The sequence below is a fragment of the Pseudomonas sp. No.21 genome, assembly GCF_054558415.1.
Genome location: NZ_BAAJNO010000017.1, coordinates 1 through 54,261, shown reverse-complemented (window position 1 = coordinate 54,261; position 54,261 = coordinate 1). Strand labels below are relative to the sequence as shown.

Annotated in this window: 55 protein-coding genes and 3 riboswitches (1 of these 58 only partly in view); of the genes, 36 read left to right on the top strand and 19 right to left on the bottom strand. The window is 69.2% G+C overall.

Annotation, left to right across the window (positions count from 1 at the left end; all coding sequences use genetic code 11):
• The 4 genes in view from ACYJSS_RS27150 to ACYJSS_RS27135 are tightly spaced (at most 11 nt apart) and all read left to right on the top strand, a layout consistent with a single transcriptional unit that may run on beyond the window.
• A protein-coding gene (locus tag ACYJSS_RS27150; protein ID WP_236206015.1) for a cobalt-precorrin-5B (C(1))-methyltransferase crosses the window boundary here: on the top strand, positions 1-953 show its 3' portion. Its footprint begins 145 nt before the window's first position; only the last 953 of its 1,098 coding nucleotides appear in the window; its start codon lies off the left edge, out of view; the stop codon is at positions 951-953.
• Positions 950-1,681 (top strand): cobalt-precorrin-6A reductase, encoded by a 732-nt coding sequence (locus ACYJSS_RS27145; RefSeq protein WP_236206014.1) that lies wholly within the window; start codon positions 950-952, stop codon positions 1,679-1,681. The genes ACYJSS_RS27150 and ACYJSS_RS27145 overlap by 4 nt, the downstream gene beginning before the upstream one ends.
• Complete coding sequence (locus ACYJSS_RS27140) at positions 1,678-2,394, top strand: (2Fe-2S) ferredoxin domain-containing protein (RefSeq protein WP_236206013.1); 717 nt, start codon at positions 1,678-1,680, stop codon at positions 2,392-2,394. Before ACYJSS_RS27145 ends, ACYJSS_RS27140 begins: the two co-directional genes overlap by 4 nt.
• A gap of 11 nt (positions 2,395-2,405) precedes the next feature.
• A complete protein-coding gene (locus tag ACYJSS_RS27135; RefSeq protein ID WP_111261933.1) occupies positions 2,406-2,567 on the top strand; it encodes a type II toxin-antitoxin system CcdA family antitoxin in 162 nt (53 codons plus the stop codon).
• Positions 2,568-2,571: 4 nt separating this feature from the next.
• On the opposite strand, the gene ACYJSS_RS27130 is transcribed toward ACYJSS_RS27135, so the two are convergent.
• Positions 2,572-2,718, bottom strand: a complete 147-nt coding sequence (locus ACYJSS_RS27130; protein ID WP_236206012.1) for a hypothetical protein — start codon at positions 2,716-2,718, stop codon at positions 2,572-2,574.
• Between the two features lie 7 nt (positions 2,719-2,725).
• Here ACYJSS_RS27130 and ACYJSS_RS27125 point away from each other — a divergent pair, with 7 nt between their 5' ends.
• On the top strand, positions 2,726-3,028 hold the full coding sequence (locus ACYJSS_RS27125) for a hypothetical protein (RefSeq protein ID WP_236206011.1): 303 nt from the start codon (positions 2,726-2,728) through the stop codon (positions 3,026-3,028).
• 66 nt (positions 3,029-3,094) lie between these two features.
• Here the strand turns inward: ACYJSS_RS27125 and ACYJSS_RS27120 are convergent, their stop codons facing one another.
• The 3 genes from ACYJSS_RS27120 to ACYJSS_RS27110 form a co-directional block, all read right to left on the bottom strand.
• Positions 3,095-4,237 carry an MFS transporter gene (locus tag ACYJSS_RS27120; protein WP_236206010.1) on the bottom strand — a complete coding sequence of 381 codons (1,143 nt, stop codon included), beginning with the start codon at positions 4,235-4,237 and terminating at the stop codon, positions 3,095-3,097.
• A gap of 356 nt (positions 4,238-4,593) precedes the next feature.
• Complete coding sequence (locus ACYJSS_RS27115; RefSeq protein WP_236206009.1) at positions 4,594-5,226, bottom strand: vWA domain-containing protein; 633 nt, start codon at positions 5,224-5,226, stop codon at positions 4,594-4,596.
• A 20-nt stretch (positions 5,227-5,246) separates the two neighbouring features.
• Positions 5,247-6,245: an ATP-binding protein gene (locus tag ACYJSS_RS27110; RefSeq protein WP_111261929.1), complete on the bottom strand. Its 999-nt coding sequence runs from the start codon at positions 6,243-6,245 to the stop codon at positions 5,247-5,249.
• A 522-nt stretch (positions 6,246-6,767) separates the two neighbouring features.
• On the opposite strand from ACYJSS_RS27110, the gene ACYJSS_RS27105 reads away from it, so the two are divergent.
• Complete coding sequence (locus tag ACYJSS_RS27105; protein WP_236206008.1) at positions 6,768-7,856, top strand: 3-deoxy-7-phosphoheptulonate synthase; 1,089 nt, start codon at positions 6,768-6,770, stop codon at positions 7,854-7,856.
• 39 nt (positions 7,857-7,895) lie between these two features.
• On the opposite strand, the gene cobN is transcribed toward ACYJSS_RS27105, so the two are convergent.
• A complete protein-coding gene (cobN, locus tag ACYJSS_RS27100) occupies positions 7,896-11,630 on the bottom strand; it encodes a cobaltochelatase subunit CobN (protein ID WP_236206007.1) in 3,735 nt (1,244 codons plus the stop codon).
• A gap of 60 nt (positions 11,631-11,690) precedes the next feature.
• Positions 11,691-12,743, bottom strand: a complete 1,053-nt coding sequence (gene cobW, locus ACYJSS_RS27095; protein WP_111261927.1) for a cobalamin biosynthesis protein CobW — start codon at positions 12,741-12,743, stop codon at positions 11,691-11,693.
• Positions 12,744-12,839: 96 nt separating this feature from the next.
• Positions 12,840-13,033: riboswitch (cobalamin riboswitch) on the bottom strand.
• Between the two features lie 58 nt (positions 13,034-13,091).
• Positions 13,092-13,303, top strand: a riboswitch (cobalamin riboswitch).
• A 100-nt stretch (positions 13,304-13,403) separates the two neighbouring features.
• Here cobW and ACYJSS_RS27090 point away from each other — a divergent pair.
• From ACYJSS_RS27090 to ACYJSS_RS27065, 6 genes are all read left to right on the top strand, one after another.
• Entirely contained in the window at positions 13,404-13,586 is a 183-nt protein-coding gene (locus ACYJSS_RS27090) for a CbtB domain-containing protein (protein WP_021219636.1), read from the top strand.
• A gap of 10 nt (positions 13,587-13,596) precedes the next feature.
• A complete protein-coding gene (locus ACYJSS_RS27085; protein WP_236206006.1) occupies positions 13,597-14,304 on the top strand; it encodes a CbtA family protein in 708 nt (235 codons plus the stop codon).
• A gap of 73 nt (positions 14,305-14,377) precedes the next feature.
• Positions 14,378-14,788 carry a cobalamin biosynthesis protein gene (locus ACYJSS_RS27080; protein ID WP_236206005.1) on the top strand — a complete coding sequence of 137 codons (411 nt, stop codon included), beginning with the start codon at positions 14,378-14,380 and terminating at the stop codon, positions 14,786-14,788.
• Complete coding sequence (gene cobM / locus ACYJSS_RS27075; protein WP_111261924.1) at positions 14,785-15,549, top strand: precorrin-4 C(11)-methyltransferase; 765 nt, start codon at positions 14,785-14,787, stop codon at positions 15,547-15,549. The genes ACYJSS_RS27080 and cobM overlap by 4 nt, the downstream gene beginning before the upstream one ends.
• A 197-nt stretch (positions 15,550-15,746) precedes the next feature.
• On the top strand, positions 15,747-16,631 hold the full coding sequence (locus ACYJSS_RS27070; protein WP_111261923.1) for a sugar nucleotide-binding protein: 885 nt from the start codon (positions 15,747-15,749) through the stop codon (positions 16,629-16,631).
• A complete protein-coding gene (locus tag ACYJSS_RS27065; protein WP_236206004.1) occupies positions 16,624-17,553 on the top strand; it encodes an NAD-dependent epimerase/dehydratase family protein in 930 nt (309 codons plus the stop codon). The genes ACYJSS_RS27070 and ACYJSS_RS27065 overlap by 8 nt, the downstream gene beginning before the upstream one ends.
• A gap of 462 nt (positions 17,554-18,015) precedes the next feature.
• Here the strand turns inward: ACYJSS_RS27065 and ACYJSS_RS27060 are convergent, their stop codons facing one another.
• From ACYJSS_RS27060 to ACYJSS_RS27040, 5 genes are all read right to left on the bottom strand, one after another.
• Positions 18,016-18,708 (bottom strand): OmpW/AlkL family protein, encoded by a 693-nt coding sequence (locus ACYJSS_RS27060; protein ID WP_111261921.1) that lies wholly within the window; start codon positions 18,706-18,708, stop codon positions 18,016-18,018.
• 114 nt (positions 18,709-18,822) lie between these two features.
• Entirely contained in the window at positions 18,823-19,350 is a 528-nt protein-coding gene (locus tag ACYJSS_RS27055) for a DUF3299 domain-containing protein (protein WP_236206003.1), read from the bottom strand.
• Between the two features lie 7 nt (positions 19,351-19,357).
• Complete coding sequence (locus ACYJSS_RS27050) at positions 19,358-20,620, bottom strand: ABC transporter permease (RefSeq protein WP_111260668.1); 1,263 nt, start codon at positions 20,618-20,620, stop codon at positions 19,358-19,360.
• A 1-nt stretch (position 20,621) separates the two neighbouring features.
• Positions 20,622-21,329, bottom strand: coding sequence for an ABC transporter ATP-binding protein (locus ACYJSS_RS27045; protein ID WP_111260669.1), 708 nt, complete (start codon positions 21,327-21,329; stop codon positions 20,622-20,624).
• 38 nt (positions 21,330-21,367) lie between these two features.
• A complete protein-coding gene (locus ACYJSS_RS27040) occupies positions 21,368-21,970 on the bottom strand; it encodes a DUF2796 domain-containing protein (protein WP_111260670.1) in 603 nt (200 codons plus the stop codon).
• A gap of 130 nt (positions 21,971-22,100) precedes the next feature.
• Here ACYJSS_RS27040 and ACYJSS_RS27035 point away from each other — a divergent pair, with 130 nt between their 5' ends.
• The gene (locus ACYJSS_RS27035; protein WP_111260671.1) at positions 22,101-22,451 is read left to right on the top strand and encodes a hypothetical protein; all 351 of its coding nucleotides are present in this window, start codon (positions 22,101-22,103) and stop codon (positions 22,449-22,451) included.
• A gap of 102 nt (positions 22,452-22,553) precedes the next feature.
• On the opposite strand, the gene trxA is transcribed toward ACYJSS_RS27035, so the two are convergent.
• The 3 genes from trxA to ACYJSS_RS27020 form a co-directional block, all read right to left on the bottom strand.
• On the bottom strand, positions 22,554-23,423 hold the full coding sequence (trxA, locus tag ACYJSS_RS27030; protein WP_236206002.1) for a thioredoxin: 870 nt from the start codon (positions 23,421-23,423) through the stop codon (positions 22,554-22,556).
• A gap of 74 nt (positions 23,424-23,497) precedes the next feature.
• The gene (locus ACYJSS_RS27025; protein WP_236206001.1) at positions 23,498-24,151 is read right to left on the bottom strand and encodes a class I SAM-dependent methyltransferase; all 654 of its coding nucleotides are present in this window, start codon (positions 24,149-24,151) and stop codon (positions 23,498-23,500) included.
• Positions 24,148-24,585, bottom strand: a complete 438-nt coding sequence (locus ACYJSS_RS27020) for a YbaY family lipoprotein (protein WP_236206000.1) — start codon at positions 24,583-24,585, stop codon at positions 24,148-24,150. Before ACYJSS_RS27020 ends, ACYJSS_RS27025 begins: the two co-directional genes overlap by 4 nt.
• Before the next feature lie 123 nt (positions 24,586-24,708).
• Between ACYJSS_RS27020 and nrdR the strand changes: the two genes are divergently transcribed.
• From nrdR to ACYJSS_RS26955, 13 genes are all read left to right on the top strand, one after another.
• Positions 24,709-25,173, top strand: coding sequence for a transcriptional regulator NrdR (gene nrdR / locus ACYJSS_RS27015; protein WP_031287756.1), 465 nt, complete (start codon positions 24,709-24,711; stop codon positions 25,171-25,173).
• 3 nt (positions 25,174-25,176) lie between these two features.
• Complete coding sequence (ribD, locus tag ACYJSS_RS27010) at positions 25,177-26,307, top strand: bifunctional diaminohydroxyphosphoribosylaminopyrimidine deaminase/5-amino-6-(5-phosphoribosylamino)uracil reductase RibD (RefSeq protein ID WP_111260675.1); 1,131 nt, start codon at positions 25,177-25,179, stop codon at positions 26,305-26,307.
• A gap of 100 nt (positions 26,308-26,407) precedes the next feature.
• Positions 26,408-26,582, top strand: a riboswitch (FMN riboswitch).
• 210 nt (positions 26,583-26,792) lie between these two features.
• Positions 26,793-27,455 carry a riboflavin synthase gene (locus ACYJSS_RS27005; RefSeq protein ID WP_236205999.1) on the top strand — a complete coding sequence of 221 codons (663 nt, stop codon included), beginning with the start codon at positions 26,793-26,795 and terminating at the stop codon, positions 27,453-27,455.
• 18 nt (positions 27,456-27,473) lie between these two features.
• Positions 27,474-28,568, top strand: a complete 1,095-nt coding sequence (ribBA, locus tag ACYJSS_RS27000) for a bifunctional 3,4-dihydroxy-2-butanone-4-phosphate synthase/GTP cyclohydrolase II (protein ID WP_111260677.1) — start codon at positions 27,474-27,476, stop codon at positions 28,566-28,568.
• A 61-nt stretch (positions 28,569-28,629) separates the two neighbouring features.
• Entirely contained in the window at positions 28,630-29,106 is a 477-nt protein-coding gene (gene ribH, locus ACYJSS_RS26995; RefSeq protein WP_111260678.1) for a 6,7-dimethyl-8-ribityllumazine synthase, read from the top strand.
• 14 nt (positions 29,107-29,120) lie between these two features.
• A complete protein-coding gene (nusB, locus tag ACYJSS_RS26990; RefSeq protein ID WP_111260731.1) occupies positions 29,121-29,594 on the top strand; it encodes a transcription antitermination factor NusB in 474 nt (157 codons plus the stop codon).
• 7 nt (positions 29,595-29,601) lie between these two features.
• Complete coding sequence (gene thiL, locus ACYJSS_RS26985) at positions 29,602-30,570, top strand: thiamine-phosphate kinase (protein ID WP_236205998.1); 969 nt, start codon at positions 29,602-29,604, stop codon at positions 30,568-30,570.
• On the top strand, positions 30,563-31,066 hold the full coding sequence (locus tag ACYJSS_RS26980; RefSeq protein WP_111260680.1) for a phosphatidylglycerophosphatase A family protein: 504 nt from the start codon (positions 30,563-30,565) through the stop codon (positions 31,064-31,066). Before thiL ends, ACYJSS_RS26980 begins: the two co-directional genes overlap by 8 nt.
• A gap of 43 nt (positions 31,067-31,109) precedes the next feature.
• The gene (locus tag ACYJSS_RS26975) at positions 31,110-31,883 is read left to right on the top strand and encodes a substrate-binding periplasmic protein (protein ID WP_236205997.1); all 774 of its coding nucleotides are present in this window, start codon (positions 31,110-31,112) and stop codon (positions 31,881-31,883) included.
• Positions 31,870-32,520, top strand: a complete 651-nt coding sequence (locus tag ACYJSS_RS26970; RefSeq protein WP_111260682.1) for a retropepsin-like aspartic protease family protein — start codon at positions 31,870-31,872, stop codon at positions 32,518-32,520. The genes ACYJSS_RS26975 and ACYJSS_RS26970 overlap by 14 nt, the downstream gene beginning before the upstream one ends.
• Before the next feature lie 130 nt (positions 32,521-32,650).
• Positions 32,651-33,265, top strand: a complete 615-nt coding sequence (gene ribA, locus ACYJSS_RS26965) for a GTP cyclohydrolase II (RefSeq protein ID WP_111260683.1) — start codon at positions 32,651-32,653, stop codon at positions 33,263-33,265.
• Positions 33,262-33,681, top strand: a complete 420-nt coding sequence (locus tag ACYJSS_RS26960) for an MFS transporter (protein ID WP_236205996.1) — start codon at positions 33,262-33,264, stop codon at positions 33,679-33,681. Before ribA ends, ACYJSS_RS26960 begins: the two co-directional genes overlap by 4 nt.
• A complete protein-coding gene (locus ACYJSS_RS26955) occupies positions 33,681-34,478 on the top strand; it encodes a cobalamin-binding protein (protein WP_236205995.1) in 798 nt (265 codons plus the stop codon). The genes ACYJSS_RS26960 and ACYJSS_RS26955 overlap by 1 nt, the downstream gene beginning before the upstream one ends.
• A 303-nt stretch (positions 34,479-34,781) precedes the next feature.
• Here ACYJSS_RS26955 and ACYJSS_RS26950 read toward each other — a convergent pair whose 3' ends face one another.
• Complete coding sequence (locus ACYJSS_RS26950; RefSeq protein WP_236205994.1) at positions 34,782-35,441, bottom strand: response regulator; 660 nt, start codon at positions 35,439-35,441, stop codon at positions 34,782-34,784.
• Positions 35,422-38,853, bottom strand: coding sequence for a hybrid sensor histidine kinase/response regulator (locus ACYJSS_RS26945; RefSeq protein ID WP_111260687.1), 3,432 nt, complete (start codon positions 38,851-38,853; stop codon positions 35,422-35,424). The genes ACYJSS_RS26950 and ACYJSS_RS26945 overlap by 20 nt, the downstream gene beginning before the upstream one ends.
• 315 nt (positions 38,854-39,168) lie before the next feature.
• Between ACYJSS_RS26945 and urtA the strand changes: the two genes are divergently transcribed.
• The 9 genes from urtA (at position 39,169) to ACYJSS_RS26900 (ending at position 48,172) form a co-directional block, all read left to right on the top strand.
• Positions 39,169-40,401 carry an urea ABC transporter substrate-binding protein gene (gene urtA / locus ACYJSS_RS26940; RefSeq protein WP_021219666.1) on the top strand — a complete coding sequence of 411 codons (1,233 nt, stop codon included), beginning with the start codon at positions 39,169-39,171 and terminating at the stop codon, positions 40,399-40,401.
• A gap of 157 nt (positions 40,402-40,558) precedes the next feature.
• Entirely contained in the window at positions 40,559-41,476 is a 918-nt protein-coding gene (gene urtB / locus ACYJSS_RS26935; protein WP_111260688.1) for an urea ABC transporter permease subunit UrtB, read from the top strand.
• 10 nt (positions 41,477-41,486) lie between these two features.
• Complete coding sequence (urtC, locus tag ACYJSS_RS26930; protein ID WP_111260689.1) at positions 41,487-42,665, top strand: urea ABC transporter permease subunit UrtC; 1,179 nt, start codon at positions 41,487-41,489, stop codon at positions 42,663-42,665.
• Positions 42,662-43,420 (top strand): urea ABC transporter ATP-binding protein UrtD, encoded by a 759-nt coding sequence (urtD, locus tag ACYJSS_RS26925; protein WP_021219669.1) that lies wholly within the window; start codon positions 42,662-42,664, stop codon positions 43,418-43,420. The genes urtC and urtD overlap by 4 nt, the downstream gene beginning before the upstream one ends.
• Positions 43,421-43,450: 30 nt before the next feature.
• A complete protein-coding gene (gene urtE / locus ACYJSS_RS26920; protein ID WP_021219670.1) occupies positions 43,451-44,140 on the top strand; it encodes an urea ABC transporter ATP-binding subunit UrtE in 690 nt (229 codons plus the stop codon).
• A gap of 203 nt (positions 44,141-44,343) precedes the next feature.
• A complete protein-coding gene (gene fmdA, locus ACYJSS_RS26915; RefSeq protein WP_236205993.1) occupies positions 44,344-45,573 on the top strand; it encodes a formamidase in 1,230 nt (409 codons plus the stop codon).
• 84 nt (positions 45,574-45,657) lie between these two features.
• Complete coding sequence (locus ACYJSS_RS26910; RefSeq protein WP_236205992.1) at positions 45,658-46,005, top strand: FmdB family zinc ribbon protein; 348 nt, start codon at positions 45,658-45,660, stop codon at positions 46,003-46,005.
• A gap of 16 nt (positions 46,006-46,021) precedes the next feature.
• On the top strand, positions 46,022-47,065 hold the full coding sequence (locus ACYJSS_RS26905; protein WP_236205991.1) for an aliphatic amidase: 1,044 nt from the start codon (positions 46,022-46,024) through the stop codon (positions 47,063-47,065).
• 63 nt (positions 47,066-47,128) lie between these two features.
• Positions 47,129-48,172 (top strand): AAA family ATPase, encoded by a 1,044-nt coding sequence (locus ACYJSS_RS26900; RefSeq protein WP_236205990.1) that lies wholly within the window; start codon positions 47,129-47,131, stop codon positions 48,170-48,172.
• Here the strand turns inward: ACYJSS_RS26900 and ACYJSS_RS26895 are convergent, their stop codons facing one another.
• The 3 genes from ACYJSS_RS26895 to ACYJSS_RS26885 form a co-directional block, all read right to left on the bottom strand.
• Positions 48,173-50,140 (bottom strand): TonB-dependent receptor plug domain-containing protein, encoded by a 1,968-nt coding sequence (locus ACYJSS_RS26895; protein ID WP_236205989.1) that lies wholly within the window; start codon positions 50,138-50,140, stop codon positions 48,173-48,175. It abuts the gene before it with no gap.
• A gap of 327 nt (positions 50,141-50,467) precedes the next feature.
• Positions 50,468-52,372 carry a 1-deoxy-D-xylulose-5-phosphate synthase gene (gene dxs / locus ACYJSS_RS26890; protein WP_111260695.1) on the bottom strand — a complete coding sequence of 635 codons (1,905 nt, stop codon included), beginning with the start codon at positions 52,370-52,372 and terminating at the stop codon, positions 50,468-50,470.
• A gap of 37 nt (positions 52,373-52,409) precedes the next feature.
• A complete protein-coding gene (locus ACYJSS_RS26885; protein WP_236205988.1) occupies positions 52,410-53,627 on the bottom strand; it encodes an MFS transporter in 1,218 nt (405 codons plus the stop codon).
• A 93-nt stretch (positions 53,628-53,720) separates the two neighbouring features.
• Here ACYJSS_RS26885 and ACYJSS_RS26880 point away from each other — a divergent pair, with 93 nt between their 5' ends.
• Positions 53,721-54,170, top strand: coding sequence for a winged helix-turn-helix transcriptional regulator (locus ACYJSS_RS26880; RefSeq protein ID WP_111260697.1), 450 nt, complete (start codon positions 53,721-53,723; stop codon positions 54,168-54,170).
• The last annotated feature ends 91 nt before the right edge of the window (positions 54,171-54,261 follow it).

The following is a 54,261-nucleotide window of genomic DNA, read 5'->3' as shown; positions in this document are numbered from 1 at the left end:
GCCAGCAGGTGCTGATGCGCCTGGAGTTCTGCCGGTCGATCGACGGCGGCGCCGAGGCCGGCACGCTCAAGGACGCCGGCGACGACCCGGACGTGACCCACGGTGCGCTGATCTACGCCCAGGTGCGCCTGGCCGACGAGCCCGGGGTGCGCTTCCACGCCGGCCCCGGCGTCGGCACCGTGACCAGGCCCGGCCTGACCCTGGCGGTGGGCGAGCCGGCGATCAACCCGGTGCCGCGGCAGATGATGACCGAGCACCTCACGCAACTCGCGCTGGAGCACGGCCACCCCGGCGGCTTCGAGGTCACCGTCTGCGTGCAGGGCGGCGCCGAGCTGGCGCTCAAGACCATGAACCCGCGCCTGGGCATCCTCGGTGGGCTGTCGATCCTCGGCACCACGGGTATCGTCCGGCCCTTCTCCTGCGCGGCCTACATCGCCTCCATCCATCAGGGCATCGACGTCGCTCGCGCCAACGGCTTCACCCACCTGGCCGCCTGCACCGGCAATGCCAGCGAGGACGCCATGCGCCGGCGCTACGGCCTCGACGACACCGCCCTGATCGAGATGGGCGACTTCGCCGGCGCCGTGCTCAAGCACCTGCGCAAGGCGCCGGTGGAAAAACTCAGCCTGTGCGGCGGCTTCGGCAAGATCAGCAAGCTGGCCGCCGGGCACATGGACCTGCACAGCCGCAGCTCCAGCATCGACCTGCCACTGCTCGCCGAGTGGGCCGCCGGCCTGGGCGCCGATGCCCAGCTGCAGGACGCCATGCGCGGCGCCAACACCAGCCAGCAGGCGCTGGCGCTGGCCCACGCCGCCGGGATACCCCTGGGCGATGCGGTCTGCGCCCATGCCCTGGCCTTCGCCCGCCGCACCGTCCCGGCCGGCGTGGCCCTGGAAGTCTTCGCCATCGATCGCCAGGGCAACCTGGTCGGCCAGGCGCTGGAGCGACCATGACGCGCATCCTCCTGCTGGGCGGCGTCACCGAGGCCCTGGCCCTGGCAAGGCGCCTGGGCCCCGAGCACGTCTACAGCCTCGCCGGCCTCGGCAAGGTGCCGACGGACCTCGACTGCCAGGTGCGTGTCGGCGGCTACGGCGGTGCCGAAGGGCTGGCGCGCTACATCGACGAAGCCGGTATCGGCCTGCTGCTCGACGTGACCCACCCGTATGCCGCGCGGATCAGCCACAACGCCGCCCGCGCTGCCGGGCTCGCCGGCATTCCCTGCTGGGCCCTGCGTCGCCCCGGCTGGCGCGCTAGCAAGGGCGACGACTGGCGCGAGGTTGCCGATTGGGCCGGGCTGGTCGACGCCCTGGCCGCCTTCCAGCGTCCCTTCTTCACCCTTGGCCGCGAACCCCTGGAGCACCTCGGCGAGATTCCTGCCCACCAGCACTGGACGGTGCGCTGCCTGCAGGGACAGGCACCGGGCGAGCGTTTCGAGGTCATCGCCTCGCGCGGGCCGTTCGGCCTGGACGAGGAGCGCGCGCTGTTCGATCGCCTCGGCACCGACGTGCTGATCAGCAAGAACAGTGGCAGCCAATCCACCGAGCCCAAGCTGCAGGTGGCCCGCGAGCGCGGCCTGCCGGTGCTGATCCTCAAGCGCCCCGAGCTGCCTCCGGTCACCCGCGAATTCGATTCCCTCGACGGCCTCTGGCAGGCCCTCGTCCCCCAACTGGAAACACCATGACCCCCACTGCCTATGCCCGCGTGCTGTTCGCCGGGCCCGACCTCGGCGAAGGCGCCTTCGCCGAATTGTTCCGCCGCCAACTGACCGCCCTGCGCGGTGAGGCGGCGCTCGCCGACATCGTCGACACCGGTGCCGACTTCGACGCGCTGACGCGTGCCGTGCAGGCCAGCCCGCGCCCGCTGCTGGTGATCGACCTCGACCCGCAGTCGGGCCCGCAGCACCTCGACTGGCTGCGTGGCGAACTGGGCCGCCTCGACGCGCCCGGGGAACTCTTCGTCGCCAGCCTGCTGGGCCAGTACGACAGCGACCCGGCCGGCGCCGCCTGCGCCCTCGTCGAGCGCCCCGACCTGCATCTCGCCTGCGTCGGCGTGCCGGACCTGCCGGCCAGCCACGCCTGGTCCTGCATCCCGCCCCATGCCCGCCGCCTGCTGCTGTGCAACGGCCCGCGCTGCACCCGCCGTGGCGCGCTGCCGCTGTGGAAGAAACTGCGGGAAACCCTCAAGGCCGCCGGCAAGCTGGAGTGCGAGGGCGGCGTGCACATCACCCGCACCCAGTGCCAGTTCCCCTGCGACCTCGGCCCCACCGCCAGCCTCTACCCGGAAGGCGAGTGGTACCGCATCCGCGACGAGGCGCAGGTGCTGCGCTGGGTGCAGGAACGAATAGTCGAAGAACGGGCGGTGCCGGATATGCTGACCAGCCCGGGCCCGCTTTGAAGGAGAGATCGATGAAACGCGACGACACGCGGGAAGACGCCCGGAACAGGGCTGATACGACTCAAGTGAGCAAGGCGCAAGCCTGGCTGCTGGCCAACCGTGAAGCCATCGCCGCCTACAACCGGCATGTGGACGAGCACGGCGTGTTCAGCGATGGCGTACGCCGCTTCTGATGGCTCAGCCGGGCTGTCCTTCTCCTGCCGGCAGGGCGGGTTCGCTCAGGCGATAGAGCGTCCAGGCCGAGGCGCCGATGATGAACAGGGCGAGTAGGTTGACGCTGATGTCGTAGCCCGGCGCCAGGCCCAGGCCGTAGGCGATCGACACCGGGCCGGTGAAGTTGAAGAAGAACTCGGGGGTCTGGAATGTGCAGCTCTGCGGGCAGGTAGAGCAGGGCGATGAAGAAGAACGCGGTGGGGCGCTTGCGGGTGCCCAGGAAGCCCAGCAGCAACGAGGCGGCGCCCTGGATCATGTAGCAGGCCGTGGTATCCAGCGGCACCGAGACGCCCAGTGCGGCGTAGATCGCCGGCGCCATCAGGGTGGATACGCCGATGAAGATGGCGAGTACGGCCACCGTGACGCCGAGCGCCGGCACGTTGCGACGTTGCACTTCTTCCATGAAGAACTTCCGATGTGATTCGACCAGGGCGCGCAGGCTAGAGGCTGGCGGTGTGCTTGTCCATAGGCCTTGTGGAGCCCGAGCTCACCGCGCGAAACGCCCCGCCGTCAGCGGCGCCGAGAGCATCAGCGCGCCGAGGATCATGAAGGCCGTGACCAGGCCCAGGCCCTGGGCGACGAAGCCCACCAGCGCAGGCCCGGCGAGGACGCCGGCGTAGCCGACGGTGGTCAGGGCGGCGACGGCGAGATTGGCCGGCATGGTCGTCTGCCGGCCGGCGGCGGTGAACAGCACCGGCACGACATTGGCCGCGCCCAGCCCCACCAACGGGAAGCCCGGCAGGGCCAGCAGCGGGTGGGGGGCCAGCAGCAGAAGCGCGAAGCCTGCGGTGGCCAGGAGGCCGCCACCCACCAGGATGCGCCGCTCGCCCAGGCGGGCGATCAGCTTGTCGCCGCTCAGGCGGCCCACCAGCATCGCCAGGGAGAACAGCGCATAGCCGAGACCGGCGCGCGCCGGGTCGAAGCCACGTTCCTCCACCAGCAGGATGGCGCCCCAATCGAGCATCGCGCCTTCGGCGAGGAACATCGCGAACGCCAGCGCCCCGAGCAGCAGGACGATGCCCCGGGGCAGCACGAAGAAGGCGCCACCACCCCCGGAGCGAGTGCGCAGCAGGCGGGGCGCCGCGAGCACCAGGCCCAGCACGACGATCGCCACGGCCACCAGGATCGCCGGCAGGGGCGCGAGGCCGGCCGCCAGCAGGGCGGTCATGCCCAGGGAACCGGCGAAGCCACCGACGCTGAACATGCCGTGGAAGCCGGACATCAGCGGCACCGGTGCGTCACGCGTCACCTCCACGGCGTGCACGCTCATCGCCACGTCCATGGCGCCAAGGGAGGCGCCGAACAAGGCCAGGGCGAACGCCAGCAGCGCCCCCGAATCGGCCACCGCCAGCAGCGGCATGGCACAGCACAGGCCGATGCCGCCGGCCAGGATCACCGGACGGCTGCCGATCCGGCCCGCCAGCCCGCCGGCCAGCGGCATCGACAGCATCGACCCCGCGCCCAGGCACAGCAGCAACAGGCCCAGCACCGCCTCCTCGATACCCAGGCGGGCCTTGGCGTAAGGCACCAGCGGCGCCCAGCAGGCCATGCCGAAACCGGAAACGAAGAACGCCAGGCGCGTGGCGAGGCGGGTGGCTGGGCTGTCGGCGCAGGGCACGGCTTGGTTCATCGGGCATTCCGCAAAGAAAAGGGGCGGACCTTAACACGCACCCGGGGCGGGCGACGTTCGACCATCTGGTTGATGGACGATCCAGGGCACGGGTGGTTCAGGCTTCGTCGTGGCACTGACGTAGGTTGGCGCCGAGCGCAGCGAGGCCCAACGTTGCGAGGCCGGCATGTGCAACTTCGTTCACTGGACATCCGCGAGGGTGACTCGCATTCGTGGACACCTTCAGCTCCGCCCGGTGGACCGGTAAAGCGTGGTCCACCCTACGAAGTCGCGTGCCACTTACGGGCTTCTCGCCACGTAGGGTGGACATCGCTCTTTATGTCCACCAAGCGGGGCCGATCCCGAGTCTGCTTGGCTCAGTCCGACAGCGCCCGGTAGTCCGCACCCAGTTCCTCTGCCAATTGGCGGGCGCGGCCGAGGCGGATGGGGCCGCCTTCGATATCCACCAGCAGCGTGTCGCAGCCCAGCGGCTCCAGGGCGGGCCAGTCCCTGAGGCGGCCATCGGTGAGGATCAGCACGCGCTGGTGCTCCGAGGGTTTCTGTCGCTGGCGGCGCTGCAGCCAGTCACGGGCCAGGTGCAGGGCCTCGATCAGCGGGGTGCCGCCGCCGGCGCCGAGGCCATCGAGCCACTGGTGCAGCGGCGCCGAGGCCTTGCTGCCTTGCCACAGCCAGCGGGGTTCGCGGCCGGTGGCGTGGAGCACGGCGAGGCGGGTGCGCTGGCGGTAGGCGGATTCGAACAGCCCGGCCAGCAGGCCCTTGGCGCGGGACAGGGCACCGTGGCGGCGGGTGGAGGCGGAGGCGTCCACCAGCACCAGCCAGAGCGCATCGGGGCGTTGGCTGCGCGGGCGGCGGACCAGGTCGTGGGCCTTGCGCGGGCGACCTCGCAGCAGGGTGGGCAGCCACTGGATGGCACCGTCGCGCCCACCACGGGCCGGGCCGCTGCGGCCGTTGGCGAGTGTCCCGGGGCCTGGTCTGGCATCCGCGCCCATGACCCGGCGCGGGCGGATGCTCAGGGCTTTTTTGGCCAGCCCGGCAGCTCGCGTCGGGAGTCGGTGGGCACCGGCTGGGCAGGCAGCTCGCCCCACTGGCCTTCGCCTGCGGATGCCTGGGGTTGTGCAGCGCCGGGGGGCGTCTGTGGCGGCTGGGCGGAGGAGGGCGCCTGGGTTCGACGGTGGGCCAGGGCGAAGTGTTCGACGGCGTCGATATCGGCGCGCGCGATGCTTGTCGCGCCCCGCCAGGCGGCATGGGCGCGAGCCGCGCGCAGCCACACCAGGTCGGCGCGCAGGCCGTCGACACCGGCGTCGAAGCAGCGCTGGGCGATCTCGTCCAGGGCGCCGTCATCCAGGGGAATGGCGGCGAGGCGTTCGCGGGCGTCCTGGCAACGACGAGCGAGGGCCTGCTGCTCGCCGCTCCACTGGGCGACGAAGCCCTGCGGGTCAGCGTCGAAGGCCAGGCGGCGACGCAGGATCTCGGCGCGTTCGGCCGGTTGCGGCTGGCCGTCGAGGCCGACCTTGAGGCCGAAGCGGTCCAGCAGCTGCGGGCGCAGCTCGCCTTCCTCGGGGTTCATGGTGCCGATCAGCACGAAGCGCGCGGCGTGGCGGTGGGACAGGCCGTCGCGCTCCACCAGGTTGACCCCGCTGGCGGCGACGTCCAGCAGCAGGTCCACCAGGTGGTCGGGCAGCAGGTTCACCTCGTCGACGTAGAGCACGCCGCCGTGGGCCTTGGCCAGCACGCCGGGGGAGAACTGCGCACGGCCTTCGCCCAGGGCGGCGTCGAGGTCGAGGGTGCCGACGATGCGCTCCTCGCTGGCGCCCAGCGGCAGGGTGACGAAGATGCCTTGCGGCAGCAGGTCGGCGATGCCCCGGGCCAGGGTGGACTTGGCCATGCCGCGCGGGCCTTCGATCAGCACACCGCCGATGGCGGGATCGATGGCGGCCAGGTACAGCGCGAGCTTCAGCTCGTCGGCGGCGACCACGGCGCTCAAGGGGAAGTGGGGGAGCTCGGACATGACGGGTTCCTGAAAACGCATCGCGGCATGGTAGCGAAAGGCCGAACGCGTCGATAGAAATCAGTGATTGAACGGCGGCCGGCGATGCAGTAATTTGGCCAGCATTCGCTTTGGAGATCGTCATGCCGCACCTCGCTTCCACTCCGCTCACCGCTTGCCAGGCCCAACGCCCGGCACGTGCGCGCGTGGCTGCTGCGGCCAGCTATTTCTATGGGTATTGGTTTAGCCACGGGCTGGCCTGATACCTGATCAGGCGGCCCACTCCAGCAGGGTCGCCCACCAAAGCTCCACGAAACCCCCGGTCGGCAACCCGCCCGGGGGTTTTTGTTTTTCCAGGGCCCACAAGGCCAAACGCACGTAATCCGAGGATCGCACCATGATCAGCCACCGCACCTACACCCCTTATTACCGCAACGCCGACTGGCGATTTAGCCGCTTCGCCGCCGCACTCACACCCCTGAATCGAACACCCAGTTAGCGCGCCGCGCGCGGACCGATCCGCGCCGGCCAAGGATGCCCGTCATGAATTCCGTTTCCGTATCGCCCATCGCCGCCCAGCCCCTCCACGCCCTGCCGCTGGAAAGCCTGGCTTCCCCCACGCGCAGCACCCAGCCGCTGCCCACCCCCGCCGAACTGCGCCAGCGCCTGCCGCTGCACGCCGCCCTGGCCCGCCAGGTCCGCGCCCAGCGCGATGCCGTGCGCGCGGTGCTCGATGGCGACGACCCGCGCCTGCTGGTGGTGGTCGGCCCCTGTTCCATCCACGATCCCGAATCCGCCCTCGACTACGCCCGCCGCCTCGCCGCGCTGGCGCCGCAGGTGAGCGACCAGCTGCTGCTGGTGATGCGCGCCTACGTCGAGAAGCCGCGCACCACGGTGGGCTGGAAGGGGCTGGTGTACGACCCGCACCTGGATGGCAGTGGCGATATGGCGGCCGGCCTGGCCCTCAGCCGCCGGCTGATGCTGCAGATGATCGAGCTGGGGCTGCCGGTGGCCACGGAATTGCTGCAACCCCTGGCCGCCGGTTACTTCGACGACCTGCTGGGCTGGGCCGCCATCGGTGCGCGCACCAGCGAATCCCAGGTGCATCGCGAGATGGTCAGCGGCCTCGACCTGCCGGTGGGCTTCAAGAACGGCACCGACGGCAGCCTCGGCATCGCCACCGACGCCATGCGCTCGGCGGCCCATGCACACCAGCACTTCGGCATCGACGACCAGGGTCGCCCGGCGCTTGTGCAGACCGCCGGCAACGCGGATACGCACCTGGTGCTGCGCGGCGGCCACCAGGGCCCGAACCATGACGCGGCCAGCGTCGCGGCCGCACGGGCGGGGCTGGAGAAACTCGGCATCGCGCCGCGCATCCTGGTCGACTGCAGCCATGCCAACAGCGGCAAGGACCCGCTGCGCCAGCCCGCGGTGCTGGCGGAGGTGATCGACCAGCGCCTGGCCGGCCAGGACGCCCTGCGCGGGGTGATGATCGAGAGCCACCTGTTCGATGGCGCGCAGTCGCTGTCCTGCGACCTGCGCTACGGCGTGTCCATCACCGATGGCTGCCTGGGCTGGGACGGCACCGAGCGCATCCTGCGGGAGGCGGCGGCGCGGTTGCGCGGGTGATAGGGGGGCCGGGTTTGTGGTGAGGGGGAGCGCCGGGGGCTACTGCTCCTCGATATCCAGCAGCAGGTTCTCGATGGCCTCGCGGTAGTCGCCGGGGTGTTCCCAGAGGCCGCGTTGCTGGGCCTCCACCAGGCGCTCGGCGATGTCGCGCAGGGCGTCGGGGTTGTGCTGCTGGATGAAGTCGCGGGTGTCGGCGTCCAGCAGGTAGGCGTCGGCCAGCAGCTGGTACTGGTGGTCGTCGATCAGCTCGCTGGTGGCGTCGAAGGCGAACAGGTAGTCCACGGTCGCGGCCAGTTCGAAGGCGCCCTTGTAGCCGTGGCGCTTCATGCCGGCGATCCACTTGGGGTTGGCGGCGCGCGAGCGCACCACGCGGCCGAGTTCTTCCTTCAGCGAGCGGATGCGTGGCAGGTCCGGCTGGCTGTGGTCGCCGTGGTAGCTGGCCACTTTCTCGCCGCGCAGGGTCTCGGCGGCGGCGAGCATGCCGCCCTGGAACTGGTAGTAATCGTTGGAGTCGAGGATGTCGTGCTCGCGGTTGTCCTGGTTCTGCAGCACCGCCTGCAGCCGCTCCAGGCGCTGGGCGAAGCACGCCCGCGCGGGCGTGCCGGCATCCTGGGCGCCGTAGGCGTAGCCGCCCCAATTCAAATACACCTCGGCCAGTTCGGCGCGGTCCTGCCACTGGCGCTCCTCGATGGCGCCCTGCACGCCGGCGCCATAGGCACCGGGCTGGGCGCCGAAGATGCGCCACCCGGCCTGCAACCGCGCGTCGTCCACGGCCAGCCCTTCGGCGGCGAGGCGGGCGCTTTCCAGTTTCACCCGCGCGGCCAGGGGGTTCATGTCCTCGGGCTCGTCCAGTTCGGCTACGGCCTGCACGGCGGCATCGAACAGGCGGATGAGGTTGGCGAAGGCATCGCGGAAGAAGCCCGATACCCGCAGCGTCACGTCCACCCGGGGGCGGTCGAGCAGCGACAGCGGCAGGATCTCGAAGTCTTCCACGCGCTGGCTGCCGGCCTGCCACACCGGCCGCACGCCCATCAGCGCCAGGGCCTGGGCGATGTCGTCGCCGCCGGTGCGCATGGTGGCGGTGCCCCAGACGGAAAGGCCGAGCTGGCGCAGGTGGTCGCCCTCGTCCTGCAGGTGGCGTTCCAGCAGCAGGCTGGCGGACTGGAAGCCCAGGCGCCAGGCGGTGGGCGTGGGCAGGTTGCGCACGTCCAGGGTGAAGAAGTTACGCCCGGTGGGCAGGGTGTCGAGGCGCCCGCGACTGGGGGCGCCGCTGGGGCCGGGCAGCACGAAGCGGCCTTCCAGGGCAGCCAGCACGCCGCCGATTTCGGCGGGGCCGCAGGCGTCCAGGGCCGGGGCGATCACCTGGCGCAGGCTGTGGATAACCAGGTCGCTGGCGGGGCCCACGGACGGATGATCGGTCGCCCGGATCATCGCCAGGGCCAGCAGCTCCAGGCGCTCGCGGGTGTCGCCGTTGCTGCGCCAGGGATCGATGCTGACCCGCTCCAGCAGTGCCGGGCGCGGACCTTCCCAGGGCTCGGCCCAGTTGCAGTCCAGCGGGTCGCGGCCCAGCCCAAGGTCGGTGGCGAGCGCACGCAGCAGGCTGGCGTTGGCGCCCTTGCCGTCCCCCCGGGGGATGCGCACCAGGGACAGCAGGGTGTCGTCGCGCAGGCCGCCGACGGGGGATTCGCCGAACACGTGGAGGCCGTCGCGGATCTGCGACTCCTTGAGGTCGCAGAGGTAGGCGTCCAGCTGCGGCAGCCAGCTTTCCGGGTCGTCGCTGATGCTGAGCGCAAGTTCGCGGTCCAGTGCGGTGGCCTTCACCAGCTCGAGGATTTCGCCGCGCAGTTGCACGGCGCGGCGGGGGTCCAGCAGCGAGGCGTCGTAGTACTCGTCGGCCAGGCGTTCGAGGTCGCGCAGTGGGCCGTAGTTCTCGGCGCGGGTCAGCGGCGGCATCAGGTGGTCGATGATCACCGCCTGGGCGCGGCGCTTGGCCTGGGCGCCTTCGCCGGGGTCGTTGACGATGAAGGGGTAGATGTTCGGCAGCGGGCCCATCACCGCATCCGGCCAGCACTCGGCGGAGAGGCCGACGCCCTTGCCCGGCAGCCATTCCAGGTTGCCGTGCTTGCCGACGTGCACCAGCGCGTCGGCGCCGAACACCTCGCGCAGCCAGAAGTAGAAGGCCAGGTAGCCGTGGGGCGGCACCAGCGCAGCGTCGTGGTAGATGGCCGCCGGGTCCAGCTGGTAGCCGCGCGCCGGCTGGATGCCGACGAAGGCCAGGCCGAAGCGCAGGCCGGCGACCATCATCCGTCCGGCGCGGAACATCGGGTCCTGCTGCGGTTCGCCCCAGCGCTCCGTTACCGCCCGCTGGTTGGCTTCGGGCAGGCGGGCGAAGCAGGCCAGGTAGGCGTCCAGCGCCAGGCTCTGGGCGCAGGGGCGCGCGTCGAGGCTGTCGAGGTCGTTGCTGACGCCGCCCAGCAGGCTGTGGATAAGTGCCGTGCCGTTCTCCGGCAGGCCGGCCAGGGGGTAACCCTCGGCCTCCAGGGCGCGGAGGATGTTCAGCGCGGCGGCCGGGGTGTCAAGGCCCACGCCGTTGCCGATGCGGCCGTCGCGGGTGGGGTAGTTGGCGAGGATCAGCGCCACGCGCTTGTCGGCGTTGGCCTTGCGCCCCAGCAGCAGCCAGCGGCGCGCCAGTTCGGCGACGAAATCCATGCGTTCGAGGTGGGGCAGGTAGCACACCACGTCGCTCTGGCTGCGCTCGCTGCGCCAGGCCAGGCCCTTGAAGCTGATGGGGCGGGTGATGATGCGCCCGTCCAGCTCCGGCAGGGCGATGTGCATGGCCAGGTCGCGCGGGCCGAGGCCTTGCGGGTTCTCTTCCCAGAGCGGCTGGTTGTCCAGCGAGCAGATGGCCTGCAGCACCGGCACGTCGCGGCGGAAGGGGCGCTGGCCGGGCGTGTCGGGGTTGGATTGGGCGAAGCCGGTGGTGTTGATGATCAGCTCGGCGTCGACGGCGTCCAGCCAGTCTTCCACCACGGCCAGGCACTCGGCTTCCTTGAGGCTGGCCACCGCGATGGGCAGCGGGTTGATGCCGACGGCGGCCAGGCGCTCGCAGAAGGCGTCGATGAAGGCGGTGTTCGCCGCCTGCAGGTGGGTGCGATAGAACAGCAGGGCTGCCACCGGCTGGCCCTCCCGCCAGTCGGCGCGCCAGTGTTCGAGGCGGGCCGGGCGCTGGCGCGGGTGATGCACGGCGACGCGGGGCAGGGTGTTGGGCGCGAGCCAGGGGTAGTCGCGGCCCAGGCAACGGCTGGCGAGGCAGGCGAACAGTTGCCGGGCGTTGTCCAGGCCGCCCTGGCGCAGGTACTGCCAGCAGCGCTCGGCGTCCTCCGCCGGGACCGTGCACAGGCGGGCCAGCTCCGGGTCGGGGCGGTCGTCGCCGGGCACCAGGATCAGCTGCGTGCCGCGTTCGGCCAGGGCCACCAGTTGCTCGATGCCGTAGCGCCAGTAGCCGACGCCGCCATGCACGGAGATGAGGATGACCTTGGCGTGCTGCAGCACCTCGTCGACGTAGAGGTCCACCGAGGCGTGGTTCTGCAGCTGCATGGGGTTGGCCAGGCGCAGGCTGGGGTAGTCCGCCGGCAGCTCGCGGGCGGCCTCGGCCAGCAGCGCCAGGTGCGAATCACCGCTGCACAGGATCACCAGCTCGGCGGGCGTCTGGGCCAGGTGGGCGATGCCGTCGTCGGGGACGAAGCCGCCAGGTTGGGTGCGCAGCAGGTGCATGGCTCGGGCCTTGGCTCGGTGGTGCGGCCCTCTCCCGGGGGAGAGGAGCCGGTTCGGCGGTTACGCCAGGGCGGTGCGCAGTTCGTTGGCGATGGTGGCCGGGTCCAGCTCCTGGCCGATCACCACCAGGCGGGTGGCGCGGGTCTCGTCGGCCAGCCACTGGCGGTCGAAGTGCTTGTCGAAGCGCTTGCCGACGCCCTGTACCAGCAGGCGCATGGGCTTGCCGGGGATGGCGGCGAAGCCCTTGATGCGCAGCACGTCGTGGCGCTCCACCAGTTGGCCGAGGGCGGCCAGCAGGGCGGCTTCCTCCACTTCCGGCAGGTCGACGTGGAAGGAGTCGAACTCGTCGTGGTCGTGGTCCTCGTGCCCTTCGTGGTCGTGGTGGGTGGCGCGGCTGTCGATGTGCGCCTCGGCCTCGGCGTTCAGGCCCAGCAGCACGGAGAGCGGCAGCTTGCCGGCGCTGGCTTCGACGATCTTCACCGCCGGCGGCAGCTCCTCGGCCACTTCGGCGCGCACGGCGGCCAGGGCGTCGGCGTCGAGCAGGTCGGCCTTGTTGAGGATCACCAGGTCGGCGCTGGCCAGCTGGTCTTCGAAGAGTTCGTGCAGGGGCGACTCATGGTCGAGGTTCGGGTCCTGCTTGCGCTGCTCGTCCACCTGCTCGGGGTGGGCGGCGAAGGTGCCGGCGGCCACGGCCGGGCTGTCGACCACGGTGATCACCGCGTCCACCGTGCAGGCGCTGCGGATCTCGGGCCACTGGAAGGCCTGTACCAGGGGCTTGGGCAGGGCCAGGCCGGAGGTCTCGATGAGGATCTGGTCGAGGTCGCCACGGCGCGCCACCAGTTCGCGCATCACCGGGAAGAACTCTTCCTGCACGGTGCAGCACAGGCAGCCGTTGGCCAGCTCGAAGACGCGGCCCACGGCCTCTTCCTCGGTGCAGCCGATGGAGCATTGCTTGAGGATCTCGCCGTCGATGCCCAGCTCGCCGAACTCGTTGACGATCACCGCGATGCGGCGGCCTTCGGCATTGTCGAGCATGTGGCGGAGCAGGGTGGTCTTACCGGCACCGAGGAAGCCGGTGACGATGGTGACGGGGAGTTTGGCCAGGGTTTTCATGCGCGGCAGCCCTTCGCTGGGAGTCGATCGGATCGGCGGGCGCGCGGGACGAGGGCACGGAGGGCCCGATTCGCCACCGGATCACCCCGCCCGGTTGTCTGGAAATTCGCCGAGGCAGGTCTCCTGGCTCACAGCCTGGCGCGATGCGCCGCCTCTCCGCCTTCCCGCCCGAAGGGCAGTGGCTGTGGATAAGGCCTCAGCTGTTCACAGTTGCGGGGGCAGCCACGGCTCGGCCGTGTTCCCTCTTAGCTGCGGCGCGCGGCCGCAGAACCTCGAAGGGCCGAAGGCTACGCAGGCCGGGGGCGGCGGTCAATCGCGGCGGTTGACGGCCGGTCGGTCTCGTGATGTCCTTGTGCGGTTTTTTCAGGTGTCTCGCGCCGTCGCGCGCGAGGTGAAACGGGAAGTCGGTGTGCCCCAGGGCGAGTCCGACGCTGCCCCCGCAACGGTAAGCGCACGTAGGGATCTGTAGGCCACTGTGTCCAGCGGACATGGGAAGGCAAACCCGCCCAGCCTCGGCTGGCGTCGCAAGCCCGGAGACCGGCCTGATCAGTTTTTGGCAACCCGCGGTGGGCGGGCGCATGCCGGAAATGCGGTGCCGTAGCGGCCGCTTTCTTCGCACGCGTTCCTCTTGCCGACTCACCCGCACGCAGAGGAAGCACCATGTCCAGCAGCACACTGAGCCATTCGGCCGCCGCCGTCCCCCTGTCCAAACGCCTGGCCATCGCCATCGGTGCCAGCCTCCTGGGCCTGTCGCTCGTGTACTTCGCCGGCTTCTCGCACATCGAGGCGGTGCACAACGCGGCCCACGACACCCGCCACAGCTCTGCCTTCCCCTGCCACTGAGGGCGCACCCGTGATCAAGCGCATCGCCCAGACCGCCGGGTTCGCCGGTCTCTTCGCCGCCATCGTGCTGACCCTGCTGCAGAGCCTGTGGGTCACCCCGCTGATCCTCCACGCGGAAACCTTCGAGAACTCGGCACCGGCCGAACAGGCCGAGCACAGCCACGAGCATGCCGCCGGCACGCCCGCCCATGAACACGACGCCGAAGCCTGGGCACCGGAAGACGGCTGGCAGCGCACGCTGTCCACCGGTGGCGCCAACCTGGTGGTGGCGGTGGGCTTCGCCCTGCTCCTGGCCGCACTGTTCAGCCTGCGTGGCCCGACCCGCGCCTGGCAGGGCCTGCTCTGGGGCCTAGCCGGTTTCGCCACCTTCGCCCTGGCGCCGTCCCTCGGCCTGCCGCCGGAGCTGCCGGGCACCGCTGCCGCCGACCTGGCCCAGCGCCAGGTCTGGTGGATCGGCACCGCCGCCTCCACCGCCGCCGGCCTGGCGCTGATCGCCTTCGGCCGCAACTGGGTGCTGCGCATCGTCGGGCTGGCGTTGCTGGTGATCCCCCACGTGGTTGGCGCGCCGCAGCCCGAGGTGCATTCGAGCCTGGCGCCGGAAGCCCTGGAACACGAGTTCATCGCCGCCTCGCTGATCACCAACGCGCTGTTCTGGGGCGCCCTGGGCTGGGCCGCCGCCTGGCTGTACCAGCGTTCCGCGAGCCAAGACCTGGCGTGAGCCGGGCCGTGCCATCGATCGACCCCGCGCAGGGCCCGGCCCTTCGCGGGGTCTTGCTTTACAGGGCAGGCCGATGATCCGCGTGGCCGGCCTCGGCTGCCGGCGCGGCTGCCCGGAGCGCGAACTGCGCGAGTTGCTGGACAGCACCCTGGCCGAGCGTGGCCTGGCGGTCGGCGACCTGAGTGCCCTGGCCAGCGTCGACAGCAAGGCCGACGAGCCCGGGCTGCGGGCACTGGCGCTGTCCCTTCACCTGCCCTTGGCGCTGTTGCCGGCCACCGAGCTGGCGGCTTGCGAGGGGCGGCTGTCCGGTACCTCGGCCGTCGCCCTGCGGGAAACCGGCAGCCCCGGCATTGCCGAGGCCGCGGCCCTGCTGCATGCCGAAGCCCTGGCCGGCCGGCCTGCGCGATTGCTGGTGGAAAAACGCCGCAGCCCCCGCGCCACCTGTGCGCTGGCCTGCATTCCCGAGGATGTGGATAACCCATGACGGTCTATTTCATCGGCGCCGGCCCCGGCGATCCGGAGCTCATCACGGTCAAGGGCCAGCGGTTGATCCGCAGCTGCCCGGTGATCCTCTATGCCGGTTCCCTGGTGCCGGAAGCGGTGCTCGACGGGCATCGTGCCGAGCAGGTGGTGAACACCGCCGAACTGCACCTGGACGAGATCGTCCGCCTGCTGGCCGAGGCCCATGGGTGCGGCCAGGACGTGGCGCGCGTGCATTCCGGCGACCCCTCGCTGTATGGCGCCATCGGCGAGCAGATCCGCCACCTGCGCGTGCTGGGCATTCCCTACGAGGTGGTGCCCGGCGTCACCGCCACCGCCGCCTGCGCCGCGTTGCTCGGCACCGAGCTGACCCTGCCGGACATCTCGCAGACGCTGATCCTCACCCGCTTCGCCACCCGCACGCGCATGCCCGAGGGCGAGTCCCTTGCCGAGCTGGCGCAGCACCGCGCGACCCTGGCGGTGCACCTTGGCGTCAGCCACCTGCCGCGCATCGTCGAGGAACTGCTGCCGCACTACGGCGCCGATTGCCCGGTGGCCGTGGTGCACCGCGCCAGCTGGCCCGACCAGGACTGGGTGACCGGCACGCTGGCGGACATCGTCGAGCGGGTGGCGGGCAAGGACTTCCGTCGCACCGCGCTGATCCTCGTGGGGCGCGTGCTGGCCGCCGAAGGCTTCACCGACTCCTCGCTCTACCACCCCGATCACGCCCATCTCTATCGCCCCGCAGGGGGTGACGACGACTGACGAGGCGTGCCGCATGGCGCGCCGCTAGTGACGCAGCGCCGGGAAATAAGCAGAATGCGTGTTCCCCGGTCGGAAACGACCGCCGGCTTGCGTGCCTGATGCCCCGTCTTGGCGAACCTCCTGGTCACAGGGATGGCGCCGGTGCGGGGTCATGGCCTGATCGATAACACCCACTGGCTTTAAGCGACCTTCTGTCTATGCGTATGCGCTTGATGCTCCTGGGCGGTGGCAATGCCCTTGGCCAGGCGCTTATCCGCCTGGGGGCCGAGGATGATGTAGGGTTCCTCGCCCCGCGCCCGCCCGAACAGGGCTGGGATGCCGCCAGCCTGACCCAGCTGCTCGACGACACCCGCCCCGATGCGGTGATCAACCTCGCCTACTACTTCGACTGGTTCCAGGCCGAGGAGGCCAGCCCGGTCCGTTTCGCCGCGCAGGAACGCGCGGTCGAGCGTCTCGCCGAGCTCTGCCAGCACCACGGCATCGTCCTGCTGCAGCCTTCCAGCTACCGCGTCTTCGATGGTGCCCGGGCGACGGCCTACAACGAGAAGGACGAGACCATTCCCCTGAGCCTTCGCGGGCAGTCCCTGTGGCGCATCGAGCAGAGCGTGCGTGCCATGTGCCCCAAGCATGTGCTGCTGCGCTTCGGCTGGCTGCTGGACGACAGCAACGAGGGCATCCTCGGGCGCTTCCTCGCCCGTGCCGAGCGGGACGACGAGCTGATGCTGGCCGACGACCGCCGCGGCAACCCGACGCCGGTGGACGACGCCGCGCGGGTGATGCTCGCCGTGCTCAAGCAACTGGACTGCGCTGCGCCGCTCTGGGGCACCTACCACTACGGCGGCCATGAGGCGACCACCACCCTGGCGCTTGGACAGGCGGTGCTCACCGAGGCCCGCAACCTGCGCGCGCTGAAGGTGCAGGAAATCACCCCCCAGGCCCACGCCGCCCGCCCCGATGCGGCGGACGAGCCCCAGCACGCGGTGCTGGCCTGCAAGAAGATCCTCCATACATTCGGCATCAAGCCCCGCGCCTGGCGCGCGGCGTTGCCCGCACTCCTGGACCGTTACTACCGCCATGGCTGACCTCCCCATCCTCGTTACCGGCGGCGCCGGCTTCATCGGCTCCAACCTGGTCGACGCACTGCTGGCGCGCGGGCACGCCGTGCGCGTGCTCGACGATCTTTCCACCGGCAAGCGCAGCAACCTGCCGCTGGACAACCCGCGCGTGGAACTCATCGAAGGCAACGTCGCCGACGCCGCACTGGTAAGCCGTGCCATGGCCGGCTGCAAGGCGGTGGCGCACCTGGCCGCCGTGGCCTCGGTGCCGGCTTCGGTGGACGACCCGGTGGCCACCCACCAGGCCAACTTCATCGGCACGCTCAATGTGTGCGAAGCCATGCGCGAGCATGGCGTGAAGCGCGTGGTGTTCGCCTCCAGCGCCTCGGTCTACGGCCAGAACGGCGAAGGCCAGGCCATCGACGAGAACACCCCCGTGGCACCGCTGACCCCCTACGCGGTGGACAAGCTGGCCAGCGAGCAGTACCTGGATTTCTACCGCCGCCAGCATGGCCTGGAGCCAGCGGTGTTCCGCTTCTTCAACATCTTCGGCCCGCGCCAGGACCCGTCCTCGCCCTATTCCGGGGTGATCAGCATCTTCACCGAGCGCGCCCTGGCCGGCACGCCGATCACCATCTTCGGTGATGGCGAGCAGACCCGTGACTTCGTCTATGTCGGCGACCTGGTGCAGGTGCTGGTGCAGGCGCTGGAGAACCCAGGCATCGAGGCCGGCCCGGTGAACGTCGGCCTGCAGCGCTCCACCAGCCTGAAGGACCTGCTCGCCGCCATCGGCAGCGTGGTGGGCGAACTGCCGGCCATCAGCCATGCCGATGCGCGCTCAGGCGATATCCGCCATTCCCTGGCGGACAATAGCCGTCTGCTGGAGCGTTTCGCCTTCCCCGAGCCGACGCCCCTGGCGGTCGGCCTGGCCCGCTTGCTGGGCCGCTGAGGCGAATGGAAAAGGCGCCTGCGAGGCGCCTTTTTTTTGCGCTCTGTCTGCGTTGGCTGTTGTGGTTTTAAAGCAAGGGCTCAAGCACGGTGTCTTCCGGACGCCCTCCACCGCATGGGTTTCGCTTCGCTCTACGCCATCCTACGAGAGCTGCCGCCACTACGTGCGCGCTGGGGGCGTACATCGATGTGATGCGTTGGGCGAAGAAAGCTGGAGCAGCCGCCAGCCCCGTATGGAGGGGCAAGTTTTTTGGTTCCTTTTCACCGGGCTGGCGTTCCAGCGACTGGAAAAGGGACTCGCCCGGGAGGGCGAAACCAGAAGTACCAGCAAAACTCAGCACTCAGCTGGGCTCAAATCCTCTAGCAACACTTAACGCAAAAAGCCTTTTTTCATCCCACCAGATGGGCCGGTGATGCCAACGAAAAAGGCGCCCGGAGGCGCCTTTGTTCATTGCGGTTGGGCTTAGAACTTGTAGCCCAGGCCAACCATGTAGACCCACGGGTCGACGTCCACGTCCACCTTGGCGCGTACGCCCAGGGCGGTGTTGTCGACATAGGCGCGGGTGTCGATGTCGATGTAGCGCACCTGGGCGTTGAGCATGATGTTGTCGGTCAGCATGTAGTCGGCGCCGACCTGCCAGGCCAGGCCCCAGGAGTTCTTCACGCGGAGGTTGTCGAAGCCGGCTGCGGTCGCGCCGCTGCCCACGTGCTCGTCATAGATCCAGGTGTAGTTGATGCCGGCGCCCAGGTAGGGCTGGAAGGCCGACTGGGATTCCAGCGGGTAGTACACGACGCTCAGGGTCGGCGGCAGGTGCTTCAGCGAGCCCAGGCTGCCGTTGGCGGCGTCGAGGGCGGTGCCCTTGATCTTCACTTCGTGCTCGAAGGGGGTGGCGGCCAGCAGTTCCAGACCGAAGTGGTCGGTCAGCATGTAGGCGAAGTTCAGGCCCAGCTGGGTGTCGCTGTCCATGGTCGCCTTGCCGCCCAGGTCGGCGCCGGCCAGGGGGCCGCGGTCTACCTTGACGGAAGAGCTGTCGGCTTTCGGGTTGACGGTGATGGCACCGGCACGGACGAGGATGTCACCCGCCTGGTGGGCATGGGCCACCGGGGCGGCCACAGCGAGAGCGAGGAGGGAGGCGGCTAGGAACTGCGTTTTCATTTAAGGGCTCCGAGGTCTTGAGCTTGTGTTGGCTGGGCTCAGTTTCGGGGAGCACGAAACGCGGCACCTTGATCTAGCTCAATGCCGCGGCGAGTTCGTTAGCAGGCTTGCTTATCAGCTCTCGGGCGTCTCGTAGGGGTAGATCTTGCTGGCTTCCATCTGGTAGCCCGCTTCGGCCAGTTCGCTGGTGCTGGATTTCACCTGCAGCTGCCCTTCGATCCAGAACGGCTGGTAGAGCGCGTCCATCAGCACGCCCAGCTCGCTGGTGACGTGGACGATCTGGTTGGACGGCGGTGGCGGCACATGGATGCAGGCACCGAAGTAGGGAACCAGCAGGAAGTCGGTCACCCGGCCTTCCTCGGTCACGTCCAGCGGCACGATGTAGCCCGGCAGTTTCACTTCCAGGCCGTCCAGCGTCGGCACCACCGGAGCGGACGGCGACTGCTGCATGGCGGCCGGGCCCGCTTCGGCGGCGAGGGAGTCGGCCAGCTGCGAGAGGTCGTGGATGGGGGCGGGAGGTGGGGGCGGCGGAGCGTCGGCGGGGATCAGCTCGGACCAGGTCAGTTCACGGACCTCACCGGCCCAGAGGCCGGTGGCGGTCAGCAGGATCAGGGCCGGAAGGGCCAGCAGGGCGCGTTTCATCATGGGCTCACAGGCGAATGGACAGGCCGTCGGCCAGGGACTGCCGATAAGCGCGCCAGGCCGGCACGGCGCCCATCAGCAGGGCGGCGGCCAGGATACCGCCCAGCAGCGTCCACTCATAGGTGCTCGGCAGTGCCAGCGGCAGGTAGAGACCGTAGTTGGCCTGTACATAACCCTGGGCGAGGGCGATGCCGAGGTACAGCAGCACCAGCCCGAGCACCGCGCCGGCCAGCGCCAGGGCGAAGGCCTCCAGCACCAGCAGGCTGGCGATATGCCAGGGCCGCGCGCCCACCGAGCGCAGGATGGCCATCTCGCGGCGGCGCTCGTTGAGGCTGGTGAGGATGGCGGTGAGCATGCCGATCAGCCCGGTGAGCACGACGAACAGGGAAACCACGAACAGCGCCTTCTCGGCCGTGCCCATCAGGCTCCATAGCTCCTGCAGGGCGACGCCGGGGAGGATCGCCAGCAGCGGTTCGCCGCGGTATTCATTGATCTCCCGCTGCACGGCGAAGGTGGCGATCTTGCTGTTGAGGCCGAGCATGAAGGCGGTGATGGCCTTGGGTTGCAGATCCATGGCGCGGGCCTGCTCGGCGCTGACCTTGCCGGCACCACGCGCGGGCACGCCGTTCTGCCAGTCGACGTGCAGGGCCTCCATCCCCGCGAGGGAGATGTGCAGGGTGCGGTCCACCGGCGTACCGGTGCGCTCGAGGATGCCGACCACGGTGAAGGGCTTGTCGTCGTGCTGCACCAGGCTGACGGTGCTGACGCCGTGGGACAGCACCACCTTGTCACCCAGTTTGTATTTCAGCGCCTCGGCCACCTCGGCACCGAGCACCACGTCGAACATGTCGGCGAAGGGCTTGCCCTCGGCCAGCCTCAGCGATTGGGCGCGGCCGTAGCGGTAGTGCTCGAAATAGGCCTCGCTGGTGCCCATCACCCGGTAGCCCTTGTGCGAATCACCCAGGGAGATGGGGATGGCCCATTTCACCTTGGGGTTGTGGGTGAGGGTTTCGAAGCTGTCCCAGCGGATGTTGTTGGTGGCGTTGCCGATGCGGAACACCGAATACAGCAGCAGGTTCACCGAGCCGGAGCGGGCGCCGACGATCAGGTCGGTGCCGCTGATGGTGCTGGCGAAGCTGGCGCGTGCTTCGGTGCGCACCCGCTCGACCGCCAGCAGCAGGCAGACCGAGAGGGCGATGGCGAAGACGGTGAGCAGGGCGGTGAAACGACGGTTGGCGAGGCTCGCCAGGGCCAGGCGGAACAGGTACATCTCAGGCCTCCTGCGGGCGCGCGGCGCGGTTCAGTTCAAGCAGCGACAGGCTGCGATCGAAGAGCGGCGCCAGGCTCTGGTCGTGGCTGACGAACAGCAGGCTGGCGCCCGCCTCGCGGCATTCGCCGAAGAGCAGTTGCAGGAAGCTTTCCCGGGCGTCGGCGTCCAGGGCCGAGGTGGGTTCGTCGGCGATCACCAGCTCCGGCTGGCCGATCAGCGCGCGGGCAGCGGCGACGCGCTGCTGCTGGCCGATGGACAACGCGTCGGCGCGACGCTCCAGCAGCCCGGCGGCCAGGCCCAGGTGGCCGAGCAGGGTGGTCGCGGCCTGGGCCACGCTGCCATGGCGCTGCCGGGCGCGCTCGGCACGCAGGTGCGAGAAGTGGCAGGGCAGCTCGACGTTCTCGCGCACGGACAGGAAGGGCAGCAGGTTGAACTGCTGGAAGATGTAGCCGGTGTGGTCGACGCGGAAGCGGTCGCGGGCGCCGGAGGCCATCTTGCCCAGGTCGCGGCCCAGCAGGCTGACGCTGCCCCGGCCTGGCGTCTGTACGCCGCCGAGCAGGCCCAGCAGGGTGGTCTTGCCGCTGCCGCTGGGGCCCTTGAGGAAGAGGGTTTCCCCGGACTGCAGGGCGAAGGAAGGGATGTCGAGCAGTTCGGCGTGCCCCGGCCAGGCGAAGCCCAGCTCGGAGATTTCGATCAGTGTCTGGCTCATGGGGTGCCGACCGGGTTGCCCCGGCCGGTTCATCGGATTCAGAAGCTCAGGGAGGGGTTGGCAGGGGTCAGCTCGGCGCCTTGCTGGCCCTGCGGGCCGATCAGTTGTACCTGAATTTTCTGGGTAGCGGGGAAGCGCTCGAACAGCGCCTTGAGATCCAGGGTCTTGAGGTCCCCGGGCTTGGCGCACTCCAACTGGTAGTGGGCGTGGATCTCGCTGTGCTCGTGGTGATGCTCGTGGCCCTTCTCTTCGTCGTGGTCGGCGTCTTCGTGCTCGTGCTCATGGCCCGCCGGCGCGTTGCCGAACAGCGGGCTTTCCAGCTCCTGGCCGGTGACCTTGCAACCGGCGGCCAGGGGCAGGGCGAACAGGTCCAGGGGCTTTTCCAGCTGCGCGCGGGCGGCGGCGACCTTGGCCTTGTCGGCGTCGCTGCTGGCGGCGTGCTCGAAGCCCACCAGGTTCATGGCCGGGCTTTCCAGCTCCAGCTCCAGGCTGTTGCCGTCCAGGGCGACGTTCATCCGCGCCACGCCGTGCTCATGGGCTCCGAGGCTGCCGTGCTCCTCGTGCTCGTGCTCGTGTTCGTGGGCCTGGGCGGCGGCCAGGGGCAGAAGGGCGAAGGGCAGGGCGAGCAGCAGGCGGCGCATGGGGCACTCCGGGGTGTGGGTTGAAATGAGGCGTTACGTTATAACAACTTTGCGATGGCCATGCCAGTGCTGCTTGGCGCCTGGTCGAGGCGCGTGGGAGCATGGCCCGATTCAACCTGGGGAGCTGGACATGCTGCGTATTCGTGGACGGATCGGCGATTGGCCGGTCGACCTGACGGTGGAGATGGACGAGGAGGACTGGCAGCGCCTGGGCGCACAGCTGCAGGTGAGTGCCGAGGCGCCAGCCGCGCCGGTCGCCGCTTCCGCCCCGGCTCCGAAGCGCAGCGACGCCCTGTGGGATACCGCGCTGGAGCTGCTGCGCAACGCCGGGCGCATCGAAGGGCCGCGCCTGCTGGGCGAACTGGAAGCCCTCGCTGGCGGAGCGGCGGCCGGCAAGCGCCTGCTGGTGCGGCTGCGCCACAGCGAGCAGGTCAGTCTGGAGACGGGTGGCGATGCACCCGTCTATGTCTGGAAGGGGTGAGCGCCGTAGGTTGGCGCCGAGCGCAGCGAGGCCCAACGTGATGGATGTGGGCTCCGCTGCGTTGGGCTTCGTACCTCAGCCCAACCTACGTCGGTCGAGCGATCAATAGATCGCCTGGTACAGCTTGCGGCGGTAGGTGGTGACCAGCGGGTGGTCGTTGCCCAGCAGGTCGAACACCTGCAGCAGGGTCTTGTGGGCGATGCCCTCGGCGTAGCTGCGGTTGCGCACGAAGAGCTTGAGCAGGCCCTCCAGCGCCGGCTCGTATTGCTGCCGGGCCAGTTGCTGGATGCTCAGCTGATAGCTGGCCTCGTCGTCCTCGGCGTTCTGCGCCAGGCGTGATTTCAGGTCGGCGGTTTCCGGTAGGTCGGCGGCCTGGCGCAGGAAGGTCAGCTGCGCGCGGGCGCCGGCCAGGGCCTGCTTGTGTTCATCGCTCTTCACCGCATCCAGTACCACCTGGGCTTCGCCCAGCTCACCACGCTCGGCCAGGCAGCGCGCATAGAGAATCAGCGCGGCGGCGTTGCCGTTGTCCTCGGTCAGCACCTCCTTGAGCAGGGCCTCGGCATCGCCGATGCGGCCATCGGCGAACAGCGCCTGGGCGGTTTCCAGCGGGTCGGCGGCGGCCGGCGCGGGTTGCTGCACGTGGGGTTCGAGCATGGCGCGGATCTGCGACTCGGGCTGCGCACCGGCGAAACCGTCCACCGGCTGGCCGTCCTTGAACAGCACCACGGTGGGCAGGCTGCGGATGCCGAAGCGCATCACGATGTCCTGCTCGATGTCGCAGTTGACCTTGGCCAGCAGCAGCTCGCCCCGGTAGGACTCGGCGATCTGCGCCAGCAGCGGCATCAGCGCCTTGCACGGTGCGCACCACTCGGCCCAGAAGTCCACCAGGACCGGCTTGTGGAAGGAGTTCTGGATCACCGCCTGGTCGAAGTCGGCGGCGGTGGTATCGAAGATGTAGGGCGTGTCGCTCATCGGAGGTTCTCGAGTGCGCAAGGGATGGGCGAATGATACGGCCGCCGCATGCAGCCGCCTACCGGGGCCCGCCTTTATCTCGCGGCGTGGTACAGGCTCACGTGGCGGAATTGCTCGGGCTCGGCCAGGTCCGGCCAGGTGCAGGCTTCGAGCATCGCCAGGCGGCGGTACTGCGGGTGGGCGAAGTCGCGGACGCGGGAGTCGGCCACCAGGGCTTCGCGGCCACGGCTGAGGAAGTGGTCGAGCAGGGGCAGGTTGGCGCGGTCGTAGAGCACATCGGCGACCACGATCAGGTCGAAGCGGTCGGCTTCGGCGAAGAAGTCTGTGGAGTAGCCCAGCTCCACGCCATTGAGCTCGGCGTTGGCGCGGCAGGACGCCAGGGCCAGCGGGTCGAGGTCGCAGGCCACCACTTCCGCGGCGCCCGCCCTGGCCGCAGCGATGGCGGCCACGCCCGAGCCCGCGCCGAAATCCAGCACGCGCTTGCCGGCCACCCATTCCGGGCGCTCGGCGAACCAGCGCGCCAGGGCCAGGCCGCTGGCCCAGCAGAAGCACCAGTAGGGCGGCTCTTCGAGGATGCGGCGGGTTTCATCGGGATCGAAGGCGCGATCCATGTTGCCGCCGTCGATCAGCCACAGGCGCAGGTCGGTGCCGGGCAGTATCTCGGCGTTCAGGCGGGCGTCGCCGAGCAGTTGGCCGAGGGCGCGTTGCAGCGCTGCGGGCGCCTTCACGGCGCACGTTCCAGCTGCAGTTGGCCAAGGGCCTGGCTTTCGGCCTGGAGGATGCGTCGCGGCGCCAGGCGCTGCACCAGCTGGCCGGACTGGCTGACGCGCGCGCGCAGCTCCACGCGCTCGCCCTGGGGGAACACCTCGGGGTTGAAGGTCAGTTTGAACGGCAGGGCCTGGCCCGTGCCCGCGAGGCGCACGCTGCCGAGCAGGCGCTGTGGGCGGTCGCGGCCGTCGATCACCAGCAGCGCCATCTCCACTTCGCTGCCGGCCGGGGCCCCGAGCAACTGGCCCCTGAGCTCGCGCAGGTGCGCGGGTGTCGGCTCCTCGACCTGGACCCGCTGCTGTGCCGGCCTGGGGGCGGGCCTGGACTCGGCGGGCGGTTCGCTGGAACAGGCGGCCAGCAGGGCGGCGAGGAAAAGGACGGAAAGGGCACGCATGGATGACTCCTGGCCTTTGTTGCGGAGGGCTCTGGGCGGCCTTATAACGCAAAGCCCGCAGCTTGTCTTGCCGGGGAGATGCGCTACCATGTGGCCTTCTTTTTCCGCAGTCACCTCCCCACCATGCACTGTCCCTTCTGTGGCGCCCATGACACCAAGGTGATCGATTCGCGACTGGTCGCCGAAGGCGATCAGGTCCGCCGCCGCCGCGAATGCCTGGCGTGCGAGGAACGCTTCACCACCTTCGAGACCGCCGAACTGGTCATGCCCCGGCTGATCAAGCAGGACGGCAGCCGCCAGCCCTTCGACGAGGAGAAGCTTCGCGCCGGCATGCAGCGCGCGCTGGAGAAGCGCCCGGTGAGCATCGAGCGCCTCGAAGAGGCCATCGCCCATATCAAGCACAAGCTGCGCGCCACCGGCGAGCGCGAGGTGAAGTCCCGCGTGCTCGGCGAGCTGGTGATGCTCGAGCTGCAGAAGCTCGACGAAGTGGCCTATATCCGATTCGCCTCGGTCTACCGTCGATTCCAGGACCTCAACGAGTTCCGCGAGGAGATCGAACGCCTGGCCCGAGAGCCCTCGAAAGACTAAGGCATGACCCAGAACGATCAGGCCTTCATGGCCCGCGCACTCGAGCTGGCCCGCAAGGGCCTGTATTCCACCCATCCGAATCCCCGCGTCGGCTGCGTGATCGTCAAGGATGGGCGCATCGTCGGCGAGGGCTGGCACGCCCGCGCCGGCGAGCCCCACGCCGAGGTCCATGCCCTGCGCCAGGCTGGCGACAAGGCGCGCGGCGCCACCGCCTACGTCACCCTCGAACCCTGCAGCCACCACGGCCGCACCCCGCCCTGCGCCGATGCCCTGGTGAACGCCGGGCTGGCCCGTGTGGTGGCCGCGATGCAGGACCCCAATCCCGAAGTCTCCGGCCGTGGCCTGCTGCGCCTGATGCAGGCCGGCATCGCCGTGCAGAGCGGCGTGCTGGAGGCCGAGGCGCGCGAGCTCAATGCCGGCTTCATCAAGCGCATGGAGCACGGGCTGCCCTTCGTCCGGGTCAAGCTGGCGATGAGCCTGGACGGCCGCACCGCCATGGCCAGCGGCGAGAGCCAGTGGATCACCGGCCCTGCCGCCCGCGCCGCCGTGCAGCGCCTGCGCGCCCGCGCCAGCGTGGTGCTGACCGGTGCCGACACCGTGCTCGCCGATGAGGCGCGCCTCACCGTGCGCCCCGACGAACTGGGCCTGAATGCCGAACTCACCGCGCTGGCGCTGGACCGTCCGCCGCTGCGCGTGCTGGTCGATGGCCGCCTGCGCGTGCCGCTGTCCGCCCCCTTCTTCCAGGCCGGGCCGGCGCTGGTGGCCACCTGTGCCGCTGCCGCTGCGCGCGACCGCTTCCACGACGACGGCCATGAACTGCTGGCGGTGCCGGGCAGCAACGGCCACGTCGACCTCAAGCGCCTGCTGGGCGAGCTGGCCTCGCGCGGCGCCAACGAGGTGCTGGTCGAAGCCGGCCCGCGCCTGGCGGGCGCCTTCGCCCGTGCCGGGCTGGTGGACGAATACCAGATCTTCATGGCCGGCCGCTTCCTCGGCTCCAGCGCCAGGCCCTTGCTGGACTGGCCCCTGGCACGGATGGCCGAGGCACCGCAGTTGAAGATCGTCGGCATGCGTCCGGTGGGTGACGACTGGCGGATCATTGCAGTCCCAGTCGCAAGCTCGAAGCCTGAAGCCTGAAGCCTGAAGCCGGCACACTTGTCGCTTCCAGCTTCCAGCTTCCAGCTTGGCGCTTTCCCCTCCTTGTGTTAAAAACTCGCCTCGGCCACGCCAGTGGCCGAATCGTTCTCAGGGCGGGGTGAAAGTCCCCACCGGCGGTAATTGCGCGTTGCGCATAGCCCGCGAGCGCTCATCTGAACAGCCGACTGCCAGCAGCGGATGTTTCCAGATGAGGTCAGCAGACCCGGTTGGATCCCGGGGCCGACGGTCATAGTCCGGATGAAGAGAGAACGGGATTGCCTGCCTGGGCGTGCGCCTGCACGCCTGCGAAGTCCCTTTCGATCCAACGTGCCCTGTTTTTTCATAAACAGGAGTCCAACGATGTCCCATACCCTTCTCCCGGCGCTCGCAGCATCGTCTGCGTGGATGTCCGCGGCGGTTTTCCGGGTGCCTATAATGCGCTCCCGGGCCTTGCGCCCCGGTCATTACGCAGCAGTGGAGGTCCCATGTTCACCGGCATAATCGAAGCGATCGGCAGCATCCGTGCCATCACCCCCAAGGGCGGTGACGTGCGCGTCTACGTGGCCACCGGCAAGCTCGACCTGGGCGATGTGAAGCTCGGCGACAGCATCGCGGTCAACGGCGTCTGCCTCACCGCGGTGGAGCTGCCCGGCGACGGCTTCTGGGCCGACGTCAGCCGCGAGACCCTGGCCCGCACCGCCTTCATCGACCTGAAGACCGGCAGCAAGGTCAACCTCGAGAAGGCCCTGACCCCCACCAGCCGCCTCGGCGGGCACCTGGTCAGCGGTCATGTCGATGGCGTGGGCGAGGTCGTGGCACGGGAAGACAACGCCCGTGCCGTGCAATTTCGGATCCGCGTACCGCGTGAACTGGCGAAATACATAGCCCTGAAGGGGTCGATCACCGTCGACGGCACGAGCCTGACGGTGAACGCGGTCAATGGCGCCGAGTTCGAGCTGACCATCGTCCCGCACACCCTGGACGAGACCATCATGGCCGACTACCGGCCGGGCAGGCAGGTCAACCTCGAGGTCGACCTGCTGGCGCGCTACCTGGAGCGCCTGCTGCTCGGCGACAAGGCCGCCGAGCCCGCCGCCTCGGGCCTGACCGAAAGCTTCCTCGCCGAACACGGCTACCTCAAACACTGAATTCATTAAGGAGGGCCCATGGCTCTCAATAGCGTTGACGAACTGATCGAAGACATCCGCCAGGGCAAGATGGTCATCCTCATGGATGACGAGGACCGCGAGAACGAAGGCGACCTGATCATGGCCTCCGAGTGCGTGCAGGCCGAGCACATCAACTTCATGGCGCGCTTCGCCCGTGGCCTGATCTGCATGCCCATGACCCGCGAGCGCTGCGAGACCCTCAAGCTGCCGCTGATGGCGCCGCGCAACGGCTCCGGCTTCGGCACCAAGTTCACCGTCTCCATCGAGGCCGCCGAAGGCGTCACCACCGGCATCTCCGCCGCCGACCGCGCGCGCACCGTGCAGGCCGCCGCCGCCAAGAACGCCAAGGCCGACGACATCGTCAGCCCCGGCCACATCTTCCCGCTGATGGCCCAGCCCGGCGGCGTGCTGGCCCGCGCCGGCCACACCGAGGCGGCCTGCGACCTGGCGCGCATGGCCGGCTTCGAGCCGTCCGGGGTGATCTGCGAGGTGATGAACGACGACGGCACCATGTCCCGGCGTCCCGAGCTGGAAGCCTTCGCCGCCGAGCACGGGATCAAGATCGGCACCATCGCCGACCTCATCCACTACCGCCTCATCCACGAGCGCACCGTCGAGCGCATCGCCGAGCAGCCGCTGGACAGCGAGCTGGGCCAGTTCAACCTGGTGACCTACCGCGACGCCGTCGAAGGCGACGTGCACATGGCCCTGACCCTGGGCACCATCAGCCCGGAAGAGCCGACCCTGGTGCGCGTGCACAACATGGACCCGCTGCGCGACCTGTTCATGGTCAACCAGGAAGGTCGCTGGAGCCTGCGCGCGGCGATGAAGGAAGTGGCCAAGGCCGGCAGCGGCGTCGTGCTGCTGCTGGGCAACCCGCTGACCGGCCCGCAGCTGCTGGCGCACCTGGAGCGCCAGCTGGGCAGCGATGCCAAGGTCACCAACCCCGCGACCTACAGCACCGTCGGGGCCGGCTCGCAGATTCTCCGCGATCTCGGTGTGCGCAAGATGCGCCTGATGAGTTCGCCGATGAAGTTCAATGCGATATCCGGTTTCGACCTGGAAGTTGTAGAATACCTGCCCGCTGAATGACCCGTAGGGCGCGTCACCTGCCGTGAACGCGCCCTCGCTCTTTAATGAACGAGAACCCGCCATGACCCTGAAGACCATCGAAGGTACCTTCATCGCCCCCAAAGGCCGCTTCGCCCTGGTGGTCGGCCGCTTCAACAGCTTCGTCGTAGAAAGCCTGGTGAGCGGCGCCGTAGACGCCCTGGTACGCCACGGCGTGAATGAAAGCGACATCACCATCATCCGTGCACCGGGTGCCTTCGAGATCCCGCTGGTGGCGCAGAAAGTCGCCCAGCGCGGCGAATACGCCGCGATCATCGCCCTTGGCGCCGTGATCCGTGGCGGCACCCCGCACTTCGAATACGTCGCCGGTGAGTGCACCAAGGGCCTGGCCCAGGTGTCCATGGAGTTCGGCGTACCGGTCGCCTTCGGCGTGCTGACGGTCGACTCCATCGAGCAGGCCATCGAACGCTCCGGCACCAAGGCCGGCAACAAGGGCGCCGAAGCCGCCCTGTCCGCCCTCGAAATGGTCAGCCTGCTGGCGGCCTTGGAGGCCAAGTGAGTTTCAACAGCGACATCGACAACCCGGACGAAGGCAAGAAGCCCGTAGCCAAGGGCAAGACCGCCGCCCGTCGCCAGGCCCGCAGCCTGGCCGTCCAGGCCCTGTACCAGTGGCACATCGCCCGCCAGCCGCTCAACGAGATCGAGGCGCAGTTCCGCGTCGACAACGATTTCGCGGCCGTCGACGGTGCCTACTTCCACGAGATCCTCCACGGCGTACCGCGCCAGGTGACCGAGATCGACGAGGCCTTCACGCCTTGCCTGGACCGTCCCCTGGCCGAGGTCGACCCGGTCGAGCTCGCCGTGCTGCGCCTCTCCACCTACGAGCTGCGCAACCGCATCGACGTGCCCTACCGCGTGGTGATCAACGAAGGCATCGAGCTGGCCAAGGTCTTCGGCGCCACCGACGGGCACAAGTTCGTCAACGGCGTCCTCGACAAGCTGGCACCGCTGCTGCGTGCCGCCGAGGTCCGTGGCGCCAAGCGCTGACCGATGAATGGGTGAGTTCGAGCTGATCCGCCGCTACTTCGTCGCCGCTGCCTGTGCAGCGGCCGGCGAGGGCATCGCGCTCGGCATCGGCGACGACTGCGCCCTGCTGCAACTCCCCGCCGGCGAACAGCTGGCGGTCTCCACCGATACCCTGGTCGCCGGGGTGCACTTCCCCGTCCTGTGCGACCCCTTCCTGCTCGGCCAGCGCGCCCTGGCGGTTTCCGTCAGCGACCTGGCCGCCATGGGCGCCACGCCCGTCGGCTTCACCCTCGCCCTGACCCTGCCGGCCGCCGATGCGGACTGGCTGCAAGGCCTCGCCCGTGGCCTCGACGCCATGGCCCGCGACTGCGCCATCGCCCTCATCGGCGGCGACACCACCCGTGGCCCCTTGAGCCTGACCCTCACCGTGTTCGGCCGTGTGCCCGCCGGCCAGGCCCTGACCCGCGCAGGCGCCCGCCCCGGCGACCTGCTCTGCGTCGGCGGCAGCCTGGGCGACGGTGCCGGCGCCTTGCCCCTGGTGCTCGGCGAGCGTGAAGACGACAGCCACGAGGCCCGTGCGCTGCTCACCCACTACTGGTCGCCGCCGCCGCAGATCGGCCTCGGCCTCGCCCTGCGGGGCAAGGCCAGCGCGGCGCTGGACATTTCCGATGGCCTGCTCGCCGATTGCGGGCACATCGCCGCCGCCTCCGCTGTCGCACTGGTGGTGGAGCGCGAGCGCCTGCCGCTCTCCGCCGGCCTGCGTGCGCTCTATCCGCGCGAGCCGGCCCTGAACCACGCCCTGGCCGGTGGCGACGACTACCGCCTGGCCTTCACCCTGCCGCCGCAGCACCTGGCGTCCCTGCAGGCCGCCTGGCCAGGGGTCACCGTGATCGGCCGCGTCGAGGCCGGCGCAGGCGTGCACCTGCTCGACGCCGACGGCACGGACATCCGGCCGCCGGCACGGGGCTTTCAACATTTCGGGAGTCAAGGTGACTGATCATCCGCAGCAAGCGCCGGCCCAGCCGGTCCCGCCCTCGGTCTGGCGCAACCCCTGGCATTTCCTCGCCTTCGGTTTCGGCTCCGGGACCCTGCCCAAGGCCCCCGGCACCTGGGGCTCGCTGGTGGCGCTGCCGTTCATCCCGCTCTGGCAGATGCTGCCCGACTGGGGCTACTGGCTGATGCTCGGGCTGACCATGCTGTTCGGCTTCTGGCTGTGCGGCAAGGTCGCCGACGACCTGCGCGTGCATGACCACGAGGGCATCGTCTGGGACGAAATGGTCGGCATGTGGATCACCCTCTGGCTGGTGCCCGAAGGGTGGCAGTGGCTGCTGCTAGGCTTCCTGGTATTCAGGTTCATGGACATCCTCAAGCCCTGGCCGATCCGCTGGATCGACCGGCATGTCCATGGCGGCGTCGGCATCATGCTCGACGACGTGCTGGCCGGCGTCTTCGCCTGGCTGGCGATGCAACTGATCGTCTGGGGCGTGGGCTAGCCCGCCCAGGCAGGCACGTTTCGGGAGCGGAGCGGGAGTGAAGATGCGCGGCTGGTTGATCGGTCTGCTGGCGATGATGGTGGCGCCCTGGGCGCTGGCCACGGACGTGCCGGGCGACACGCCCGGGGCGGGCCCGGCGGAAGTGGTGATCGCCTCGGAAGTCTGGGCCGCGCACACCGAGGCCGACGGCACCGGCCTCGGCTGGGACGTCCTGCGCAAGGTCTTCGAGCCGGTCGGCGTGCGCCTGCGCATCCGCTCCGTGCCCTACACCCGCTCCATCGGCCTGGTGAAGCGCGGCGAGGCGGACGCCTGGGTCGGCTCCTACCGTGGCGAGGTGCCCTGGGCCGTCTACCCCCGCTGGAACTACGACGCCGACCGCATCAGCGCCCTGGCCCTGCGCGGCTCGCCGGTGCCGACCCTGGCCGGGCTCGGGCAGTACCGCCTGGTGTGGGTGCGTGGCTACGGATACGAGCGCTATCTGCCGAACCTGACCCACTTCAAGGAAATCGAGCGCCGGGGCGGTATCCTGTCCATGCTCGACCTCGATCACGCCGACTACTACATCGACGCGCGCACCGAGGTCGACGATGTGCTGCGCCAGAGCCCGACCCCCGAGAAGTACCGCGTCACCTTCCTGACCCAGCTCAAGCTCTATGTCGGCTTCGGCGACACGGCCCGGGGGCGCGAGTTCGCCGCGCTGTTCGACGAGCGCATGGCACGCCTGGTGCGCAGCGGCGAGCTGCGAGCCGTATTCGCCCACTGGGGCCAGCCCTATCCCTTCGACCCGGAACCGGAGAACACCCATGCGTCGCCTTGATCTGCTCGGCGCCGGCCTGCTGCTGGCGTACTGCGGCGCCCTCCACGCCGAACCCCAGGTGCAGGTGGTCGGCCTCTTCCCCAACGCCGCGGTGATCAGCGTCGATGGCCAGCGCAAGCTGGTGAAGGTCGGCCAGACCGGCCCCGGCGGCGTCGAGGTGGTCAGTGCCAGCAGCCGGGGCGCCGTGTTGCGCGTGGGCGGCATCGAGCGCACCTACGAACTGTCCCGCGAGTACAACCAGGCCGGCGCCAGCGCCCCGCAGAAGACCCAGATGAGCATCGCCCGTGGCAACAACGGCCACTTCATGGTGGCCGGCGCCATCGACGGCCATCCCGTGCAGTTCATGGTCGACACCGGTGCCTCCACCGTCGCCATGAGCGAGAACCAGGCGCGCATCCTCGGCCTCGACTACCGCGTCACCGGCAAGCCCATGACCGCCAGCACCGCCTCCGGCACCGTGCGTGCCTGGCGGGTGGTCTTCGACCGGGTCAAGGTCGGGCCGCTGGAAGTGCTCGGCGTCGAAGGCGCCGTGGTCGAGGGCGACGCGCCCGTCGACGTGCTGCTGGGCATGAGCTTCCTCAACCGCGTGCGCTGGCGCGAGGACCAGGGCGTGCTGCTGCTGGAATCGAAGATCTAGGTGAGGTTCGGCGGGCCTCGCGGGCGCGATGGTCCTAGCGTTTCGATCCTTATCCCCAACTATTCAGTCTGACCGGCCGGTTAATGCTGCTGATACAATGCCGGCCTTTCGAAATCCCAGGAGATCCGTGGTGTCCGTCGTCTTCGTCGCCGCCTCCCAACTGCCCACGCCCTTCGGCCTGTTCACCATGCACGGCTTCCTCGACCAGGCCAGCGGCAAGGAACACGTCGCCCTGACCATGGGCGAATTCGCCGATGGCGCCCCGGTGCTCGGTCGCCTGCATTCCGAATGCCTGACCGGCGACGCCCTGTTCAGCCTGCGCTGCGACTGCGGCTTCCAGCTCGAGGCCGCCCTGCGCGCCATCGCCGAGGAAGGCCGTGGCGTGCTGCTGTACCTGCGCCAGGAAGGCCGCGGCATCGGCCTGCTGAACAAGATCCGCGCCTATGAGCTGCAGGACGGCGGTGCCGACACGGTCGAGGCCAACGAGCGCCTGGGCTTCGGCGCCGACCAGCGCGACTACGCCATCTGCCTGCCGATGCTCGACCACCTGGGCATCTCCGGCATCAAGCTGATGACCAACAACCCGCGCAAGGTGAAGGCCCTCGAAGGCTTCGGCATCCGCGTCGCCGAACGCGTGCCGCTGCAGACCGGCCTCAACCCGCACAACAGGAAGTACCTGGCGACCAAGGCCGGCAAGCTCGGCCACATGCTCGGCAGCCTGCACCAGGGTGAAGTCGAGCTATGACCCGCAACCAGGTGCGCCGCAAGCTGGGCCTGGAATGGTGGGCCTACCTCGCCATCGCCCTGGCCCCGCTGTTCGTGCTCAACCTGTTGTTCGGCCCCGGCGACCCGGTGTTCCCCGCCCTGGAGATGCCGCTGTTCCTGGCGGCGCTGATCTCCATGTTCATCAGCCTGCCGCTGTTTCGCGGCTACAAGCGCGCCCTGATCGCCACCGAGGAAGCCCTCGACAGCGAGGAAGAGCCCGCCGCCTGGATCGCCCTGGCCCGCGCCCGTCGCGTCGCCTTCCTCGGCGCCGGCCTGCCGGCCTGGATCGGTGCGGTGGCCGTGTTCGCCGGCCTCAACGCCGTGGCCCTGGTGCTGCTGGCCCTGGGCAGCGTGGTGATCTTCAGCCTCTACCGCATACCCCGCCAGCTGGGCTGATGCGCGGCCTGCTCGGCGCTGTGCTGCTGTGCCTGGCCTTGCCGGCGACGGCGCAGCTGCGCGTCGTCAGCCTCGCCCCCTCCCTGACCGAAATCATGCTCGAACTCGACGCCGGCGACCTGCTGGTGGGCGTGCTCGATGGCGGCGAGCGCCCGGCCGCTCTGGCCGACCTGCCCAGCGTCGGCCGCTACGGCCAGCTGGAGATCGAAAGCCTGCTGGCGCTGAAACCCGACCTGGTGCTGCTGTGGCCCGACAGCGTCGGCGCCGCCGGGCGTGAGCAGCTCAGGCGTACTCCCATCGAGCAGTTGCGGGTGGAGCCCCGGCAACTGGATGACCTGGCCGGGGTGTTCGCCGAAGTCGGCCAGCGCGTGGGGCGCGCCGAACAGGGCCGCGCCCTGAGCCAGCGCTTCGCCGACGGGCTTGCCGATCTGCGCGGGAAATACCGCCGCGAGGTGCCGCTGGCGGTGTTCTACCAGGTGTGGGACAAGCCGCTGTACACCCTCGGCGGGCGGCAGATCGTCAGCGACGCCCTGCGCATCTGCGGCGCCGAGAACGTCTTCGCCGACCAGCGCCTGCCGGCGCCCCAGGTCAGCATCGAGTCCATCCTGCAGCGCCAGCCACGGGTCATCCTCGTCAGCGAACCGGCCCAGGCCGCCGCCTGGCAGGCCTGGCCGCAGCTCCCCGCCGTCGCCGCTGGCCAGGTGTGGCCGGTGCCCGACCGCGGCCTGGAGCGCCCCAGCTTCCAGATGCTCGACGCCACGCGCAAGCTCTGCGAGCGCCTCGCCACCGCTCGTTGAGCGCCGCCCGACGCATCCTACGAAAGACGCCATCCGCAGCGAGCACCCAGCGGGCTGTAGGGTGGATGACGCTTCACCCATCCACCATGGGCAGGCAGGGATCTATGGACCTGGCACCGAGGCTGATCGGTACCTCGATGGTGGATGAAAAGAGCGTCATCCACCCTACGCATCACCTATCTCATTCGCGATGCTGGCTCCGTGCCGGGCATCGATGGGTTTCGCTGCGCTCTACGCCATCCTACGAAAGCCGCCATCCGCAGCGAGCATCCAGCCTTGCATCGCCTGGCTTCAAAAGGAGCATCAACGCCCCGCCGACATGGCCACCGCCGCCGCTGCGGTGCGGGTTTCGACGCCCAGCTTCACGTAGACGTGCTCCAGGTGCTTGTTCACCGTGCGCGGGCTGAGGCCGAGGATGTCGCCGATGTCGCGGTTGGTCTTGCCGCAGGCCACCCAGTGCAGCACCTCCATTTCCCGGCCGGTGAGCTGGAAGCGCGAGGCCAGCGCCTCCTGGGTCTGCTCGTCGTCCAGCGCCGGGCGTGGCGCCGGTGCGTTGCGCACGGCCTGCAGGGCGCGGGCGGTGCGCAGGTGGGCGGCGACGCGGGCGAGCACCTCGTCGGGCTTGATCGGCTTGGTCACGTAGTCGATGCCGCCGGCGGCGAAGCCCTCCACCACATGCTCGCTCTCGGTCAGCGCGGTCATGAACAGCACCGGGATGTCCGCCGTCTCGCCGCTGGCCTTGAGCTGCCGGCAGGTCTCGAAGCCGTCCATGCCCGGCATCATCGCGTCCAGCAGGATCACGTCCGGCTGGCTGCGCCGGGCGCGCTCCAGGGCGCTGGCGCCGTCCAGCGCCACCAGCACCCTGTAGCCGGCGGCGTCGAGGGCATCGCTGAGCAGGGCGAGGTTGTCCGGGGTGTCGTCGACGATCAGCACCACGGCGTCGTCACGGCTCGGGCTGTGCATGGGCTCCTCCTGTCTGTTCGTGCGCCAGGTCGACGCGGGGGGTGGGGCTGCCGGCCGCTTTCAGCAGCGCATTGAACTCGTTGAGCTGGAAGCGCCGCGCGCGCTGGCGCATGCCGGCGAGGAAGGCGGCGCACCCGGGTTCCTCGCGCTCGATGGCGTCCAGGCGCTCGAGGATGCCCTTGACGTAGCCCATCTCGCTCAGCTCGCGCAGTGCCTCCAGGGCGGCGGGCGAGGGGCGAGCGCCGTCCGCTTCGGTGCAGGGGGCCACGGGCGGGCGCTTGAGCCATTCCAGGCCCAGGTGCTCCTTGATCTTCTCCAGCAGGGCCGGGGTGTGCACCGGCTTGGCCAGGTAGTCGTTGCAGCCGGCCGCCACGCTGCGCTCGCGGTCGTCGGCGAAGGCGTTGGCGGAAATGACGATGATCGGGGCCCGTGACTGCACGTTGCGGCGGATCAGGCGGCTGGTCTCCCAGCCGTCCATGTGCGGCATCGACAGGTCCATGAGGATCAGGTCCGGGTGCAGCAGGGCCACCTGGCGCACCGCCTCCTGGCCATCGGCGGCCTGGACGATCTCGAAGCCCAGCGGCCCCAGCATGCCGGCCAGCACGCGGCGGTGCTCGATATGGTCGTCCACCAGCAGCACGCGGCGGCGCGCGCCCTGGTAGCCGATGATGTCGTGCTCGACGTGCACCACCGCCTGGGGCACGCGCACCTCGGACAGGAACAGGCGCACCTGGAACGAAGTGCCCTGGCCCGGCCGGCTGTGCACGCGGATGTCGCCGCCCATCAGGGCGATGAGCATGCGGGTGATGGTCAGGCCGAGCCCGACGCCGTTGTCCTGGCGCAGCGGGTCGCCCCGCTCGAAGGGCTGGAAGATGCGCTCGATCTGGTCCGGCGCGATGCCGATGCCGGTGTCGATGATCTCGAAGGTGGCGGTCTCGCGCAGGTAGCTGACCCGCAGCCGCACCTCGCCGCTCTCGGTGAAGCGCACGGCGTTGCCCAGCAGGTTGATGAGGATCTGGCGGATGCGCTTCTCGTCGCCGCGCACCACCACCGGCAGGCGCCCGCTGGGCTCGTAGCGGAAGGCCAGGCCCTTCTCCTCGGCCTGGGGGCTGAACATGTGCTGCAACTGCTGGAGGAATTCGGGGAAGGGGATCTCGCTGGGCTCCAGTTGCAGCTTGCCGGCCTCGATCTTGGCCACGTCCAGCAGCCCGTCGATCAGCGACAGCAGGTGCGAGCCGCTGCGGAAGATGGTCGCCAGGGCCTCCTTGTGCGGCTCGGGGGTGAGGCCGTCGCGCTGCAGGATCTGGGTGTAGCCGAGGATGCTGTTGAGCGGCGTGCGCAGCTCGTGGGACAGCCCGGTGACGTAGCGGCTCTTCGCCGCGTTGGCCGCCTCCGAGGCTTCCTTGGCCTTCTGCAGCGCCTCGTCGGTCTTGCGGTGGGCCTCGATCTCCTGCATCAGCAGGGTGGTCTGGCGGTTCGACTCCTCCAGCGCCACGTGGCGGCTCTCGCGGGTCAGCACCACCCACCAGGCGAGTATCGCGGCGAACAGCGAGAGGGTCAGGAAGGCCTTGAGGAAGGCCTGGTAGAGCGTCTGCGCGGCGTCCGCCGGGGCGTGTTCAAGGCCCTGGGACACCTGGCTGTAGATCAGCGCCAGGGCACAGAACAGCAGGATCACGATCACCGCCAGCACCCCCAGGTAGTGGGCCAGGCGCGTGTGCAGGCGCGGCACCGAGGCGTTGGGCAGCAGCCAGCGCACCAGGTCGTCGAACTGCTCCGAGAGCCGCGCCCGGGGCTTGCAGGCATCGCCGCAGCGGGCGTCCAGCGAGCAGCACAGGGAGCAGATGGGCGCGCCGTAGGCCGGGCAGAAGGCGGTGTCCTCGCGCTCGAAATCGTTGCTGCACAGGGTGCAGGCGACCTTCCCGCGCAGCGGGTGGAGCAGCTCGGGGTCGCTCTCCCGGGCGATGTAGTAGCGCCCGCCGGTGAACCAGGCCAGCAGCGGCGCCACCGCCATCGCCGAGACCAGCGCCACCATGGGCGAGGCCGCCTGGGCGAGGCTGCCGAGCAGCCCGGCATGGGCCAGCACCGAGAGCAGCGAGGCGATCAGCATGGCGCCGACGCCCACCGGGTTGATGTCGTAGAGGTGCGCGCGCTTGAACTCGATGTGCCGCGGCGACAGGCCCAGCGGCTTGTTGATCACCAGGTCCGCCACCAGGGCGCCGATCCAGGCGATGGCAATGTTGGCGTAGAGCCCCAGCACCTGCTCGATGGCCTCGAACACGCCCAGCTCCATCAGCATCAGCGCGATGGCCACGTTGAACACCAGCCAGACCACGCGGCCGGGGTGGCTGTGGGTGATGCGGGCGAAGAAGTTCGACCAGGCCAGGGAGCCGGCGTAGGCGTTGGTGACGTTGATCTTCACCTGGCTGACGATGACGAACAGCACCATGGCGCCGAGCGCCCATTGCGGCGAGGCGAACACGTAGTTGAAGGCCACCAGGTACATCTGCGTCGGCTCGGCGGCCCGTTCCAGGGGGATCTCGTGCTGCAGGGCGAGGAAGGCGAGGAAGGCGCCGCCGAGCATCTTCAGCGCGCCGGGGATGATCCAGCCGGGGCCGGCCAGGAGCATCGCCGCCCACCAGCGCTTGCGGTTGGCACGGGTCTTCTGCGGCAGGAAGCGCAGGTAGTCCACCTGCTCGCCGATCTGCGTCACCAGCGCCAGGGCCACGGTGCAGGCGGCGCCGAAGTGCAGCGGGTTGAAGGTGCCGGCCTCGCCCTCGCGCCCGGCGAAGCTGGCCAGGTCGCCGAGCGCCCCGGGATTCCTGGCGATGACGAAGGCGTAGGGCAGCAACAGCAGCACCAGCCACACCGGCTGGGTCCACATCTGCAGACGGTTGATCAGGGTGATGCCGAAGGCCACCAGGGGAATGATGATCACCGAGCAGATGACGTAGGCCAGCGCCAGCGGGATGCCGAAGTACAGCTCCAGGGCCAGCGCCATGATCGCCGCCTCCAGGGCGAAGAACAGGAAGGTGAAGCTGGCGTAGATCAGCGAGGTGATGGTGGAGCCGATGTAGCCGAAGCCGGCGCCACGGGTGAGCAGGTCCATGTCCACGCCGTAGCGCGCGGCGTAGTAGCTGATGGGCAGGCCGGTGAGGAAGATCACCAGGCTCACCGCCAGCACCGCCCACAGGGTGTTGGTGAAGCCATAGCTGATGGCCAGGGCGCCGCCGATGGCTTCCAGGGCGAGGAAGGACACGGCGCCGAGGGCGGTGTTGGCGATGCGCAGCTCCGACCATTTGCGGAACGAGCGTGGCGTATAGCGCAGCGCGTAGTCCTCCAGCGTCTCGTCGGCGACCCAGCTGTTGTAGTCGCGGCGGATCTTGGCGATGCGTTGCGTACCGGTCTGTTGCACGGCGGCGCTCCTGGGCGGCGGTGGGCGTGTGCAGCAACTTCCATGCCCCGCCCCCAAGCCGGGTGCGCACCGCTCTGGCACGGCCCTCCCGGGTTGGCTGCGTCATCGCGCGCACGTCCTTGCGCCTGTCTGCGAGCGCAGCATGCCCCAAGCTGGCGCAGCGGCCACTACGTCAGATGACGTATGCCGCTACGTCAATGTGCGTATACCCCCGCCCCCTGGCCGAACGCATCCTTGCCCCGAACCGAGGCCGGTACCCGCAAGGCGAGCCGACCACGCCAACCACAGAGGAGCAGGACCATGGATTCAAGCTTGATGACGGGTGCGAAACGCTTTCTTCCGCGCCGGCTGGCGCTGGGCGCCGCCGCGCTGTCGCTGATGGCCGCAGCGGTATTCGGCCAGCTGGCGGTGGCCGCCGACGCCAACACCACCGGCCTGGCGGTGACCGACACCGAAGTGACCGTGGGCCAGCTGCACTCGGCCACCGGCACCATGGCCATCTCCGAGACCGGCTCGATCCAGGCCGAGCGCCTGGCCATCGAGCAGATCAACGCCTCAGGCGGCATCCTCGGCCGGCAGATCAAGATCATCCAGGAAGACGGCGCCTCCGACTGGCCGACCTTCGCCGAGAAGGCCAAGAAGCTCCTGGTGAACGACAAGGTCGCCACCGTCTTCGGCTGCTGGACCTCGGCCTCGCGCAAGGCCGTGCTGCCGGTGTTCGAGAAGGAGAACGGCCTGCTCTACTACCCGACCTTCTACGAGGGCCTGGAGCAGTCGAAGAACGTCATCTACACCGGCCAGGAGGCGACCCAGCAGATCCTCGCCGGCCTGGACTGGGTGGCCAAGGAGAAGGGCGCCAAGACCTTCTACCTGATCGGCTCGGACTACATCTGGCCGCGCACCTCGATGAAGATCGCCCGCAAGCACATCGAGAACGTGCTCGGCGGCAAGGTGGTGGGCGAGGAGTACTACCCGCTGGGCAACACCCAGTTCGGCTCGCTGATCAACAAGGTCAAGCTGAAGAAGCCCGACGTGGTCTTCGCCGCCGTGGTCGGCGGCTCCAACGTCGCCTTCTACAAGCAGATGAAGGCCGCCGGCGTCACCGCCGCCAAGCAGACCCTGCTGACCCTCTCGGTGACCGAGGATGAACTGCTCGGCATCGGCGGCGAGAACATGGCCGGCTTCTACGCCTCCATGAAGTACTTCCAGAGCCTGGACAACCCCAACAACAAGGCCTTCGTCGAAGCCTTCAAGGCCAAGTACGGCAAGGACGCGGTGATCGGCGACGTGACCCAGGCCGCCTACCTCGGCCCCTGGCTGTGGAAGGCCGCCGTGGAGAAGGCCGGCAGCTTCGACGTCGACAAGGTGGTCGCCGCCTCCCCGGGCATCGAGCTGACCACCGCGCCGGAAGGCTACGTGAAGGTCCACGACAACCATCACCTGTGGAGCAAGACCCGCATCGGCGAGGTCCAGGCCGACGGCCAGTTCAAGGTGGTCTACGAGTCCGGCCTGATCGAACCCAATCCCTTCCCCAAGGGGTATCAGTGAGCGGCAAGCGGCAAGTGGCAAGCGGCAAGCTTCAAGAGGCAAGCGAGAAGCAGCTTGAAGCTTGAAGCCTGAAGCGCCCCCGGATACGGGGGCACGCCTCACCCTGAACCCAAACCCCGGCGGGCGGCGAGGTCGTCGCCCGCTTCCGGAGAACCTTATGGAATGGCTATCTGAGTTCGGCGCCATTGCGGCCATGCAGGGCTTCAACGGGCTGTCGGTGTTCTGCGTCCTGCTGCTGATGGCCCTGGGGCTGGCGATCATCTTCGGCCAGATGGGCGTGATCAACATGGCCCACGGCGAGTTCCTCACCATCGGTGCCTACACCACCTACCTGCTGTCCGCGCTGACCACCCACTACGCGCCGGCGATGCAGCCCTACTACTTCTTCTTCGCCATCGTGCTGTCGTTCTTCATCGCCGGGGCCATCGGCTGGCTGGTGGAGTGGGCGATGATCAGCAAGCTCTACCAGCGCCCGCTGGACACCCTGCTGGCCACCTGGGGCCTGTCCCTGGTGATGCAGCAGGCGTTCCGCTCGATCTTCGGCGCGCGCGAGGTCAGCGCCACCCTGCCGGAGTGGCTGATGGGCTCGTTCAACCCCACCGAGAGCATCGACATCCCGCGCAACGGCCTGTTCGTCATGGGCCTCACGGTGCTGCTCACCGCCACCCTCTTCCTCATGCTCTACCGCTCGCGCTGGGGCCTGCAGGTGCGCGCCACCATGCTCAACCGGGTGATGAGCCGCGCGGTGGGCATCAACACCAAGCGGGTCGACCGCATGACCTTCGCCCTCGGCTGCGGCGTGGCCGGGGTGGCCGGCGCGGCCTTCACCACCATCGGCTCCACCGGCCCGACGGCGGGTTCGCTGTACATCGTCGACACCTTCCTGGTGGTGGTCTTCGGCGGCGCGCAGAGCCTGTTCGGCACCATCGCCTCGGCCTTCACCATCGCCCAGACGCAATCCATCTCGGAGTTCTTCATGAGCGGCTCGATGGCCAAGGTGCTGACCCTGTCGGCGGTGATCCTGATCCTGATGCTGCGCCCCCAGGGGCTCTTCTCCATCAAAGTCCGTAAATGAGGGGCGGCAGATGAACGCAATCGACAAACTCCTCGGCGGGCGGCAGGGCACCATCGGCCTGCTGATCCTCGCCGTGCTGATCCTCGTGGTGTTCCCGCTGGCGCTGGATGCCTTCCGCCTGAACATGGTCGGCAAGTACCTGACCTACGCCTTCGTCGCCGTCGGCCTGGTGCTGTGCTGGGGCTACGGCGGCATCCTCAGCCTCGGCCAGGGGGTGTTCTTCGGCCTCGGCGGCTACTGCATGGCGATGTTCCTCAAGCTGGAGGCCTCCGACCCGGAGAGCACCAGGATCCAGTCCACCCCCGGCATCCCGGACTTCATGGACTGGAACCAGATCACCGAGCTGCCGCTGCTCTGGCAGCCCTTCCACAGCTTCGGCTTCACCCTCGTCGCGGTGCTGGCGGTGCCCATGCTGCTGGCGGCGGTGATCGGCCTGGCGATGTTCAAGCGGCGGGTGGGCGATGTGTACTTCTCCATCGTCACCCAGGCCATCGCCATGATCCTCACGGTGCTGATCATCGGCCAGCAGGGGCTCACCGGCGGGGTCAACGGCATCACCGACCTGAAGACCCTGATGGGCTGGGACATCCGCACCGACGGCGCCAAGCTCATCCTCTACTTCGTCAGCGCCTTCCTGCTGCTGGGCTGCATCGTCATCGGCAAGTTCATCCTCGCCTCCAAGCTCGGCCGCCTGCTCATGGCCATGCGCGACAAGGAGGAACGGGTGCGCTTCTCCGGCTACGACGTGGCCAGCTTCAAGATCTTCGTGTTCTGCGTGGCCGCCGGCTTCTCGGCCATAGGCGGGGCCATGTTCGCCCTGCAGGTGGGCTTCATGTCGCCGAGCTTCGTCGGCATCGTGCCGTCCATCGAGATGGTCATCTTCGCCGCCGTGGGCGGGCGCATGTCGCTGCTCGGCGCGGTGTACGGCGCGCTGCTGGTGAACTACGGCAAGACCTACTTCTCCGAGAGCTTCCCCGAGCTGTGGCTGTACCTGATGGGCGGCCTGTTCATCGCCGTGGTCATGTACTTCCCCAACGGCCTCGCCGGGCTCTGGCAGAGCCACGGCCGCCCGCGCCTGGAGCGCCTGCTGGCCACGCGCGCCAAGGCACCCGCCGCACCTGTGGCGACGCCCGCCGCGAGCCCGAGCCCGGCCCCGAGCACCCCCCGTGAACTGGAGCGCACACCATGAGCCCGAGCGGATTCGAAAGCCCGAAACCGGTGCTGGCCATCGAGGGCCTGACGGTGTCCTTCGACGGCTTCAAGGCGGTCAACGACCTCAACCTCTACCTGGACCGCAACGAGGTGCGGGTGGTGATCGGCCCCAACGGCGCCGGCAAGACCACGGTGCTCGACCTGATCTGCGGCAAGACCCGCGCCACCGCCGGCAGCATCCAGTTCGACGGCCGCGAGCTGACCCGCATGCGCGAGTACGACATCGTCCGTGCCGGCGTCGGGCGCAAGTTCCAGAACCCCTCCATCTACGAGAACCTCACGGTGTTCGAGAACCTGGAGATGTCCTACCCGGCCGGGCGCAAGGTGCTCGGCGCGCTGTTCTTCAAGCGCAGTGCCGAGGTCATCGCCCGGGTCGAGGCGGTGGCCGGGGAAATCTTCCTCAGCGAGCACCTGCACCGCCAGGCCGACCTGCTCTCCCACGGCCAGAAGCAGTGGCTGGAGATCGGCATGCTGCTGATGCAGGACCCGGAGCTGCTGATGCTCGACGAGCCGGTGGCGGGCATGAGCGTCAGCGAGCGCGCGCAGACCGCCGAGCTGCTCAAGCGCATCAGCCAGGGGCGTTCGGTGCTGGTCATCGAGCACGACATGGAGTTCGTCAAGAGCATCGCCCACAAGGTTACCGTGCTGCACCAGGGCAAGGTCCTGGCCGAGGGCAGCATGGAGGCGGTGCAGAGCAACCCGAAGGTGATCGAGGTGTACCTGGGGCATTGAGCCCCGGGCCAGCCATCAATGGAGTCCAGCATGTTCCAGATCAGCAAGCTCACCTCGGGCTACGGCCAGAGCCAGATCCTCCACGACCTCGACCTGGACGTGGCCAGGCAGGAAATCGTCGCCGTCATGGGGCGCAACGGCATGGGCAAGACCACCCTGTTCAAGAGCCTGATGGGCATCCTCCCGCAATGGGGCGGCGAGGTGCGCGTCGACGGCCGGGATATCTCCGCCCTGGAGACCCACCAGCGCGTTGAGCGCGGCATCGCCTACGTGCCCCAGGGGCGGATGATCTTCTCCCACATGACGGTGCTGGAGAACATCCAGACCGGCCTGCCGGCCTCGGCCAACGGCCAGGTGCCGGACGACCTCTACGCGCTGTTCCCGGTGCTCCACGACATGCGCTCGCGCAAGGGCGGCAACCTCTCCGGTGGCCAGCAGCAACAGCTGGCCATCGCCCGCGCCCTGGCCACCAACCCCAAGGTGCTGCTGCTGGACGAACCCACCGAGGGCATCCAGCCGTCGATCATCAAGGACATCGCCCGCAGCCTGAAGGAGATCCGCACCCTGCGCGACCTGACCATCGTCGTCTCCGAGCAGGTGCTGTCCTTCACCCTGGAGATCGCCGACCGCTTCCTGGTGATCGAGAAGGGCCGCTTCGTCATCGAGGAAACCCGCGACCGGGTCGACGAGGCCACCATCAGCCGCTACCTGTCGGTGTAGTCCGCAGCCGGGCTGCGGCCCGCAATCCCCGCCACGCCGTCCCCGTCCCCGTGCCCGCGCACGGGCGACGGCTTTCGCGCGCCTGCCCGGCCGCTTCCCACCTACGTAATTCGACGTATTCCCGATCCCGGCCAGGCGGCCAAGACTAGCTCCCAGCGCGGCCCAGACCGCCCGTCCAACGCAGGGTCCCAAGGAGCACTGACATGACCGAAACGCTGATCAAGGTCGACCTCAACCAGGCCGCCACCGAGAACGAACAGATCCACAACCGCTGGCATCCCGACATCCCCATGGCCTGCTGGGTCAACCCGGGCGACGACTTCATCCTCGAGACCTACGACTGGACCGCCGGCGCGATCAAGAACAACGACGACGCCTCGGACGTGCGCGACGTCGACCTCTCCACCGTGCACTACCTCTCCGGCCCGGTGGGGGTGAAGGGCGCCGAGCCGGGCGACCTGCTGGTGGTGGACCTGCTGGACATCGGCGCCAAGCCGGATTCGCTGTGGGGCTTCAACGGCTTCTTCTCGCGGCAGAACGGCGGCGGCTTCCTCACCGACCACTTCCCCCTGGCGCAGAAGGCCATCTGGGATTTCCACGGCCTGTTCACCAGCTCCCGGCACATCCCCGGCGTGCAGTTCGCCGGGCTGATCCACCCCGGGCTGATCGGCTGCCTGCCGGACCACAAGATGCTCGCCGACTGGAACAGCCGCGAGCAGGCGCTGATCGACACCAACCCGACCCGCGTGCCGCCCCTGGCCAACCCGCCGATGGCGCCCACCGCGCACATGGGCAAGCTGCGCGGCGAGGCCCGCGACAAGGCGGCCATGACCGGCGCGCGCACCGTGCCGCCGCGCGAGCATGGCGGCAACTGCGACATCAAGGACCTGTCCCGCGGCTCGAAGATCTTCTTCCCGGTCTACGTCGACGGCGCCGGCCTCTCGGTGGGCGACCTGCACTTCAGCCAGGGCGACGGCGAGATCACCTTCTGCGGCGCCATCGAAATGGCCGGCTGGGTGCACATGAAGGTCGAGCTGATCAAGGGCGGCATGGCCAAGTACGGCATCAAGAACCCGGTGTTCAAGCCCAGCCCCATCGTGCCCACCTACAAGAACTACCTGATCTTCGAAGGCATCTCGGTGGACGAGTCCGGCAAGCAGCACTACCTGGACGTCAACATCGCCTACAAGCAGGCTTGCCTCAACGCCATCAACTACCTGACCAAGTTCGGCTACTCGCCGGCCCAGGGCTACGCGCTGCTTGGTTCGGCGCCTGTGCAGGGGCATATCAGCGGGGTGGTGGACATCCCCAACGCCTGCGCCACGCTGTGGCTGCCGACGGAAATCTTCGACTTCGACATCAACCCCAACGCCTCCGGCCCGACCCGCTTCCTCGACGGCAGCGTCGACCTGCCCATCGCGCCGGACAAGTGAGTTCACCGCCCCGGCGGGAGGTTGCTCTGGACGGCGTACCTCCCGCCGGGACGGCGGACATCGAACGAAGACGAGGACCCCAACATGCCCATCTACGAATACGACTGCGCTACCTGCGGCGACTTCACCGCCCTGCGGCCCATGGCCGAGCGCGAGGCCCCCTGTGCCTGCCCGGTGTGCGACGAGCCGGCGCCGAGGGTGATCCTCTCCGCACCCGGCCTGGCCACCCTGGCCGGCAGCCAGCGCCGCGCCATCGCCGCCAACGAGCGCAGCGCCAACGCGCCGCAGACGGTCGAGGAGTACCGCGAGAACCGCAAGCACCCGAAAGGCTGCGGTTGCTGCACGCCGAACAAGCCCCTGGCGCCGACCCGGGCCAACCCCCATGCGTTGAAGACCAAGCCCGGCGCGCGGCCCTGGATGATCAGCCACTGAACGGAAGGAGAAGCCCATGCGTCACGGTGATATTTCCAGCAGCCCGGATACCGTCGGCGTCGCCGTCGTCAACTACAGGATGCCGCGCCTGCACAGCAGGGCCGAGGTGCTCGACAACGCCCGGCGCATCGCCGAGATGATCAAGGGCATGAAGCTCGGCCTGCCCGGCATGGACCTGGTGGTGTTCCCCGAGTACAGCACCATGGGGATCATGTACGACCACGACGAGATGATGGCCACCGCCGCCAGCATCCCCGGCGAGGAGACGGCGATCTTCTCCGCCGCCTGCCGCGAGGCCAGGACCTGGGGCATCTTCTCCCTCACCGGCGAGCGCCACGAGGAGCACCCGCACAAGGCGCCCTACAACACCCTGGTGCTGATCGACGACCGTGGCGAGATCGTGCAGAAGTACCGCAAGTGCATCCCCTGGTGCCCCATCGAGGGCTGGTACCCGGGTGACCGCACCTACGTCAGCGAAGGGCCCAAGGGCCTGAAGATCAGCCTGATCATCTGCGACGACGGCAACTACCCCGAGATCTGGCGCGATTGCGCGATGAAGGGCGCCGAGCTGATCGTGCGCTGCCAGGGCTACATGTACCCGGCCAAGGAACAGCAGGTGCTGATGGCCAAGACCATGGCCTGGGCCAACAACTGCTACGTGGCGGTGGCCAACGCCGCCGGCTTCGATGGCGTCTACAGCTACTTCGGCCACTCCGCGATCATCGGCTTCGACGGCCGCACCCTCGGCGAATGCGGCGAGGAGGAGATGGGCATCCAGTACGCCCAGCTGTCGGTCTCGCAGATCCGCGACGCCCGTGCCAACGACCAGTCGCAGAACCACCTGTTCAAGCTGCTGCACCGGGGCTACACCGGCGTCTACAACTCCGGCGATGGCGACCGCGGCGTGGCCGATTGCCCCTTCGAGTTCTACCGCACCTGGGTGCTGGATGCACAGAAGGCCCGCGACGATGTGGAAAAGCTCACCCGCAGCACCATCGGTGTCGCCGACTGCCCGGTGGGCGAGCTGCCCCACGGCGGGCGCGAACAGGTCGCGGGCTAGCGCGACGGCGCTCCGTGAACGGGGCGGCCCGCCGCCCGTGATTCCCTGAACCGAGGAGCCGGGATGCCCTTCGTCAACGACCTGATCGAGCACAACCGCGAGCACCTGGGGCGCGGCGAGGTGCCGGCGGCGCGCGTGCAGTCGCGCTTTCTCTTCGAGCCCGACACCGTCATGGCGCTGCTGCGCACCCGCATCGTCGGCCAGGACGCCGCGCTAGAGGCGGTGGAGGCCCTGCTCAAGGTGGTCAAGGCGGACATCGGCGACCGCGAGCGGCCCCTGGCGGTGAACCTGTTCATGGGCCCCACCGGCGTCGGCAAGACCGAGCTGGTGCGCCTGCTGGCGCTGGCCATCCATGGCCGTGCCGACGCCTTCTGCCGCATCGACATGCAGACCCTGGCCCAGGAACACTACGCCGCCGCGCTCACCGGGGCGCCGCCGGGCTACGTGGGCAGCAAGGAGGGCGCCACGCTGTTCGACGCCGAGGCCATCCAGGGCAGCTTCGGCCGCCCCGGCATCGTGCTCTTCGACGAGCTGGAGAAAGCCGGCAGGGAAGTGGTGCGCAGCCTGCTCGGGGTGCTGGAGCACGGCCAGCTGACCCTGAGCGCCGGCAGCCGGCGCATCGACTTCCGCAACAGCCTGATCTTCCTCACCAGCAATATCGGCGCCCAGGAGGCCTGGCAGTTCCGCGAGCGTTATTCACAGGGCTGGCGGCGCCTGCTCGGGGTTTCCCCCCGCAACGAGGCGCGGGTGCTGGAGGCGGCCTTGCAGCGTCACTTCGACCCGGAGTTCCTCAACCGGCTGGACCGCGTCGTCTGCTTCGAGCGCATCGGCGAGGACCACCTGGAGGCCTTGCTCGACATCGAACTGGCGCGCCTCAACCAGCGCCTGGCCCGCCAGGGGCGGACGCTGGTGCTGGAAGAGGACGCACGCAAACTGCTCTGCCTCGGCCATGACCCGCGCTACGGCGCCCGTGACCTGGGGCGGCGCGTGCGGGTGCTGCTGGAGCCGGCCCTGGCCGAGTGCCTGCTGGCGTCCCCCGGCGCGACCCGCCTGGTGGCGGCGTGCCGGCAGGGCGGCCTGTGGGTGCGCGCGGGCGAGGCGGGCTGACTAGAACTGCGGCGACCACTTGAGGGTCATCACCACCTTGCGGCCCTCTTCCTGGAAGCCGGTGTTCTCCTCGATGGTCGGGTCGGGGATGTCCACGTCGTTGTCGACGTAAGGGACGCCGTCGCCGAAGGGGTTGGAGGAGAAGCTGGAGCCGCTGCCGTAGTACTTCTGCGAGTACTGCTTGTTGGCGATGTTCTCCACCCGCGTCTCCACCTTCAGGCCCTTGAGGAAGCCCCAGCCGGCACGGATGTCGATGCGCCCGTAGCCCGGTGATTTCTGGGTATTGGCGGCGTCCACGTAGCGGCTGGAGACGCCCAGCCAGCTGAAGCCGAAGCTGTAGTCGCCGAACTGCTTGTCCACGTCCAGGGCCAGGTTGCGCCGCGAGCGGCCGGGCAGGGTATGGCCGGTGTCGCGGTCGCGCGGGTCCACCAGGCCCAGGTTGAGGCGGGTGGTCCAGCCCATGAAGTCCCGGGATGCGCTGAGGTCCAGGCCGTTGATGCGGGCCTTGCCGACGTTGCGCATCTCGTGGACGAAGACGGGGTCGAACTCCATCACGTCGGTGATCAGGTCTTCCACATCGGTGCGGTAGACGCCGAAGCTCCAGTCCGTGTCGTAGTGCGCGCCGCGCAGTTGGGCTTCCCAGGTCTTCGAGTGCTCGGGTTCGAGCTTGGGGTTGCCGTTAGGGAAGAATATGTCCGGCACATAGAGCTCGGTGAAGGTGGGCACGCGGAAGCCTTCGGCGTAGCTCAGCACCAGTTGGGTGTTCAGCGGCAGGTCGAAGTCCAGGGCGGCGTTGAGGCTGTCCTCGCTGCCGTACTGCTCGTTCTTGTCGTGGCGCCAGCCCAGCTCGGTGCCGAAGGGCGCAGCGCGGAAGCGATGCTGGGCGAACCAGGCCTGGTTGCGGCGCTCGGTTTCCTCGAAGGGCACGTTGGCGCGCAGGCGTTCCTCGTACCATTCGGCGCCCAGCAGCACCTGCTGGTGTTCGTCCAGGCGCAGGGTGTTCTGCCACTCCAGCGAGTCGCGGTAGGTGGCGTATTCCTCAAGGGCGGTGATGAAGTTGTAGACGGTGTCGAGGTGGCTCTTTTCCTCGGCGTGGCCGGCCTGCAGGCGGCTGGTCCAGCGCGGGTCGAGCTCCGCTTCGAGGTAGGCGGAGGTGCTGCTCAGGGTGAACTCGTCGGTGGGCTGGCCGGGGAACCAGACGGAGTCGCCGTCCATGTCGCTCTTGCCGCGCTGGTCGAGCAGGTTGAGGCCGGTGCGCCACTGCTCGGTGATGCGGTGCTCCAGGCTCATGCTCAGGCCGCGGTTGCGGTAGGTGTCGTCGTCGGTGTTGGCGCCGTCGATGTCGTCGCTGCGATCCATGCGCAGTTCTTCCAGGCTGGCGTTGAGGTCGAAGCGGGTGCGTTCGTCACCGCCGGAAAGCCCCACGCTGTTCTCGTTGGTGTCGCTGTCGCCGAGGCTGAAGTCGAAGCGCGGCTCCAGGCCGGCGCCCTCTCCACGGCGGGTGAAGATCTGGATGACCCCGCCCATGGCGCCCGAGCCGTAGAGGCTGGAGCGCCCGCCCCGGGTGACTTCGACCCGCTCGATCTGCTCCATGCCCAGGTATTGCAGGCGTGGCAGGCCGTCCACCAGCGAGCCGATGCGCACGCCGTCGATCAGCACCAGCGTCTGGTTGGCGTTGCTGCCGCGCAGGTAGAGGTTGGCCGAGCTGCCGCGCCCGCCGCTCTGCTCGACCGACATGCCCGGCACGCGGGCGAGCAGGTCCGGCACGCTCTTGGCCTTGAGCCGGGCGATGTCCTTGCGGGTGAAGATGCTGGTGGCGGCGGTGGCCTGGGAACGGGGCTCCAGCGCGTTGCCCGAAGTGGCCACCACATAGGGGCTCTTCAGCGCGTCGAGGCTGTCCAGGGGTATTTCTTCGGCTGCCGCGAGGCAGGGGGCCATGGCGATGGCCAGGGCCAGACGGGAACGCATGATCGATGTCTCCTCAAAAGGTCCATGGCTTTCGAGAAGGGCGGGACAAGAACGACTGCGCGACCGGTGATCGCCTGTGCTTGACGGTGCAGCCCCTCCGCAACACACGTCGTACGACGAGAACCGTTTCCACGTGCCCCCGCACCGCGTCGACGACTCTCTGGTCGTTCGACGACATCCTGCACGTGAGGCCGGGAGCCGGAACCGCCTGTTGCGGGCTCCCCGTGGTGGGCTCGGCTGGTCGCTCTGCGGCGGCCTGGGACCGGGCCCGGGTGTCTCGGGCAAACAAGCGCCGCGCCCGGTGGCGCGGCGATCAGTTAAGGCAGTCTAGCTGGCGGAACGCGCCAGCAAGGCCAGGCGTTCGCGGATCGAGGCTTCGATGCCGCTGGCGTCCAGGCCGCACTCGGCGAGCATCTGCGCCGGCTTGGCGTGCTCGACGTAGTAGTCCGGCAGGCCCAGGTGCAGCACGGGCAGCAGGAGGTTCTCGCGGGCGAGGAACTCGCTGACGGCGGCGCCGGCGCCACCCATCACGCTGTTTTCCTCGACCGTCACCAGCAATTGGTGGCTGCCGGCCAGTTCGCGCACCAGGGCCTCGTCCAGCGGTTTGACGAAGCGCATGTCGACCACGGTGGCGTCCAGCGTCTCGCCGACCTGCAGGGCCTCGGCCAGTTGCACGCCGAAGGCGAGGATGGCGACACCGGAGCCCTGGCGGCGAACCACGGCCTTGCCGATCTCCACCGGCACCAGCTCCTTGTCGATGCTGGCGTTGGGGCCGCTGCCGCGCGGGTAGCGCACCGCCGCCGGGCCCGGGAAGTGGTGCCCGGTGGTCAGCAGCAGGCGCAGCTCGTTCTCGTCGCTCGGGGTCATCACCAGCATGCCGGGGATGCAGCGCAGGTAGGAGAGGTCGAAGCTGCCCGCGTGGGTCGGGCCGTCCTCGCCCACCAGGCCGGCGCGGTCGATGGCGAACAGCACGTCGAGGTTCTGCACCGCGACATCGTGGATCAGCTGGTCATAGCCGCGCTGGAGGAAGGTGGAGTAGATCGCCACCACCGGCTTGGCGCCGTCGCAGGCCATGCCGGCCGCCAGGGTCACGGCGTGCTGCTCGGCGATGGCGACGTCGAAGTAGCGATCGGGGAAGCGCTCGGCGAAGGCCACCAGGTCCGAGCCTTCCTTCATCGCCGGGGTGATGCCCACCAGGCGCGGGTCCTGGGACGCCATGTCGCACAGCCACTGGCCGAAGACGTTGGAGTACTTGGGCCCGGAGGCCTTCTTCGGTGCGGCCGGCGCGTTGATCGGCTCCAGCTTGGTGATGGCGTGGTAGCCGATGGGGTCGGCCTCGGCCGGGGCGAAGCCCTTGCCCTTCTTGGTCACCACGTGGAGGAACTGCGGGCCCTTGAGGTCGCGCATGTTGCGCAGGGTGGCGACCAGGGTGGGCAGGTCGTGGCCGTCGATGGGGCCGATGTAGTTCCAGCCGAGTTCCTCGAACAGGGTGCCGGGAACCAGCATGCCCTTGGCGTATTCCTCGGTGCGGCGGGCGATCTCCCAGGCGCCGGGCAGGCGCGAGAGCACCTTCTTGCTGCCTTCGCGCATGCTCGCGTAGGTGCGGCTGGAGAGGATCTTGGCCAGGTAGTTGGACAGGCCGCCGACGTTGCGCGAGATCGACATGTCGTTGTCGTTGAGGATCACCAGCATGTCGGCCTGCACGTCGGAGGCGTGGTTCAGCGCCTCGAAGGCCATGCCGGCGGTCAGTGCGCCGTCGCCGATCACGGCGATGGACTTGCGCCCCGAGCCCTGCATGCGGGCGGCGATGGCCATGCCCAGCGCGGCGCTGATGGAGGTGCTGGAGTGGCCGACGCCGAAGGTGTCGTACTCGCTCTCGCTGCGACGCGGGAAGGCGGCGACGCCGTCCTTCTGGCGCAGGGTGCCCATCTGCTCGCGGCGACCGGTGAGGATCTTGTGGGGGTAGGCCTGGTGGCCCACGTCCCAGACCAGCCGGTCGTCGGGCGTATCGAAGACGTAGTGCAGGGCGATGGTCAGCTCGACCACGCCCAGACCGGCGCCGAAATGCCCGCCGGTCTGGCCGACGGTATAGAGCAGGTACTGGCGCAGTTCGTCGGCCAGGGTTTCCAGCTCGGCTTCGCCCAGCCGGCGCAGCTCGTCCGGCGTCACCGCGCGGTCGAGCAGGGGCGTGAGCGGGCGCTCGCGGGGAATCTCGTGGAACGTCGTGGGCATCAGGCTAGTCGTTATGGGTGCAAAAAGATGCGGCAGTTTACCTGATGCCGCTTTGCCTGCCCAAGACATGGTGTCGGATGCCGTTGCGGCCCGGCAGGGTCGCCCACCAGAAGGCCAGGGCCAGCAGGCTGAGCGCCCCGCCGGCCAGGCACACGCCCAGCCAGCCGGCCCGGGCATGGAGGTGGGTGGCGGCGAACGCGCCGAGGGCGCTGCCGGCGGCGTAGAACAGCATGTAGAGGCTGATCAGGCGGGCGTGGGCGGGGTTGCCGCCGCCCAGCACCAGGCTCTGGTTGAGCACGTGCAGCGCCTGGCCGGCGGCGTCCAGCAGGAGGATGCCGAGAACCAGCGCCCAGAGCGATTGCCCGGTGAAGGCCAGCGGCACCCAGGCCAGCGCCAGCAGCGCCAGGGCCAGGCCGCTGGCACGCTGCGCCTGGCCGCGATCGGCCCAGCGCCCGGCCCGCGCCGCCGCCAGCGCGCCCACCGCCCCGACCAGGCCGAAGGCGCCGATGGCCCCGGGGCTCAGCGACAGGGGCGGAGCGCTCAGCGGCATCACCAGCGCGGCCCAGAACAGGTTGAACACCGTGAACAGCAACAGGGCCAGCACGCCGCGCACCTGCAGCACGCGGTCCTCGCGCAGCAGCACGAACATCGAGCGCAGCAGCGCCGGGTAGCCCAGGCCGGCTTCGCTGCGCAGTGCCGGCAGGCACCGCCAGAGCACCGGCAGCAGCGCCGCCATCAGCAGCGCCGAGAGCAGGTACACCGCGCGCCAGCCGCCCAGGTCCGCCATCGCCCCGGACAGGCTGCGCGCCAGCAACAGGCCGACCACCACGCCCCCCTGCACCAGCCCCAGTACGCGCCCGCGCTGCGCATCGCCGGCCAGGCTCGCGGCGAAGGCCAGGAGGCCCTGGGTCATGGCCGTGCCGAGCAGGCCGAGGCCGAGCATGCCCAGCAGGGTCAGCCACGGATGGCGGGCGAGGGCGACCAGCAGCAGCGAGCCGACCAGCAGGAGCAACTGCGCGGCCATCAGCCGGCGCCGCTCCAGCAGGTCACCCAGCGGCACCAGCACGAGAAGGGCCAGGGCGCTGCCCGCCTGGGTCACGCTGATCACCCCGCCGATGGCGGCACGGCTGATGCCCAGGTCGCTGGCCATCGCATCCAGCAGCGGGTGGGCGTAGTAGACATTGGCGACGCTGAGGCCGCAGGCGACGGCCAGCAGCCAGGCCTGGGCAGGTGACAGGGAGCCTCTGGAGGGCATGGTGCGATCCTTCTGGTTTCAAAATGAAACCATTTGAAGGCTACTTGCGGTGGTTTTAAACTGCAACCAGTTTTCGCGATGGAGAGAGGAGCGATGAACCACGACGCAACCGTCGAGCACTGCCCGGTGGCCCGGGCGCTGGAGCTGGTGGGCGACCGCTGGTCGCTGATGATCGTGCGCGACCTGTTCGACGGCCTGCAGCGCTTCGGCGAGTTGCAGAAGAGCCTCGGCGTGGCCAAGAACATCCTCAGCGACCGCCTGCGCCGGCTGGTGGCCGAGGGCATCCTGTGCATCGAGCCGGCCGCCGACGGCAGCGCCTACCAGGCCTACGCCCTGACGCCCAGGGGGCGCGACCTGTTCACCCTGATCGTCAGCCTGCGCCAATGGGGCGAGGCCCATTGCTTTGCCCCTGGCGAGGTGCACTCCGAGCTGCTCGATCCCGCTGGCCAGCCCCTGGCTCGGCTGGAAGTCCGCGATGCCGATGGCCGCCCCATCAGCGCCACCGACACCCGGGTGCGCAAGGTCGACGTCGCGGCGGGTTGACCGTGCAGCAGGATGCCGTGGGCGCGAATTCATTCGCGATCGAGGCATGAGGCGACTCGTGGGGCGGGGCGGGCGGCGTTCCGCGAGCCGT

Bases quoted from the DNA above. Each gene is read 5' to 3' on its own strand.
- ACYJSS_RS27145 (WP_236206014.1), top strand. From the start codon at position 950: ATGACGCGCATCCTCCTGCTGGGCGGCGTCACCGAGGCCCTGGCCCTG.
- ACYJSS_RS27140 (WP_236206013.1), top strand. From the start codon at position 1,678: ATGACCCCCACTGCCTATGCCCGCGTGCTGTTCGCCGGGCCCGACCTC.
- ACYJSS_RS27135 (WP_111261933.1), top strand. From the start codon at position 2,406: ATGAAACGCGACGACACGCGGGAAGACGCCCGGAACAGGGCTGATACG.
- ACYJSS_RS27120 (WP_236206010.1), bottom strand. From the start codon at position 4,237: ATGAACCAAGCCGTGCCCTGCGCCGACAGCCCAGCCACCCGCCTCGCC.
- ACYJSS_RS27115 (WP_236206009.1), bottom strand. From the start codon at position 5,226: ATGGGCGCGGATGCCAGACCAGGCCCCGGGACACTCGCCAACGGCCGC.
- ACYJSS_RS27110 (WP_111261929.1), bottom strand. From the start codon at position 6,245: ATGTCCGAGCTCCCCCACTTCCCCTTGAGCGCCGTGGTCGCCGCCGAC.
- ACYJSS_RS27105 (WP_236206008.1), top strand. From the start codon at position 6,768: ATGAATTCCGTTTCCGTATCGCCCATCGCCGCCCAGCCCCTCCACGCC.
- cobN (WP_236206007.1), bottom strand. From the start codon at position 11,630: ATGCACCTGCTGCGCACCCAACCTGGCGGCTTCGTCCCCGACGACGGC.
- cobW (WP_111261927.1), bottom strand. From the start codon at position 12,743: ATGAAAACCCTGGCCAAACTCCCCGTCACCATCGTCACCGGCTTCCTC.
- ACYJSS_RS27090 (WP_021219636.1), top strand. From the start codon at position 13,404: ATGTCCAGCAGCACACTGAGCCATTCGGCCGCCGCCGTCCCCCTGTCC.
- ACYJSS_RS27080 (WP_236206005.1), top strand. From the start codon at position 14,378: ATGATCCGCGTGGCCGGCCTCGGCTGCCGGCGCGGCTGCCCGGAGCGC.
- cobM (WP_111261924.1), top strand. From the start codon at position 14,785: ATGACGGTCTATTTCATCGGCGCCGGCCCCGGCGATCCGGAGCTCATC.
- ACYJSS_RS27070 (WP_111261923.1), top strand. From the start codon at position 15,747: ATGCGTATGCGCTTGATGCTCCTGGGCGGTGGCAATGCCCTTGGCCAG.
- ACYJSS_RS27065 (WP_236206004.1), top strand. From the start codon at position 16,624: ATGGCTGACCTCCCCATCCTCGTTACCGGCGGCGCCGGCTTCATCGGC.
- ACYJSS_RS27060 (WP_111261921.1), bottom strand. From the start codon at position 18,708: ATGAAAACGCAGTTCCTAGCCGCCTCCCTCCTCGCTCTCGCTGTGGCC.
- ACYJSS_RS27055 (WP_236206003.1), bottom strand. From the start codon at position 19,350: ATGAAACGCGCCCTGCTGGCCCTTCCGGCCCTGATCCTGCTGACCGCC.
- ACYJSS_RS27050 (WP_111260668.1), bottom strand. From the start codon at position 20,620: ATGTACCTGTTCCGCCTGGCCCTGGCGAGCCTCGCCAACCGTCGTTTC.
- ACYJSS_RS27045 (WP_111260669.1), bottom strand. From the start codon at position 21,329: ATGAGCCAGACACTGATCGAAATCTCCGAGCTGGGCTTCGCCTGGCCG.
- ACYJSS_RS27040 (WP_111260670.1), bottom strand. From the start codon at position 21,970: ATGCGCCGCCTGCTGCTCGCCCTGCCCTTCGCCCTTCTGCCCCTGGCC.
- ACYJSS_RS27035 (WP_111260671.1), top strand. From the start codon at position 22,101: ATGCTGCGTATTCGTGGACGGATCGGCGATTGGCCGGTCGACCTGACG.
- trxA (WP_236206002.1), bottom strand. From the start codon at position 23,423: ATGAGCGACACGCCCTACATCTTCGATACCACCGCCGCCGACTTCGAC.
- ACYJSS_RS27020 (WP_236206000.1), bottom strand. From the start codon at position 24,585: ATGCGTGCCCTTTCCGTCCTTTTCCTCGCCGCCCTGCTGGCCGCCTGT.
- nrdR (WP_031287756.1), top strand. From the start codon at position 24,709: ATGCACTGTCCCTTCTGTGGCGCCCATGACACCAAGGTGATCGATTCG.
- ribD (WP_111260675.1), top strand. From the start codon at position 25,177: ATGACCCAGAACGATCAGGCCTTCATGGCCCGCGCACTCGAGCTGGCC.
- ACYJSS_RS27005 (WP_236205999.1), top strand. From the start codon at position 26,793: ATGTTCACCGGCATAATCGAAGCGATCGGCAGCATCCGTGCCATCACC.
- ribBA (WP_111260677.1), top strand. From the start codon at position 27,474: ATGGCTCTCAATAGCGTTGACGAACTGATCGAAGACATCCGCCAGGGC.
- ribH (WP_111260678.1), top strand. From the start codon at position 28,630: ATGACCCTGAAGACCATCGAAGGTACCTTCATCGCCCCCAAAGGCCGC.
- thiL (WP_236205998.1), top strand. From the start codon at position 29,602: ATGGGTGAGTTCGAGCTGATCCGCCGCTACTTCGTCGCCGCTGCCTGT.
- ACYJSS_RS26975 (WP_236205997.1), top strand. From the start codon at position 31,110: ATGCGCGGCTGGTTGATCGGTCTGCTGGCGATGATGGTGGCGCCCTGG.
- ACYJSS_RS26970 (WP_111260682.1), top strand. From the start codon at position 31,870: ATGCGTCGCCTTGATCTGCTCGGCGCCGGCCTGCTGCTGGCGTACTGC.
- ACYJSS_RS26960 (WP_236205996.1), top strand. From the start codon at position 33,262: ATGACCCGCAACCAGGTGCGCCGCAAGCTGGGCCTGGAATGGTGGGCC.
- ACYJSS_RS26955 (WP_236205995.1), top strand. From the start codon at position 33,681: ATGCGCGGCCTGCTCGGCGCTGTGCTGCTGTGCCTGGCCTTGCCGGCG.
- ACYJSS_RS26950 (WP_236205994.1), bottom strand. From the start codon at position 35,441: ATGCACAGCCCGAGCCGTGACGACGCCGTGGTGCTGATCGTCGACGAC.
- urtA (WP_021219666.1), top strand. From the start codon at position 39,169: ATGACGGGTGCGAAACGCTTTCTTCCGCGCCGGCTGGCGCTGGGCGCC.
- urtB (WP_111260688.1), top strand. From the start codon at position 40,559: ATGGAATGGCTATCTGAGTTCGGCGCCATTGCGGCCATGCAGGGCTTC.
- urtC (WP_111260689.1), top strand. From the start codon at position 41,487: ATGAACGCAATCGACAAACTCCTCGGCGGGCGGCAGGGCACCATCGGC.
- urtD (WP_021219669.1), top strand. From the start codon at position 42,662: ATGAGCCCGAGCGGATTCGAAAGCCCGAAACCGGTGCTGGCCATCGAG.
- urtE (WP_021219670.1), top strand. From the start codon at position 43,451: ATGTTCCAGATCAGCAAGCTCACCTCGGGCTACGGCCAGAGCCAGATC.
- fmdA (WP_236205993.1), top strand. From the start codon at position 44,344: ATGACCGAAACGCTGATCAAGGTCGACCTCAACCAGGCCGCCACCGAG.
- ACYJSS_RS26910 (WP_236205992.1), top strand. From the start codon at position 45,658: ATGCCCATCTACGAATACGACTGCGCTACCTGCGGCGACTTCACCGCC.
- ACYJSS_RS26905 (WP_236205991.1), top strand. From the start codon at position 46,022: ATGCGTCACGGTGATATTTCCAGCAGCCCGGATACCGTCGGCGTCGCC.
- ACYJSS_RS26900 (WP_236205990.1), top strand. From the start codon at position 47,129: ATGCCCTTCGTCAACGACCTGATCGAGCACAACCGCGAGCACCTGGGG.
- ACYJSS_RS26895 (WP_236205989.1), bottom strand. From the start codon at position 50,140: ATGCGTTCCCGTCTGGCCCTGGCCATCGCCATGGCCCCCTGCCTCGCG.
- dxs (WP_111260695.1), bottom strand. From the start codon at position 52,372: ATGCCCACGACGTTCCACGAGATTCCCCGCGAGCGCCCGCTCACGCCC.
- ACYJSS_RS26885 (WP_236205988.1), bottom strand. From the start codon at position 53,627: ATGCCCTCCAGAGGCTCCCTGTCACCTGCCCAGGCCTGGCTGCTGGCC.
- ACYJSS_RS26880 (WP_111260697.1), top strand. From the start codon at position 53,721: ATGAACCACGACGCAACCGTCGAGCACTGCCCGGTGGCCCGGGCGCTG.